Raw genomic sequence first — 56,196 nt, 5'->3', positions numbered from 1 at the left:
TGCTCAACGCCACCGGCCCCTGGGTGGACCACCTCCGCGCGATGGAGGACAAGAACGCGGCCCCCAGCATCCGCCTGTCCAAGGGCGCGCACCTGGTCCTCAAGCGCACCTCCCCCTGGAACGCGGCGCTGGCGACCCCGATCGACAAGTACCGCATCACCTTCGCCCTCCCCTGGGAGGACCAGCTGCTGCTCGGCACCACCGACGAGGAGTACGAGGGCGACCCGGCGGACGTCCGCGTCAACGACAAGGACATATCCCAGATCCTGGACGAGGCCGCGTTCTCCGTCCGCGACCAGCAGCTCTCCCGCGACCTGATCACGTACTCCTTCGCCGGTCTGCGGGTGCTGCCGGGCGGCCCCGGCGACACCTCCAAGGCCAAGCGCGAAACGGTCGTGAGCGAGGGCAGCGGCGGCATGCTGTCGATCGCCGGCGGCAAGTGGACCACCTTCCGGCACATCGGCCGCACCGTGATGAACAAGCTCGCGCAGCTCCCGGGCCACCCGCTCGGCAGCGAGATGGAGCCCATCTCGCAGCTGCCCAAGCACATGCCGCTGCCGGGCATCGCCAACCCCGACGCGGTCACCCACCGGCTGCTGGTCGACGGCGGCGCGGGCGGCGTCCGGATGGCCCCGGAGACCGCGCGCCACCTGGCCACGCACTACGGCTCGCTGTCCTTCGAGATCGCCCGCATGGCGAACGAGAACCCGGAGCTGGCCGAGCGCATCCACCCCGAGGCCCCCGAGATCTGGGCGCAGGCCGTCTACGCCCGCGACCACGAGTGGGCCGAGACCGAGGACGACGTGCTGCGCCGCCGCACGACCCTGACGATCCGCGGTCTGGACACCGAGGACGTCCGCGCCAAGGTCAAGGACCTGCTGGACAAGAAGGGCTGACGCCCGGACAGTCGATGAGGGGAGGGCCGCCCGGGACGGGCGGCCCTCCCCTGCCGCGTACGGTTGCGCCTACGATCCGGGCATGGACGTGTACGCATCTCTGGTCGACGCGGTCGGCGGCACCCCCCTGGTCCGGCTCAACCGCGTGACCGGCGCCCTGACCGCCCCCGTCTTCGCGAAGCTCGAATACGTCAACCCGGGCGGCAGCGTGAAGGACCGCGCCGCCGTGGCCATGATCGACGCCGCCGAGGAGGCCGGACTGCTGCGGCCCGGCGGCACCGTCGTCGAGGGCACCTCCGGCAACACCGGGGCCGGACTGGCCATGGTCGCCGCCCAGCGCGGCTACCGATGTGTCTTCGCGATCCCCGACAAGAGCAGCGGCGAGAAGATCGCGCTGCTGCGCGCGTACGGCGCCGAGGTCGTCGTCTGCCCGAGCGGCGTGCCGCGCGAGCACCCGGACCATGTGCACGAGACGGCCGCCCGCATCGCCGCGCGGACCCCCGGCGCCTGGCACGCCAACCAGTACGACAACCCGGCCAACCCGCTGGCCCACTACCGCGGTACGGGCCCGGAGATCTGGCGGCAGACCGCGGGGCGCGTCACGCACCTGGTGGCCGGGGTGGGCACCGGCGGCACGATCACCGGGACCGGCGAGTACCTCAAGGAGGTCAGCGACGGCCGGGTCGCGGTGGTCGGCGCGGACCCCGAGGCGTCGGTCTTCTCGGGCGGCGACGGACGCCCGTACTTCGTGGAGAGCATCGGCCACTTCGTGCATCCGGAGACGGTGGAGGACCTGTGGCCGTCCTCCTACCACCCGTCGGTCGTCGACCGGTTCGAGACGATCCCCGACCGGGAGTCGCTGCTCACGGCGCGTCGGCTGGCGCGCGAGGAGGGGCTGCTGGCCGGCGGCTCGGCGGGGACCGCGGTAGCCGCGGCGCTGCGGGTCGCGGCCGGGCTCGGCCCCGAGGACCTCGTCGTGGTGCTGCTGCCGGACTCGGGCCGCAACTACCTCTCCAAGGTGCACGACGACGGCTGGCTGCGGCGCTGGGGGTTCCTGGACTCGGACGGCGCGCTGCCCTCGGTGGGCGATGCCCGGATCACGGCCGTGGGCCCGTACGTACGCCCCACCGACACCGTCGAGCAGGCGCTCGCCGCGGCGCGGGACGCGGCGGGCCCGGTGCTGGTGACCACCGTCGCGCTCCGCCCGGACCGGCCCGTGATGGCGCCCGAGGTGATCGGCGCGGTCTCCGCGGAGCGGCTGCGCGCGGCGGTCGAGTCGGGGGCGGCGCAGGGGGACGACCCGGTGGCGTCCCACGCGGCGCCCGCGCTGCCGCTGGTGGGCCGCGGCGAGTCCGCGGCGGCGGCGCTGGCGGCTCTGGAGGAGCAGTCCGCCGAGGCCGCGGTGGTGCTGCTCGACGGCAAAGTGCACGGTCTCGTGGACCGGTCGGCGCTGCGTACGGCCGTCAAGTAAGGACCGTCCCGGCCGCCGGTCCGGGTACGGGCGGACCGGGGCGCGGACGGAGGCTCGGGCGGGGGCGGACCGTAAGGTTTCGGCCACACCGGCCGACCGGGCGGCGCCCCGGCCGCCGGAACGCGGCAGAGGTGTGAACCCGGGAGAACTGGGGGCACGTCAGGTCCATAATGGGGCCAGACATCGGATGTATTGACGCGGCGCAGAGGCGGTACGGAAAGCGGTGCCGCGTCGATTCCGGGCGGGTCCGACGCGGGGAGGGACAAGATGGCGGTCACTGACGAGGCGATCGAGAAGATCAAGGGGATGATCGTCTCCGGGGCGCTGCGGCCGGGCGACCGGCTGCCCAAGGAGAGCGAGCTCGCGGCGGAGCTGGGCCTGTCGCGCAACTCGCTGCGCGAGGCCGTACGGGCGCTGTCGCTGATCCGCATCCTGGACGTGCGCCAGGGCGACGGCACGTACGTCACGAGCCTCGATCCGCAGCTGCTGCTGGAGGCGCTGAGTTTCGTCGTCGACTTCCACCGGGACGACACGGTGCTGGAGTTCCTGGCGGTCCGCCGCATCCTGGAGCCGGCGGCCACGGCGATGGCCTGCGCGCACATCAGCGACGCGACCCTGGACGCGCTCAGCACCCAGTTGGAGGAGCTGGGACCGCAGCCCTCGGTGGAGCAGCTGGTCGCCTGCGACCTGGAGTTCCACCGGGGCATCGTCCAGTCGTCCGGCAACTCGGTGCTGTGCTCGCTGCTGGACGGGCTGTCCGGGCCGACCACGCGCGCGCGGGTGTGGCGCGGCCTGACCCAGGAGGACGCGGTGAGCCGCACCCTGCACGAACACCGGGCGATCGTGGGCGCGCTGCGGGACCGCGACGCGGAGGCGGCCCGGTCCTGGGCGACCGTGCACATCGCGAGCGTGGAGCAGTGGCTGCGCTCGACCCTGTAGCCGCCGCTCAACAGGCGTTCAGCGGCCGTACGGACGTCGGACGTTTCGGGCGGCGCGCCGCCCAGGAACACGACTGCTGTGGCCCAGGGGAAGTTGGCCGGGAGAGGGCCGGGGACACCTCGGATGAATGGGTACTCGTCCGTGCACAGGGGCTGCGGTGAGGGGCCCTGGAAGCCGTAGGCTTGGGGCGCACGCATTGGAACTGCAACCGGTGGCGGTACGAGCCGTCCGCCCCGGTCGGAAGGAGGCGCTGGGTGATCGAGCTTGAGGGGGTTCCCGAGCTGATCGACCCGGTCATGATCTGTGCCTTCGAAGGGTGGAACGACGCCGGCGACGCCGCCTCCTCCGCGGTCGGGCACCTGGACCGGGAGTGGAAGGGCGAGGTCTTCGCGGCGCTCGACGCCGAGGACTACTACGACTTCCAGGTCAACCGGCCCACCGTGTGGCTGGACGGCGGGGTCCGCAAGGTCACCTGGCCGACGACCCGGCTCTCCGTGGTCCGCACCGGCGGCGCGAAACCACGCGACCTCGTGCTGGTGCGCGGCATCGAGCCGAGCATGCGCTGGCGCTCGTACTGCAACGAGATCCTGGGCTTCGCGCACGAGCTGGGTGTCGAGATGGTGGTGGTGCTGGGCGCGCTGCTCGGCGACACCCCGCACACCCGGCCGGTGCCGGTCAGCGGCGTGACCTCCGACGCGGACCTGGCGCGCACGATGGATCTGGAGGAGACCCGGTACGAGGGTCCGACCGGCATCGTGGGCATCCTCCAGGAAGCGTGCGCGCACGCGGGCGTGCCCGCGGTGAGCCTGTGGGCGGCGGTGCCACACTACGTGTCGCAGCCGCCGAACCCGAAGGCCACCCTGGCGCTGCTCAACCGCCTCGAAGACCTCATCGACCTGCGCGTACCGCTCGGCGAGCTGGCGGAGGACGCCCGCGCCTGGCAGCTGGGCGTGGACCAGCTGGCGGCGGAGGACAGCGAGGTCGCGGAGTACGTGCAGTCGCTGGAGGAGGCGCGCGACACGGCCGAGCTGCCGGAGGCGTCCGGCGAGGCCATCGCCCGCGAGTTCGAGCGTTATCTGCGGCGCCGCGACGGCCAGCCGGGGCCGGGGCAGCCGGGCGGCCACGCCACGGACGGCGGGGTCGCGGACGGCCGCGACGGATCGTATCTCCGCGATACGTCCAGCGGCCGTACGCGCCCGAGGAAGCCGACGGCGAAGGACGATGCGCCGCCGCAGGCGAGGCCCGGTACGGAATCCGGCCCTGACCGTGACCCGGAGCCTGACGCCAAGGACGCTCCCGACGCCACGGACGGCTCTGACGCCAATGGCAGCCCTGACTCGAAGGACAGCCCCGACGGCGCGAGCGGCTCCGGCGCCAAGAGCGGCCCTGGTGCCAAGGACAGCCCCGACGCCGAGGACGGCCCCGACGCCGAGGACGGCCCGGACTCCGACGGCCCGGACGACAGGGGCGAGAAGGACGACGGAGACGAGAAGAAGGACGGCGAGGACTGAACCCGCGCCGCGAGCGCAAAGGGCTTCGCGGAGGCAGGACGCCCCCGCTCCCCCGCCCGGGCCCGCTGCGCGCACGTAAAAGGGGCGCTTCCCCAACGGGAAGCGCCCCTGCCTGTACCCGGTCCGGTCAGAGCGCCACGCCGAGCAGCGCGTCGACGGCGCGGGAGACCACGCCGGGCGCGCCCTCCTCGGTGCCGCCGCCGGCGGCCTGCGCGGCGGCCCAGCGGTCGACCGCCGCGAGCGCGGCCGGCGCGTCGAGGTCGTCCGCCAGCGCCTCGCGGATCTCCTCGACGAGCGCGTCGGCCGAGGGCCCGTCGGGGCGCGAGACGGCGGCGCGCCAGCGGCCGAGGCGCTCCACGGCCTCCGCCAGGATGCCGTCCGTCCACTCCCAGTCCGCGCGGTAGTGGTGGGCGAGGAGCGCGAGCCTGATGGCGGCGGGGTCCACGCCGTCCCGGCGCAGCTGGGAGACGAAGACGAGGTTGCCCTTGGACTTGGACATCTTCGCGCCGTCCAGGCCGACCATGCCGGCGTGCACGTATGCCTTGGCGAAGGGGTGCTCGCCGGTCAGCGCCTGGGCGTGGGAGGCGCCCATCTCGTGGTGCGGGAAGGCGAGGTCGGAACCGCCGCCCTGCACGTCGAAGCCCATGCCGAGGTGGTCGAGGGCGATGGCGACGCACTCGATGTGCCAGCCGGGGCGGCCCGCGCCGAGCGAGGCGCCGTCCCAGCTGGGCTCGCCCTCGCGGGCGGCCATCCACAGCATCGGGTCGAGGGGGTTCTTCTTGCCGGGCCGCTCGGGGTCGCCGCCGCGCTCGGCGGAGAGCAGCCGCATGGCCTCGGCGTCGAGCCCGGAGACCCCGCCGAAGTGCGGGTCGGACTCCACGGAGAAGTAGGTGTCGCCGTCGAGTTCGTAGGCGGCGCCGATGTCACGCAGCCGTTCGACGAGGGGGACGATGTCGGGTATGGACTCGACGGCACCGACGTAGTGCTGGGGCGGGATCATGCGCAGTGCGGTCATGTCCTCGCGGAACAGGGCCGTCTCGCTCTCGGCGAGGGCTGTCCAGTCCTTGCCGTCGCGTACGGCCCGCTCCAGCAGCGGGTCGTCGACGTCGGTGACGTTCTGGACGTACTGAACCTGCCGCTTGGTGTCGAGCCACACGCGCTGCACGAGGTCGAACGCGTTGTAGGTCGCCGCGTGCCCCATATGGGTGGCGTCGTAGGGCGTGATGCCACAGACGTAGATACGGGCGACGGGACCGGGGGCGAGCGAGACTCGGCCGCCGGTCGCGGTGTCGTGGATTCGGAGGTCGCGGCCACTGCCAGGCAGGGCGGGCACCTCAGAAGCGGGCCAGGCATACATGCCTTGAGCGTAACCGGATGCACTGTCCGTATACGAACCGGATAGCGGTCGTTGGCTGGTTAAGCGGTCTTGCGCGGACCCCGGCCGCGTGCTGGTCAGACCGGGGGCCAGGGGATCGCCGGCCACTCACCGCTGGGCACGGGGTGTCGTCCGGTCCGCAGAAGATCGGCTACGCGACTCCGCAGAGCCTCGATTTCGACGGTGGTGATCAGCTCGGCCAGTCGGGCGACGAGCGGGCCGCCGTCGGCCAGGTCGGCCGCAAGCCGTCGCAGTGCGTCCAGCGCGTCGGACGGCAGCGGTTCGCCCGCCCAGCCCCACAGCAGGGTGCGCAGCTTGTCGTCCGCGTTGAAGGTCACGCCGTGGTCGATGGCGTAAAAGTGACCACCGGAGGCGGGCAGGAGATGGCCGCCCTTGCGGTCGCCGTTGTTGATCACGGCGTCGAGAACGGCCAGCCGGCGCAGCCGTACGTCGTCCGCGTGCACCAGCAGCGCGGTGCGGCCCTCGCCGACCTCGGCGAAGCCGATGGCCTTCCAGCCGGGGCCGGGCTCCTCGCCCTCGATCAGCGCCAGCAGCCCGGCGCCGCCGCCGAGCCCGTCCCCGTTCCCGTTTTCATGGGAGTCGTCGGTACCGGCATCGGCGTCGCCACCCGTCTCACCACCGCCACCGCCATCGCCATCGTCCTCCGCCTCCGCGGACGGCTCGATCCACAGCTGGCACATGCCCTGCCCGTACGGCCCGTCGCGCAGAACGGTCTGCGGGATCAGGCTCCAGCCCATGGCCTCGGAGAGCTCGTACGACGCCACCTCGCGCTGCGCGAGGGTGCCGTCGGGAAAGTCCCACAGCGGGCGCTCCCCCGCCACCGGCTTGTACACGCACGCCGCGCTGTGGCCCTCGTACGAGACCGTGCAGTACAGCACCGCGTTGGACGCTTCCCGCACCCTCCCGTGCACTGTCAGCTCGCCGAGCGTCAACAGCTCGGGCGGCGGCATCACGCCCCGCGGCGATATCCGTTCTGGCGCGGGCATACGTGTCCCTCCGGGTCGAGCGGCAGACTGCACAGCGGGCACGGCGGGCGGCCGGCGTTGACGAGTTCCAGGGCGCGCTTGGCGAACTCGCGGGCCATCAGCCCGGTGAGCCGCACGCGGAGCATCGGGGGACCGTTCGCCTCGTCCTGGAGCAATCGCTCCTCGGCCTCGGCGAGGTCCTCCTCGGAGTCGGCGTCGAGCTCGACGAGGGCCTGCGCCTCGACCACCATGCGCTGCTCCTCGCCGTCCCAGGCCAGGGCCATGGTGCCGACCCGGAACTCCTCCTCGACGGGGGTCTCCAGGGGCGCGGTGTCGGCGACCTCGGCGGGGGCGACGGCCGGTACCGGGGCGTTGCCCCCGGTGCGGCGCACCACCTCGTCGAGGAGTTCGTCGATGCGCTCGGCGAGCGCCTCGACCTGCGTCTTCTCCAGCGCGACGCTGGTGGTCCGGCCGGCTGCGGTGGCTTGCAGGAAGAAGGCACGGCGGCCAGGCAGCCCGACCGTACCGGCGACGAAGCGGTCCGGCGGGTCGTAGAGGAACACCTGACGGGACAACGTCCTGCTCCATTTTGTATCGACTGCGGATATCACGACTATGGACATGCGGATGGCGGGTCGGCCGCGATAGTGCTCAACTGCCGGTGCTGCCGGTACTGCCAGTCCGACGGAGCCGCCGGTTCGGCGACCGAAGCGGGCGACGCCGCGCCACCACCCTACTGCGCCCGTCGATCACGGCGCTCCGGAGCCGCCGCCCACCGCCGCGTCACCCGCTTCGCCGCCCCCGGCGGACGGCCCCTCGGGCGGCAGCAGACCGCCGAAGTCGCCGGTGTCGCCGAGGCGCAGCAGGAACGGCCGCAGCCGGGTGTACCGGATCGCGGTCACCGAGCAGGGGTCGACGGCGATGCGCTGGAACAGGTCGAGGTGCATGCCGAGGGCGTCGGCGACGAGCGACTTGACGATGTCGCCGTGCGTGCACATGAGGTAGACGGCGTCGGCGCCGTGCTCCTCCTCGATCCGCTGGTTCCACTGGCGGACCGCGCCCACCGCGCGCGCCTGCATCTCCCGTATGGACTCGCCGCCGGGGAAGGCGGCGGCGGACGGGTGCTGCTGGACGACGGTCATCAGCGGTTCGTCGAAGAGCTCGGCGAGTTTCCGCCCGGACCAGTCGCCGTAGTGGCACTCGCCGATCCGGTCGTCGGTGTGGAGCGGGAGATCGGGCCGATCGGCGAGCAGCGGGGCGAGCGTCTCCTGGCAGCGCTGGAGGGGGCTGGTGACGGCGGCGGCGAGCGGCAGCCGCGCCAGACGGGCCGGGAGCGCGGCGGCCTGCGCCGTACCGCTCTCGTCGAGGGCGATGCCGGGGGTCCAGCCCGCGAGCACTCCCCCGGTGTTGGCGGTGGACCGGCCGTGCCGGACAAGGATCAACGTGGGCATGGCGCCACCCTACGACTCGCCTTTGCCCGTGCCTGGTGTACATCCCAGTGGGGGGCGGAAGAATGCTCTCCGTGATCGTGGACTGTGCCATTTACCGCGACGGACGCCGCACCGACGGCCCCGCCGACTTCTCCGACGCCCTGGACCAGGCGCGCGCCGAGGGGCATTCCTTCCTGTGGATCGGGCTGCACGAGCCCACCGAGAGCGAATTCGCGCTGGTGACCAGTGAGTTCGGCCTGCACCCGCTGGCCGTGGAGGACGCGCTGGCCGCACACCAGCGGCCCAAGCTGGAGGTCTACGACGACTCGCTCTTCCTGGTGCTCAAGCCGGTCGAGTACGACGAGAAGGCCGACACGGTCGCCACGGGAGAGCTGATGGTCTTCGTCGGCGACTCCTTCGTCGTCACGGTCAGGCACGGCCACGGCAACCCGCTCACCCGGGTGCGGCACCGGCTGGAAGCGGACCCCGAGGTGCTCCAGCACGGCCCCACGGCGGTGATGTACGCGGTGAGCGATGCCGTCGTCGACACCTATATCGACGTGGCGGCGGAACTGCAGGTGGACCTGGAGGAGTTGGAGGCCGAGGTGTTCGCCCCGACCGGCGGCGACACCAAGCGCATGGCCGGCCGGATCTACGCGTTCAAGCGCCAGGTCGTGGAGTTCCGCCGGGCCACCGGCCCGCTCGCGGAGCCGATGTCCCGGCTGGCGAGCGCCGGCCTGCCGTACGTACACGCCACGTCGCAGCCGTTCTTCCGCGACGTCAGCGACCATCTGACGCGCGCGAACGACTATGTGGAGGGGCTGGACCGGCTGCTGTCCGACATCCTCTCCGCGCATCTCGCGCAGACGGGGGTGCGGCAGAACGACGACATGCGGAAGATCTCCGCGTGGGCGGCGATGGCCGCGGTCCCGACGATGGTCGCGGGGATATACGGGATGAACTTCGAGCACATGCCGGAACTGCGGTATTCGTGGAGCTATCCGGCGGTGATCACGGTGATGGTGGGGCTCGTCTTCGGGCTGCACCGCATGTTCAAGCGCCGGGGGTGGCTGTAGGGGCCCGTCGCCGCCGGGCGTGCGGGCGTAACCGCGTACGGGGCCGACCGCATACGGGCCTGACCGCGTACGGACATCGGGCGTACGGGCGTGTGCTCGGTCTCACGCCAGGCCGACGGCCCGGGGCGCGTAACCGCCGAGGCGGCCGGGGCGTTGTGCTCGGTGACGGCCGTGGCGGGGAAGACCCCCGAGCCCCCACCACGGCCGCAGACCTCTCCGGCGCTTCCGGAGCGCCTGCCGCGCACGGCATTCTCGCCGCTCCCGGCGCCTCCTCCACGCACGGCATTCCTGCCGCCCCCGGCGCCTCCTCTTCGCTCGGCGCCTGTCAGGCGAGCCCGGCCCGCTCCAGGGCGTCGACGCCAGCCCGCAGCCCCGCGATCCGCTCGTCGAGCGTGAAGCCGGCGGGGGCCAGCGACAGGGTGGTGACCCCGGCCTCGGCGTACGCCTGCATGCGCTCGGCGATGCGCTCCACGGGCCCGAGCAGCGCGGTGGAGTCGATCAGCTCGCGCGGGATCGCGGCGGCCGCGCCCTCCTTGTCCCCGGCGAGGTACTTCTCCTGGATCTCTGCGGCCTCCTTCCCGTACCCCATGCGCTGCGCGAGCTTGTTGTAGAAGTTCTGCTTGGCGCTGCCCATGCCGCCCACGTAGAGGGCGGTGTACGGGCGGAAGAGGTCGGCCAGCGCGTTCACGTCGTCGCCGATGGCCATGGGGACGGTGGGTACGAGATCGAAGCCGTCGAGGTCCTTGTCGACCTTGGCCCGGCCGGCGCGGAGCGCGCCGAGCGTGGTCTCCTCGGCGTGCTCGGGCGAGAAGAAGACGACCAGCGCGCCGTCGGCGATCTCGCCGGTCTGCTCCAGGTTCTTCGGGCCGATGGCGGCGACGTAGAGCGGGATGTGCTCGCGTACCGGGTGCACGGTGAGCTTGATCGGCTTGCCGGGGCCGCCGGGGAGCGGCAGCGTCCAGTGCTCGCCCTCGTGGCTGAGGCGCTCGCGGGACATGGCCTTGCGGATGATCTCGACGTATTCGCGGGTACGGGCGAGCGGCTTGTCGAACTTGACCCCGTACCAGCCCTCGGAGACCTGCGGGCCGGAGACGCCGAGGCCCAGCCGGAACCGGCCGCCGGAGAGCGAGTCGAGGGTGGCGGCGGTCATCGCCGTCATCGAGGGGGTACGGGCGGGGATCTGGAAGATGCCGGAGCCGACGTCGATCCGCTCGGTCTGCGCGGCCACCCAGGCGAGCACGGTGGCGGCGTCCGATCCGTACGCCTCGGCGGCCCAGCAGACCGCGTAGCCGAGGCGGTCCGCCTCGCGGGCGACCGCGAGATTGTCCGAGTCCATCCCGGCTCCCCAGTAGCCGAGGTTGATGCCAAGCCGCATACCGCTCCCCTTACTCATCAGTAACGTCCCTGTAGCGGGGACTCTAGCGCGCGGACCTCGGATACGTCAGGGCCGAGTTATCCACAGGCAGCCACGGAAAGTTCCCTGCCCACTAATCTGAGCGCTCATGGAGCAAAGGCATCTCGGCCGCACGGGCCTGCGCGTATCCCGGATCGGGCTCGGCACGCTCACCTGGTGCCGGGACACCGGTGAGCACGACGCCGCCGATCAGCTCAAAGCCTTCTGGGAGGCGGGCGGCACCCTGGTCGACACCGCCGATGTGTACGCGGACGGCGGCGCGGAGTATCTGCTCGGGCAGCTGATGGAGGGGCTCGTGCCGCGCCGCGACCTCGTCATCGCGACGAAGGCGGGCAGCGTCCCCGATCTGGACCGGCGCTTCGACGGCTCGCGGGGGCATCTGCTCTCCGCCCTCGACGCGTCGCTGGAGCGGCTGGGCACCGACCATGTCGATCTTTGGCAGGTGCACGCCTTCGACCCCGCGACGCCGCTGGACGAGACCCTGCAAGCACTGGACATCGCGGTCAGCAGCGGACGGGCGCGGTATGCCGGGGTGTCCAACTTCTCCGGCTGGCAGCTGGCCAAGGCCGCCACCTGGCAGCTCAGCGCGCCCGGTGTGCGCACCCGGCTGGCCAGCACGCAGATGGAGTACTCCCTGCTCCAGCGCGGCATCGAGCGCGAGGTGCTGCCCGCCGCGCTGGACCTGGGGGTGGGGCTGCTGCCGTCCTCGCCACTGGGCCGGGGCGTGCTCACCGGCAAGTACCGGCACGCCACTCCGGCGGACTCGCGCGGCGCCTCCGAGGCGCTGGCCCCCTTCGTGGCCCCCTACCTGGACGAGGCGGCGGGGCACATCGTCGACGCCGTCGCCACCGCCGCGGACGGCCTCGCCACGACCTCCCTCCAGGTGGCGCTGGCCTGGGTGCGCGACCGCCCCGGCGTGGTCGCGCCCATCGTCGGGGCGCGCAACGCAAAGCAGCTGAGAGCCGCGTTGTCAGTGGAGGCCCTTACGCTTCCTGACGAGATCTGCCAGGCGCTCGACGACGTGTCGGCGCCCGTGCACCGCTATCCCGACCAGGACTGGAGCACGCTGTGAATACGGACCGCCTCGCCCCCGAGGCCGCCGAGCCCCCCAAGGAGGCCACTCCAGCGGCCACGCCGGCAGGCGCCAACCCGGATTCGCCCGCACCGGACGGGGGGCATCAGGCTCCCGCGCCGGAGGCCGAGGTGGTGGGAGCGCCCGTATCGGACACCGGGACCCCGGTCGCGTCGACGCCGTCCGGTGACGCACCGGACGCGCCCGCGGAGGATGTCGACGCTTCGGAGGCGTCCGCGCCCGGCGTCGAGGCACCGGGCGACCCCGCACCGGGCAGTGGGGGTCCGGGGACGTCCGCGCCGCCCGATGGCGGCAGTGCGGCGGAGTCCGTACCGGCAGCGGGCGACGGCTCGGCGCCTGAGGCGGAAGCGGGCCCGGCCGCGCCCGTACGCGCCCCGGCCGCGGCCGGGGCGGAGGAGGCCGCGCGTGGGCAGGCCGATGCCTCGGGGCCGCCCGGTGACGCCGGGGACGGGGACGGGCAGCCCGCGCGGTCCGCTGCCGCCGAGGCGTTGGCCGCGGCCGTACGGGCCGTCGAAAACGGGGAGCGGTCGGCCGCGTCGTTCTTCAGCACGCCGAACCGCCCGAAACCGGCACCGGCGCCCACGCCCACGTCTGCTCCCGCTCCCGCCCCTGCTTCCTCATCGGCGGCCCGTGTGGGGCAGGAGCGCGGCGCTGACGCGGCGGCGCGCACCGCCGCCCCCACGGCCCCGCCTGCGCCTGCGCCTGCGCCTGCGCACCGGATGGTCCCGGCCGCCGGCCTGGACGGGGTCCGGCAGGTGCTCGCGGCGGGCGGAGCTCCCGAGCAACTGGCCGAGAAGGCCGTGGACGCTCTCGGCGAGCGCGCCGCCGAGGCGCTGCGCGAGGACCCCTGGCAGCTGCTCGGCGTGTCCGGCGTGCGGCCCGAGCAGGCCGACGGGTTCGCGCGGGCCCTGCTCGGCGGGGAGTGCGGGCCCGGCGACGAGCGCCGTGCCCAGGCGCTGGTCGGATGGCTGCTGGAGCGCGCCGCGCTCGAAGGGCACACGGTGCTGGAGTCGTCCGCGCTGCGGGCGGCGCTCGCCCAGCAGGCCGTACCGGACCCGGATGAGGCGCTGCAGGCCGCCATCGCCGACGGCGCGGTGCTCGTCTTCCAGGAAGCCGTCGAAACCCCGGGAGCCGGGGCCGGGCGCCCGTCGGCCGGCGGTGACGAGGACGAGGAGGTGCCGGTCCGCGTGCTGCTGGGGCTGGACCGCTATGCCATGGCCGAGGAGAGCCTCGCCGACGGCCTGGCCCGGCTCATCAACTCGCCGGTGGCGGAGGACGGCACCGGCATGCCCGCCGACGCGTGGGAGCGGGCGGCGTCCGGCGCGCCGTCCCCCTCCGCGGCCGAGCTGATCCGGGCCGCGGCGGGCAACGGCCTGGTGACCCACACCGGCGGCGAAGCCGCCCGCGCCGAACCGGCGGCGCTGGTCGCCGCCGCCCGCGCCGGCGGGCTGCGCGCGTACGCGGCCGCACACAGCGAGGACGGCAGGCAGCGGGCGAGCGCCCTGATCGGCCGGACCCCGACCGATCAGGGTCCGGCCGCCCGGGCTCCGTACGACCAGGGGCCCGACGGTCAGAGCCCAGCCGATCAGGCCCCGGACGATCAGGCTCCGTACGACCCGGCTCCGTACGACCCGGCAGTCACCGTCTCGGGACTGCTCGCCGGCCTGGAAGGGCCCGGGCGGGACGCGGACGGCGCCCTCGCCCTGGACCTGCTCGTCGTGCTGGACGCTCCGCAACTCGACGTGGAGACCGCGGCGATGCTCGTGGAATCCCTGGCGGACGGCGCCCGGCTGGTGCTCAGCGGGGATGCCGGAACGCTCTGGTCGGCGGGGCCCGGCCGGGTGTTCGCGGATGTCTCGGCGGCCCGCGTCTGCCCCGCCCTCGTCTCGCGCACCCCGGACCTCGGCCCGATCGGCGAGCTGGTCTCGGGGATCGGTATCGGCGAGCTGAACCAGGTCGAGGCGCCCGGCAAGGAGGTTGTCATCGTCCCGGTGCGGGACGCGGGAGAGGCGGTGCACCGCACCGTGCAGCTGGTCGCCGACTCGGTCCCGCGCGCGATCGGCGTCTCCTCGGACCACACCCAGGTGATCACGCCGGGCCATGGCGGGGCGGCCGGGACGCGCGCGCTCAACGCGGCGCTCAAGGAGCGGCTGAACCCGGGGCCGGGCCGGTTCGGCGGGTTCGACCCGGGCGACCGGGTCGCGTACGTACCGGCGCCGGGCCGGATGACGGCCGGCACCGTGGTCTCGGCGGACGCCGAGGGGCTGCGCCTGGAGTGCGCGGGCACGCCCGTCGTCGTGCCGCGCGAGCGGGTGGGCGAGACGGTGCGGCACGGCTGGGCCGTGACCGCTCACCAGGCGGCGGGCGTCCGCTGGCCCGCCGCCGTGGTGGTGCTGCCGGGCGACGCCGCCCAGGCGCTGAGCCGCGCTTGGGTGTACACCGCGTTCAGCCGCGGCGAGCGGCACCTGTCCGTGGTGCACGGCGTGGACCAGGCGCTGCCCCATGCCATCGCCGAGGTGCCGGCGAAGCCGCGGACCACCCGGCTGCGGTCGCTGCTCCAGGCACAGGACAGGGCCGAGGAGTGAACCGGAGGCCGGGCGACCGCGCGGTGGCCCGGCCTACCGCTCGGGCCGGGGTCAGCGCTCCGGCCCGAGCGGCTCCAGGTCGTCCTCCTCGTCGCTGATCTCGTCACTGGCCTCGTCGGTGATCTCGTCGCTGATCTCGTCCTCGGTCTCGTCCTCGAACTCCTCGTCGAAGACCGAGCTGACGTCGAAGCGGCACACCACCCGCTGCGGGTCCGTCTGATCGAACGGCGCGGTCAGCCACTCCCCCGGCTCGGGCAGTTCGTCGAGGGCCGCCACCCACAGCGTGGAGTCGCCTTCCTCCAGGCCGAACTCCTTGTGCCGGGAGGCGATCTCGTCCGGTTCGTACTCGCCGAAGAGCACTCCGAGAGCGGCGTGCACACTGCTGCCGACGATGCCCGCGGCGCCACCCGCCGTGCCGTTCCCGGTGTCGACGTCCGGGTCGAGATCGGCCACCCGCTGCGCCTGGGCGAGGAGGCGCTGCGGCTCGTCCACCGCGTAGTCGCGGCGGATCAGCACGCTCAGCGCGCTGGGCTCCTCCGGCCCCGCGTACGCGGGCAGGGACTCGTCGCCGGGGATCTCGAAGGGCGTTACCTCGTCGTAGACGTCGTAGAGCAGCTCGTCGTACGTCTCAGCGGCCGCGGCCAGTTCGTTGAACGCGGCGTAGACGTCCGGGTCGTCCTCCCCCGACCTGCGTTCGACGGCGTCGAGGTGACGATCCAGCGCGGCTTTGACCGCCTCGGCGGCGGCACGTACCTCGGCAGCGGTTGGCTGCGCAGCATCAGACATAGTGCAGACGCTATCCGCACCTGGGCTGTTCACGCGCAGTAGATGCGATGCCAAGACGCGAATATCCCGGCACGGCCGAGTACTTGACCACGGCAGAGTGGTCAAATGTCCATAATCATTCACATTTCGCCCGACGGTCGCCGTGCGGCACGGTGTGGCGCAGGGTGCCGAAATCGGCTCGCACCGAGCACAATGGTGGCGATGCCGGAATATGAATTCTGCGACGTGTACATGCCGCGCGGGGTCTCCCGCAACGCTGCCGCGCGCCTGCTGACCGACCACGCCGAGTACGGATACTGGGAGTTGGACCGACTCCGACTCAACCCCGACGGCAGCCGCAAGGCGCGGCTGCGGCGGCGGATCATCCGTCAGCTGCACGCCACGTGGTGAGCAAACACGGAGCGGGCCCCGCGCCGGCGGGGCCCGCTCCGCTTCGCCCCGGCCGCTGCCGGGGCCCCGATCCGCTCAGTGCCGCGCCACCCGGGCGCGGCGATACAGCATCGCACCGCCCAGCAGCAGTCCGGCGCCGACCGGGATGACCGTACCCAGCTGTCCCGCGCCGGTCTGGGCGAGTTGCTCGGTGCCCACGGTGTGCGGGGACGGTGCGACATCGTGCACCTGCGACACCTCGGACGTCTGCGACCGTCCCGGGTTCGGGTTCGGGTTCGGGTTCGGGTTCGGCGGGATCGCACGGCCGGTCGGAGGCGTGTGCGACTGCCCGGGAACCTCGGGGTGGCCGGGGCTCCGGGGGTGATCGGGCCGGCTCGGCGAGTGCGGCTGCCCCGGGTGCTGGGGCTCGTGCGGGCTCTCGGGCGAATGCCCCGGCCCCCGCGGGACGTCCGGGTTGGCGCAGTCGTTGCCGGTGGTCGAGTTGCCGAGACCGACCACGTTGACGCTGTTCCCGCAGGCGTTGACCGGCACGTCGATCGGCACCTGGAGGCCGTTGCCCGAGCCGATCCCGGGCGAGTGGTGGCTGCCTCCGTGGGCGACGGCCCCGCTGTGGCCGCTCGGCTTCGCGCCGTGGCCGTGGTGATGGGCGCCGCTTGAGCCATTGGCGCACTTGTTCCCTGTGGTGGGATTGAGCAGTCCGACGACGCTCACTGTGTTGCCGCACGCGTTCACCGGCACGTCCAATGGGACCTGTACCGAATTGCCGGACAGCACGCCCGGCGATTGTGAGGCGCCACCGCGGGCCACCGAGTCCGCGTGCGCGTAGCCGCCGGTCACGGCGAGTACGCCGCTCGCGGCCGCTACGGTGATCAGGCCTTTTCTCGCGACCTGTCGCATAGGTTCGTTCCCCTGACTTCTGCCTGCCTTGCGAAACGCGAGGGGGCTCGTTGCCCACTCGCCGGATGCCCAGCGGCCCCGGAGCGCAGGACACGCGCTCCGGGGCCAACCGGGATCACACCCTCACGGGTTGTGGCACAACGTCAGGTGTTGACGCAGGTGTTGCCGAAGGCGGGGTTCAGCAGCCCGACCACGGAGATCGCGTTGCCACACACGTTCACCGGAACGTGGATCGGCACCTGGACAACGTTGCCCGACAGCACACCGGGGCTGCCCACAGCAGCGCCCTGGGCGCCCGAGTCGGCAACCGCCAGACCCGCACCGGCGAGCACCAGACCACCAGTGACAGCCGCAGCGGCGACGATCTTCTTGATCATTATTCCTCCTTGTTGGCAATGCGATCCAAGCCGCGGACCGCACAACCTGTAACGAGGAGGGGGGATTCGAGCTACGAACCTACAGCTCCATTCACTCTTTCCGGTGAAGGTCGCACTCGCTGGCGACTATCGGATTCTCATGTCGGCACTCACCGGATCAGCACCGCTCCGCACTGGCGCCGGCCCGCCTCAGCACTGGTCCAGGAAGCGGTCCAACACCCGTACACCGAACTTCAGGCCGTCGACCGGAACCCGCTCGTCCACGCCGTGGAACATTCCGGCGAAGTCCAGCTCCGGCGGCAGCTTCAGCGGCGCGAACCCGAAGCCGCGGATGCCGAGGTCGTCGAAGGACTTGGCGTCCGTACCGGCCGAGAGCATGTACGGCACGGCGCGCGCGATCGGGTCCTCGGCCTGCAGCGCCGACTGCATCGCGTCGACCAGCGCCCCGTCGAAGGTGGTCTCCAGCGCCTTGTCCGCGTGCACGTCCTCGCGCCGGACTCGCGGCCCGAGGATCCGGTCGAGATCGGCGAGGAATTCCTCCTCGTACCCCGGCAGGAAACGCGCGTCGACGTGCGCGGTGGCCTGCCCCGGGATGACGTTGACCTTGTAGCCGGCGCCGAGCTGGGTCGGGTTGGCGGTGTTCTTCATCGACGCGCCGATGAGCTTGGCGATGCCGCCCAGCTTGGCGAGCGTGTCGTCCATGTTCTCCGGGTCGAGCTCGGTGCCGAGAGCGTCCCCGAGCTCGTCGAGGAAGGCCCGCAGCGTCTTGGTCACCCGAATCGGGAACTCGTGCCGGCCCAACCGCCCGACGGCCTCGGACAGTTCGGTGATGGCATTGTCCTTATGAATCATCGAACCGTGACCGGCGGAGCCGTCCACGGTCAGCTTCATCCAGTGCATGCCCTTCTGCGCCGTCTCGATCAGATACAGCCGCAGCTTCTCGTTGACCGTGAACGAGAACCCGCCGACCTCGCTGATCGCCTCGTTCACCCCCTCGAAGAGCCCCGGGTGCTTGTCGACGAGATACCGCGCGCCGTACGTGCCGCCGGCCTCCTCGTCGGCGACGAAGGCCAGCACGATGTCGCGCGGAGGCTTGCGCCCGGAGCGCAGCCGGTCCCGTACGACCGCGAGGGTCATCGCGTCCATGTCCTTCATGTCGACCGCGCCGCGACCCCAGACGCACCCGTCGGCGATCTCGCCGGAGAAGGGGTCGTGCGTCCAGTCGGCGGCATTGGCGGGCACGACGTCGGTGTGCCCGTGGATGAGCAGCCCCGGCCGGGACCGGTCCTCGCCCTCGATCCGCGCGACGGTGGACGCCCGGCCCCGGTGGGACTCGAAGATCTGCGGTTCGAGCCCGACCTCCGCGAGCTTCTCGGCCACGTACTCCGCCGCGACCCGCTCGCCGGGCCCGGAGTGGTCCCCGTAGTTGCTGGTGTCGATCCGGATCAGGTCCCGGCAGAGGTCGACGACCTCGTCCTCGCCCGCGCCCGTACGCGCCGGGTTCGCCTCGCTCACGCTGCCTCCTCATCGTTCGTTTCTCGGACCGCTCGGCCGTGGGGCCGCCCCGGTACGGACGTCCGCACGCGAGGGTCCACCGCCATCCTCCACCCCACGCCTCCGCAGCCCAAGGCCGCAATGCTGCCGACACACCCAGGCCACAGACCCCGCCCCGGCCCACTCCGGCCCGCCCCGGGCGGGTGATCGAGCACCCCCGGAGGTTTGCTATTGTTTTCCATGTCGGAACGGCCACGGGCCAACCGGCAGACACCTTGTCCGGGTGGCGGAATGGCAGACGCGCTAGCTTGAGGTGCTAGTGCCCTTTATCGGGCGTGGGGGTTCAAGTCCCCCCTCGGACACCAGCTGAGACCCCTGTTCATCAGGGGTTTTTTGCTTTTCTGGGGTGTGGCGTGACCAGCCACGTGACCAACAGCCCAGAGAGTTGCCTGGTCAGACCAGGGATGACAGGCCGAGCCTGTTGGCTCCGGAGGCGGCGAGCCTCCGGGCTCCGTTCTTACGTGAGTGGCCGTAGCGGGCCATGGTGTAGCCCGGCGAGCGGTGCCGGACATTGACGGAGACCTCTACTGGGTTCTCCCCGGCCTCCAGATCGTTCGTGACCTTGCTGCTGTGCCTCCAGTCGTGGATGCGGAAGTCGTCCGGCAGGTGCAGACGGTTGCGGAGGGTGCGCCACCGTGCCGAGACCTTCTCGGGGCCCTGCGGCCCGCCAGCCTCGCCCCGGTAGAGCTTGAAGCCATCGCGGGCGAACACCAGATCATGATCCGTCCATGCGGCGCCGAGTCGTGCGCGTTCGGCTTCCTGGCGTTCCTTCTGCCACTTGAGGACGTTTATCACGGACTGGTCCACGTAGATGACGGCGTTGGCGTCGCCGTCCTTGGTCAGCTTCTGCAGCCGGTAGGTGTTGCCTTCCTCGACCACCACCCATCCCAACTCGACGGAGCCTTCGACCCAGTTGATGAGGGACCACTTCATGCCCAGGGCCTCGCTGCGCCGCACTCCGGTGGCGGCGTAGACGGTCCACAGCGGAGCATCCCGAAGACAGTGATGAGTCAGGCCGCCGACGCAGGCACGGTTGCCGCACGGCTCCCCCACCGAGGACAGGAACCGGGCGGTCCCGTCGTCGCCCAGGGTGGGGAAGTCCCGTTCCTGCGCCCGTATCTCCCGGCCCGTGGGCGGGTTCGCGGCGGCGGCCGGATTGCTCGGTATCAACTTGGGCACGGCCGCACCGAGCGCACCGGACAGGATGTTAGGGACGTGCCGCACGGACTTAGATTCCGAGCGTGACCAGTGGCAGCAGTGATGGAAGTCGCCGCAGGCCGCTATGTGGGACGAGTCGTTCATTCCTACCGTGGCCGTGATGCTGACCTATTTCGGGAAGATCCTGGACGGTACGGCGAACGCTGATCATCAGATGGAGTTCCGCCACCTGGCCACGGCGCTTGGACTCACCGTGATCACGCTCTCCGAGGATGCCCGGCCGCTGTGGCGGACCGTTCGCCGGTACGCGCGCATCCTGGGCGAGACCCTGCCGGAGGGGCAGGCGGTATTCATTGAGCGGACCGCAGAGCAGACTCTCAGGGTGGCCGCCTGCCTCGCGGCCTCCGAGTGTTCCGAGACCATCACGGACGAGATCCTGACGGCCGCGTTCTCGCTCGTACGGCGCTCTGTCCGGGACGCCGTACGGATCACCAAGGGAACCGACGCTCCGAAGGTGAAGCGGCAGCCGCTCAGTCTCGCCGACAAGGTCCGGGCCCGGATCGAACTGCATGGCGGTCGGGCCACGTCTTCCCAGGTGCTTCCGTATGTGGGTGCGTCGGCCGCCGAGGTCAAGGAACTGCCCGGAATCGCCGTAACTGTGGAACGGGAAGGGAAGACCGGTCGCCCGAAAACGGTTCTGACGCTCAGCGGTGACGCTCCCGTTCACGCAGAGCAGCCGGTTCCGACTCCGCAGCCGATGCCGGCGGCTCCAGAGCGTGAGCAGAACCGCGCCACGGTCGTCCGCATGGACGCCTACCGCTCGACTCCCAAGCAGGCCCCGGAGCCCGCGCCCGAACCGAAGCGCCCGGCACCGCTCGACGCCAACCCCTTCCGAGCACTCCTCTGACCAACCAACACAACAGCCCCGGCCCGAAATGGGCCGAGGCTCATTCCGTTGCTTCGGCTCTACTCGGCCCGCTCCACCAGGGCGACCGATGTGCACAGGCGCCGGAATTGTGCGTGCTGGGTCCGGCCAGTGTGGCTCATGCACTCCACGTCCACGGCCGCGCCATCCGCCGAAGGCGCGGCCTCCCAGCCGCACGTCAGGCACTTCGCCTCGAACGTCACCTCTGTGTCTGGGTGCTGGGTGATCCGGTGCTTCGTGTACCGCAAGATTGAGCGGGGCATCGTTGCGTGCTCTCCCTCGTCAGGTGTCCGGCCGTCGGGCAGGGAAGGTCCGGCATGGCGCGATTCGGTGAGCAGCACACCAGGGCCAGGGACAGGTACGAGGGGCGTTCGAGGTAGAAGCCGTGGGACACGTCCCCGCCCCAACCGAGCCGTTCGGCAGAGGAGTTGACCAGTAGCGCCAGCCGCGTACTGTCACGGTCCGACTCGGAAGCGAACCGGGGCGCGTACTCGGTGAGCCGTTGACCGAGCCATTCCGCCGCTTCCTTCGGCTCCTCCCAGGTGCCCCGGACCAACTTCTCCGGCTTGATCAGCCAGTAGGCCGTTTCGAGCGGCGGGAGGTCCACGATGGGGAACTCCGTCTTCACTTCCCTGTGCCGCTAAATCAGTTCCGGCTTGCCGTCCGCAGGGGGCGGATCGGAGTTCGGGGGCCGTCTCAGCGCCTCGTCATCGAACCGCTGCTTGGAACCGGTCCACAGATACGCATGGTGGTGCAACTGTCGTCCCGTTCAATGCAGGAAGAAGGGGGAGGGCCCAACCGGCCCCGTCCCTCGGGGGATCGAGTCGGGGCCGGAGGACACCAGGAACGGCCGTCAGGCCGAGACGGTGAAGCGGGCCGGGTCGATACCGGCTGCAGTCAGTTCGGCGGTGGTAAAGCGCAACGGAGCCATGTCGGGGCGCTTGTCGTCGCCCAGCGCCCACGCGTCGGGGCCGATCTTCGCCAGCGTGGCGCAGGACTCGCCGTCCGGGTGCGTGTTGCCCCCGCACACCTTGAAGAACGTAGCTCCGTCGATAGGCAGGCCGTACAGGTCGGTTCCAGGCATGGGTGTGCCTTCCCGTGAGGTCAGTGAAAGGGGGCAGGCTCAGGACTGGTATTGCTCCGACTTCCGCACGTACACCACGCCAGGGCCAAGAGCCGTCGCCGACTCCCGGAACAACTCATGCAGCATCGATCGGGAGTTGTTCTGCGTGGCGTTGGTCAGATTGTCCGCCAGCAAGGCGGCCTCAGACGGGAGCAAAACCATTTCCGTGTCTGCCATGTGCCGACCGCTCTTCGTCAACCACATGGGCACACGAATGTTCCCATCAACATCCCGGTACGCCGGACGGCTTGGGACGGGGTCCATCCGCCAACCCTGCGGGGCCTTCTGGCTGTCGCTCTTCGGTTCGGTCGGCATAGGTACATCCTCGGCCCGTAAGCATCGAGTCTCCAGCAATATTCGCGTTGCGGGGTAGACGATCATGAACGGTAGGAGGTAGCCCAATCTCGAAACAGCTCTCTGGCATCTTCGTCGAACAACGCATGACGCTCGTACAAGCCGAACACTTCGAGGTGTTCCGCGATGTCCCGAGCGTCCTGAAAAACTATGCGCCCGGTGAACGTCTCTACAGTCACCAAGCGTTGGTCGTAAACCGTGAAAGTATTCATCGGGCCACGACCAATGGCCGACCCCAACGGAATCACGCCAATGTGCACGTTGGGGAGATGGGATAACGAGACGAGGCGGTCAATCTGCACGGCCATTGCGGCACGGGGGACCACTGCCCACCTGACGGCCTGCTCCGTCAACAGGAACGTGAACCGTTTCCAGGTGTCGTAGAGGACCGCTTGCCGGTCCAGCTTCTTCGCGACTGTCTTGGAGATGTCCACTGGCGAGTGGCTCAGGCTATCCCTGATGTACTCAGGTGTGGCCAGGAGTCCTGTCACCATTGCGGGCAGGAAGTACCGGAGCGTCACGGCTTCCGCTTCGAGGCCAGCCAGTTCCGACTGCCGCTTTTCCAGTCCTCGACGCCACGATGCCCGCTTACCCTGCCACTCCGTATTGGCGAGCCGCGCGAGGGTGGCCACTTCTGCCACCATTTCCGGGGGTGCGTCGAGGGCTCTAAGAATCAACTCAACGTCGACAAGTCCGGGTGTGATTCGACCGGTCTCGATGTTGCTGAGCTTGGTTTGGGACATGTTGCAGCGCTGGGCGAGCCAAACCTGTGTGCGGCTGGCTCGCCTGCGCATCGTGCGGAGTGTTTCCGCCAGGTCAGCCTTCGACTGTCCTAGCTGCTCAGGATCAAACGTCAAGGCCCTTCACGTACTCCTCGAAAGGCACTGCGTGTTCTAGGGCGATTCGCTTCCACTCCCGATAGGGAGCGGGGTTACCCTCGTACGCCTCGCGATTGATCTGGGTACCGTCCTGTCGAAAGTTCAGGTACGCGATGCGGATTTCGTCGAACATCCACCAGTCACGCCCGGAGAGCGGCAAACCGTAGTCCTCCTGCGTCACGTCCAAGACGCGGATATCCTCCCCGGCCGCGATATTGCCAGGAATGCCCCACGCGAATTGGTACCGCTGGTAGTCAGTGAGCGGCTGGCGCACGATGCGCACGCGACCGATGCGCTTGCCGGACTCGACGTATCCGCGTACCCGTTCATGCCAGCGAGCATTGTGGTCGTCGGGCTTGCTCTCGTCCCGCAGGAAGCGGGCGACGTTCTCCTGCTCCTTGGGCATGGTGTATGTGGGCTGCGCCTCGAACCGCCACGCTTCGCGCTCGAAGGCGTCGAAGTACCTACGCCACTCCTCACCATCCAAGAGCACGGACAGCCTCCCTCAGAACGTGTTCCGGGATCTCCACCAGGGCCTCACCTGCGGGCGCGGTGAACGCGTCAGACACGTCCCCCTGGATAACGAATGAACCGCTCTTGGTCCGGTAGACGTTGGGGCAATCGTCGTCGTCGCACTCGGGCCCTCCGGCCTGGCCGGTAAGACGGGTCAGTTCCTCGCGTGCCATCGTGCCCTCCTTCGATGCAGGGGCGGTCCCCGGCGCCAAGAGGACGGTAGGTCGGATGAGTCTGCCTGGTCTATGGCACATCGCGGATATTCGCGTTGTCGGGTAGACGATCATGGGGGATAAGTGCAGGTACCCGCTCCGCCCTGGTTGGTCACGTGACCAACGCGTGACCAACAGCGGTCCGAAACGGCCCGAAACAGGGGGAAAGCATGACCAACGAGCCCCGTCAACTCTGTGGCGTGTCGGGGATATTTCCGCAGGTCATCCAAGTACAGTGCTGGTGTCCGAGTGGAGAGTTCAAGTCTCCCCTCGGACACCAGCGAGAACCCCAGTTGATCTGGGGTTTTCTGCGTTTTCTGGCATTTACGTGACCTGCAGCGCGCCCCGCGGCCGGAGAACCCGCCCTTGGCCAAGGGACGACAGGCCGGCCGAGCCGAGCCGCACCGGAGGCGGCGGGCTTCCGCGCTCCGCCCGTCCTTACGGGAGCGGCCGTAGCGGTCATGGCGCAGCCCGGCGGGTAATGCCGGGCGTTCTCGCACAGACCTCGACGGGGTTCTCCCTGGCCTCCGGATCGCTCGTGACCTTGCTGTCTCGCCATTCGTGACGCGGAACTCCGCGAGGGCTTCAACCGGGCGCGTAAGATGCGCCACCGCTCCGGGCACTGATCCGCCCATATCTGGAAGCGGGTCCGCTGGGGGATACGTGACCTCCCTGCCAATGTAATCGGCCACCATTGGCGGAACCGTCAAGATGTCCTCGCATGGCAGTGTCCGGCCGGTACTCGCCGCCAGCCTCTTCCCGACACTGAACCGCGCGAACAAAGCAAGCCCCCCCCCGCCAGTTCCAGCGGAAGGGTTCGCATGGCCGAGAAGATCAGCGCTTTACGCCGCGTACGATCAGGGTCCCGATATGTCCCTCGGTGGGGGCGTCCAGGACGGTTGCTTCGACGTCCTGGAAACCGCTTTTGGCGAGCAGCGCGGACCACTTGCGGGGGGTGTAGCTGTACCGGTAGGTGAACATTGCTTTGCCCGCGAAGCCGCCCTTGTACATGCCCTGGGGTCCGTAGGCCCCTGGAATGGCCGGGGGTTGGGAGAAGACCAGCGTGCCACCAGGGTTGAGCCGCGTGGAGATCAGCGGAAAGAGTTTCACGGGGTCGGTGAACCAAACCGCGCCGAAAATGGAATAGACGGCGTCGTACGTCTCAGCGCTCGCCACCAAGTGCTCAAGCACTTCCGCACAGACGAACTCCGCGCCCCTGGTCCCCCAACGTTCGGTCAGGTGCTTGACTGCGACCGGAGACAGGTCCAAGCCCGTGACCTTGACCCCCTGGCTCAGGAGGAACGCCGACGCTCGCCCGGTACCGCAGCCGATTTCCAGTGCCGTCCTTGGCGAACCCAGGAGTTCGTGCCCTGGGCCGTGCCCGGCGTACTGCGTCCAGCAGAGCACCGGTTCAGCCTCCAGGGTCTTGTCCTTTGTGCTCTCGGCGAAGGTGTCCCAGAGCTCGCGTTCGGAGTCGATGTCGTGCTGAGCGGGCAACTGTCGTCCTTAGTTCCAGCTGGTTCGGTGCCCCGCCCTAGAAGGAAGGCGGGGCACCCTGTACAGGGTGGTACTAGTGGCTGTCGGGCACCTTGTTGTCACACGGCGAACACTCCGCCGCGTCCATGTCCCACAGCTCATCGTCCACGGCGAATCCGTTGCCCCGCAGAATGTCGGCCGTCCGCGTCACGGTGCCGTCGCAGCGCCGCTGGATCAAGGGAGCGTGGTGCTTGTAGTGGCCGCTGTTGTACTCATCGCACAAAGCGAAGTACAGCGAGGTGTCGAGGATCAGGGCGTGAACAGCCACGTCCACCGTGTAGCCGACGCCCATGTCCACGCCCTTCCGCTCCATGGCGGTGATCGTGTACGCGATGGCCTGGCCCAGCAGCCGTTCGGCGGTATCACGGGTCATGACGCTGTTGTCGCGCAGCAGGAGAGCGACTTCTCGGTCCCACAGCGTCGGCTCGGTGTCGGTGATCAGGCGGGGCACTTGATGGACCAGAGCGTTGAGGATGATCTGCGGGTCACGGGTGCGGGTCTGAACGGCTGTGCTCATCGTGCGTGCCTCCAGGGAGAAGGGTTGCGTGGAGCCTTCGGGCCGGCCAGTTGCGCTCAGGCCCCCCTGATGCAGCGCTCACTCTCGGGAGCGCACGGGTTGCCCACGTGAACGGGGCAGCGACACAGGGGGAAGCGGTCGACGCTGAAGGACCTGAAGCGGGTGCCACCTCGTGCTTCGGGACCCGCCCCGTGATGCCGCCTCTCGTCACTCGATAGGCCGGGATGGACATCGCCATGCTTGCCTCCGGCTGTCAACTGGCTGTGCCAAGGACGCTACGGAGAGGGGAAGTCGGCGGTCCACGTTCTTGCATGGACTTGCACATGGATTATCGGAGTGCGCTGACCGCCTGCGTGATGAGGGCACGGGCGTCCGAGCCGTAGACGGCCATTTCTGCCAGTTGGGAGAACGCTTTGGCATAGACGTTGATCTCGCTTGGAGCCGACACGTTCACAGCAGCCGTAAGGAGCTCGACGCTCGCACGGTGGTCGTCGAACAAATAGAACGCCTCCAGCGGCCACACGCGCCGCTCGGCGGCGAACGGGATGATGCCCAGGCTCACGTTCGGAAGTGCCATCACTGCGAGCAGGTAGCCGAGCTGGCCGGCCATCGCGTCGGCGTCGCCGATGCGATAGCGAAGCACGGTTTCTTCCATGAGCAACGCGAACCGGTGGCCGCCTTCGTGGAGAACCTGCGAACGCTCGACGCGGGAAGCTGCGGCATCGGACGAGTCATCAGGAGTGCCTTGAAAGGTGGCGATTGTGGAGAGCAAGGCGGACGCGTATGCCTCGGTCTGGAGCATGCCGGGCACGACGTTCGAGCAGTACACGCGGAAGTGCCGGGTGCCCTGGTACAGGGGAACTATTTCCTCCTGCGCCCGGCGCATTCCGTGACGGTGAGCCCTTTTCCAGTAGACATACATTTGGTCGGCTTGGCGGTTCGCTGCGATGAGGTCCACGGTCTGGTCTTCCGCACCGCATGCTTTGCACCATGCGCGGATATCGGCATCAGCCGCGGGCGTCCTGGCCCGCTCGATGCGTGACGACTTCGCGGGGCTCCAGCCACACCGAAGGGCCAAGTCATGCCCGGTCAACTCCGCATCCTTGCGTAGCTCCCCAAGGCGAGCGGCAAGGACTTCGCGGGCGGCCTGAGCGCTGGACGAGGGAGACGCAGACATGAGTGGCTCTTCAGTGTTTCGCTAAGTCAGACCGAGTACTTCTCGTGCGGGATACCCCGCTCCCATACCGCCTCGAACGCGGCCGATGCCAACCGAACTACCTCCGGTTCGGGGCGAAACTCCCAACCCGGTTCGGACCAGTTGCCATCACCCGAGAAGTGGTTGAAGAGCACGGTCTCACCGTCGAAGACCCAGCAGTCGTTGCCAGGCAGGGCAATGTCCGACGCATGCCGCCTGGGAAGCCAGCGAACCTGTTCCCCGGCCTGGACATTGACCACGGTGCCGGCGTGCTCGTAACGGATGTAGTCGGTGACGGGTTCGGAGACGACGCGGGCGCGGCGGACCGCGACGCCTCTAGCCACTGTGCCCCGCATTAGATCGACCCAAGGCGTCCAGTACTCGGAAGCGGGATCCACATCGCGTTGCCCCGTGCGCCTCCAGTTCTCGAAGTCCTCGGCTTCATCGCCCACACCGTACGAGTCGCGCATCTCCAGGTGTACGGCCGAGTGCTTGGCTGCCGCCAGCAGCTCGTCAAAGCCCGGCGCGTTCTGCGACATCACATGCCTCCCTGAGCATCGGCGCCATGCGGGCCGGAATCCGAATGACGGCCTCGTGCACCGGAATGCCCGGCGCGTGTCCGGGGGCCATGAACGCCGCGCACTCTGCCCCCAGCTTCTCGTCTGGCTTCCAGCCCTGCAGCACGAGTTCCCTCTTCGCCTCATCCACCCAAATGGTGGGGGAACCCTGCTGGCCCGTGTCTGGATCAATCCCGATGAACCGCAGTGCCATGGCTGCCTCCGGTGTCGAGTGGCTTACGCCGACTTGCACGAGCTTCGCCGTGGCGGGCCCAGGTCGTCAAGGGTGTACGAGCGAACTGACGAACCGCCCGGCCACCGGGATAGCCGACTGGTGTAGCTCCAGCCGAGGTTGGCTACATGACTCGGTCCCAGCGGGCGGCGGGCTTGGAGTGGTCGTCGGCTGCTTGGCGTTGATCAGTCGCAAGCTACGGCCGGGGCCTCTCGGGGTGGTCGGTCAAGGCAGGATCTCGATGTATCCGTCGGTCCCGTGCACGCGGATCCGCTGCCCGTCCCGGATCAGCCGGGTGGCCTGCTCTACGCCCACGACGGCAGGCAAGCCGTACTCGCGGGCGATCACTGCGCCATGGGTCATGAGGCCGCCGACCTCCGTCACCAGGCCGGTGATTCCGACGAACAGCGGCGACCAACTGGGGTCCGTGAAGGTCGTGACCAGGATGTCGCCGGCTTCGAGGTCGGCCTCCGCCATGTCCAGGATGACGCGGGCTCTTCCCTCGACGGTCCCGGCGGAAACCGGTAGACCGACCAGGGCGCCGGCCGGCACGTCGTCGCGCCGGTACGCCCCGGTGACGGCCTCGCCATCCGAGGTGAGGACCCGGGGCGGTGTGAGCGCGTGGTACGACCGGAAGGCGTCCTTGCGCCGCTGGATGAGCTGGCCGTCCACCTGGTTCGTGCGCACGGCGTCGTGAAACTCCTGGAAGGTGAGGTAGAAGACGTCTTCCTTCTCAGGAAGCACGCCTGCCTGCACGAGGCGCTCGGCTTCCTCCAGCAGGGCCTGCTTGTAGACGGAGTAGCGGCTGACGATGCCGTACTTCGGGTACTCCCGGTATCCGATGAAGGTTCGCACCCGGTCGATCATCCGCTTGGTCTCGTCGGCTTTCCGGTCCCCGTCCGGCAGGGCCCGCAAGCGGGAAAGTACGTCCTGTTCCTTCTTCTGCGCCTTCTGTCGGCCTTGCTCGAAGCGCCGTTCGGCGGCGCCTGGTTCGAAGTTCCTGACGTTGTCAAGGATGACGGGCACGAGCGTGGTGGGGCGCTCACGCCAGCGCGGCCTCGTGATGTCGATCTCGCCGACGCAGCGCATGCCGTACCGGTCGAGGTAGGTCTCTACGGCATCACGCGCTTCGGTCCCGCCCGCTAGCTTCGCCAGCTCGTCCAGGAAGGCTTCGTCCTCGACGTGCTCGACGCCCTGCAAGTACGCCACCACCTCCGGCAGCGGACGGATCACGTCCGCGACGTCTAGCAGCGCCAGCCCCATCTGGGACGTGATGTTGTCGGGGGCGGACAGTGTGAGCGTGTCAGCCGCGTTCTTCTCGCCCAGCCACTCCCGCAGCTTGTCGTTGAGCCACCACGTGGCCTCCATCCCCGCCATGATCGCCTGGAGGTTCAGCGGATCGCCGAGGACTCGTTTGTGCTCCTCGAAAGCCTCCAGTAGGAAGTCGAACAGCGCCGGGCCGGTCTTCGTCCGGATGTCGTGCTCCAGGGCGGCGATGGACGCCTGGCTGCGTTCGATCAGCCCGGTGACGATGGCCGGGTCGGTCTCGATCGGGGCGGGCGGGCCGTCGGCCGGTGGCCCGCCCGCCGGTGGCCCGCCGGGATCCGCGTCCGGGAGCGACGGGACGAAATCCTCGCGGTCGAGAACGGTCTCCAGAGCGTCCCTGATCAGCGGATCGCCTCTCCCCATGACGTCCAGGAGGGCGGCGCGGCTCGCGGGCGAGGCCAGGCGCCGGGTGACGTCGACGAACAGCCTCCCGCCGGCCTCGTGCATCGGCACCATGGCCGTCAGCTGCCACATGGAGAACCCCAGGGGCCTCATGGGGTCGGTCATCATCTGCTGGTGGCCGACGGAGACGTAGACGTGGTTCTCTCCGTCGCCGGTCTCGGGGACGGGGAACAGCGTCGTGATCGGCCGGCTCTGAACGACCTGGAAGTCATCGTCGACCAGACACCATTCGATGTCCTGCGGGCGGCCGAAGTGCGCTTCGATCCGCCGCCCGAGCTGTACGAGCCGTACGACCTGCGCATCCGTCAGCGCCGGCTGCTCCTGCCGCTGCGGGTCGATCGCCACTTCCCGCGTGCCACCGCCCGGCAGGGCGTGAACGGCACTCCGTTTGGCGGCGATCGACTTGGCGACGACTTCGCCGTCTCGCACCGTGAAGACGTCCGGGTTGACCAGGCCGGAGACCAGGGCCTCGCCGAGGCCGAAGCCGGCGTCCACGGTGGCGGCCTTCCGGTCGCCCGTGACGGGGTCGGCCGTGAACAGGACGCCGGCCGCGTGCGGGAAGACCATCTGCTGCACGACCACGGCCATGTGGACCGTACGGTGATCGATGCCGTTCCGCAGGCGGTAGGTCACGGCCCGCTCGGTGAACAGCGAGGCCCAGCACCGGCTGATGTGCTGGAGGATCGCCGTCGTCCCCACGACGTTCAGGTACGTGTCCTGCTGGCCGGCGAAGGAGGCCGTCGGCAGGTCCTCCGCCGTCGCGCTGGACCGGACGGCGTAGGCGGCTCGCTCGCCGAGCCGGGCGAGCGCGCGGGTGATCGCCGCCGCCAGATCGGCCGGAATGGCGATCTCTTCGATGGTCCGGCGGATCTGCGCGCTGAGTGTGCCGATCGCCTCCCGGTCGTCCGGGTTCAGGCGCGACAGCTGATCGAGCCGGTCGCTGATCGACGGCGCCTGCGCCTGCGCCATGATTCGCCGGAAGGCGTCCGTCGTCACGCAGAAGCCGGCCGGCACGCGGACGCCTTCGATCCGCGACAGCCCGCCCAGGTGCGCGCCCTTGCCGCCGACGGCCGCGACCCGCATCTCGTCAGCCTCTTGAAGGTCCGACACGTACTGCTCGCTCACTGCGATACCTCCGAGGCAGCCGTGCTCCCGCGCACCACGGTGGCCGATCGAGTCAACAGCGCCTCCATCTCAGTCGGACCTCCCGTCGGGCACGTCCTCACCTCTGGTTGCCTTCCTTCTGACGAGTCCGTCGACCGTTCCACTCTCTCGGGCGGCGCGCACCCCCGCACTGCCGGTCCCCCCGCTGGTTCGACGTGACCGCCTCCCCCGTACATCGACAGCAATACACGCACGTCGTGCCCTCATTTCCGCAGGTTGTGGCCTCGGCCGACGATTCTGCGCCGGGACCCGGGCCTTGCCGCAAGCCCCCTGACGCGCTATACCTTGGTAGTGGCAGGGAGAGAGATCTCCTTGCCTTTGCTTTTGCCTTTTACCGTCCGCTGGGACTGACCAGCCTGTCGCGTAACGGGGCCGCCGCGTATGGGTACGCGGTGTTGGCCCAGGCGGATGTGGCAGATGTCCAGTCGGCTTGTCGTACTGGGTCCACGAGCCCCCAGCGGTCACCCGGGGCGCCCACCGCCACCCCGTCGTTCATGTAGATGAACCTGCTGCTACGAACCCCGCCCCCGCTTTGATCCGATGTTTGTGATGTCAGAAGGCTTCCGGTACCAGCGAGTCGGCTGCACTATGCAGGGTGGGTTCAAGTAGGGGAACCAGTAGCACATACGTGACTGGAGGCTGGGCGTATGACCGAAGCCACTACCCGACGCACCGTGCTGACCGCCGCGGCGGGCGCGGGTGTGCTGCTGGCCGTGGGGGCCTCCCCGGCCGCGGCCTCCCCCGGTGCGGGCCGCCACCGTGGGCGCCGGTTGCCGTTCCTGTTCGATATGGTGCACGCCAACCCCGGCGAACCGATGACGGCCTCGCGCTACAACGACCCGGCCACGCTGGCCTCGTACGACTACAACGGCCAGGTCATCAACGAATTCCGGCCGCCGCACACCGCGATCACCTTCGAGACCGTCGACGACCGGATCTTCCCCGCCGGATCGGCGGGCCGCGCCTGGGTCGAGGACAACGCCCGGCGCGTCCAGGAGCACATCAGCCGCGCGCACGCCGCCGGCATCGGCTCGTACTTCTTCACCGACATCATCGTGCTGCCCAAGCGCCTGGTGGAGTTGTACGGCAAGGACGTGCTGGACGACAAGGGGCGTATCAGCCTGCACCGGCCGAAGACCGCCGAGATCCACCGGCTGATGCTCCGCGAGGTCTTCGCCCGCTTCCCCGGCATCGACGGGCTGGTGATACGCACCGGCGAGACCTACCTCCAGAACGTCCCCTTCCACACTGGCAACAACCCCATCACCGAGGGGCAGTCCAGCCACGAACTGCTGATCAATCTGCTCCGTGAGGAGGTGTGCGTACGGGCCGGGAAGCAGCTCTTCTACCGGACCTGGGCGACCGGCAACGACAAGTTCCGGGAAGATCCGACCTATTACCGCGCCGTCACCGACCGGATCGAACCCCACGAGCGGCTGCTGTTCTCCATCAAGCACACGGCGAGCGACTTCTGGCGGACCATCCCCTTCAACCGGACCCTGGGCGTCGGGCGGCATCGGCAGATCGTCGAGGTGGAGTGCGCGCGGGAGTACGAGGCCAAGGGCGCCTGCCCCGACTATGTGGGCGACGGCGTCATCAACGGCTTCGAGGAGTACGCCGCCGGGTCCGTCCCCCGCGGGCTCGCCGACCTCGCCGCGAATCCCCTGCTGGCGGGGGTGTGGACCTGGTCACGGGGCGGCGGCTGGCGCGGCCCGTACATCTCCAACGAGCTGTGGTGCGACCTCAACATGTGGGTCCTGGCCCACTGGGCGCGGGACACCGGGCAGGGCGAGGCCGGGGCGTTCGCGGCGTACGCGCGGCGGATCGGGCTGCGCGGCGACGCGGTCCGGCGCTTTCGGCGGCTGGCCCTGCTCTCGGCCGCGGGGACCCTGCGCGGCCACTACAGCGCCCGTACCCCGGTGCCCAACATGACGTGGACCCGCGACCAGTACCTCGGCGGCTCCGACAAGGACCTCGCCGGCCACTACAAGGCGCTCGTCAACGGTGGTCTGGTCGGCGCGGCGCTCGCGGAGAAGGCGCAGGCGGCCCGTATCTGGCGGGAGGTCGTCGAGCTTGCCGACGGGTTGCCGTTGCGGGACCGGGAGGACCGGGCGTATGCGCGGGTTTCCGCTCGTTATGGGCTCTGCCTCTATTCGGTTGTCCACCATGGGTGGCAGGTGATGTTGCGCGGTTTCGCCGGTGAGCGGAGCCATGTGATGGGCAGTCATATGCGGGCTTATGACGCGGCTTGGCGGGAGTGGGAGCGACTCGCCGAACGTCACGCGTCTTGCGCTTCGCTTTATCAGCCGCTCGGGTTCGGCAAGAAGGATGCCGATGGGGTTTACGGGGCCGACCCGGATCACGGCATGGGGCCGTCCGTGGATCGCTACCGGGCATTGCTGGCGCGGTGAACACGGTTCAGTTCGGAAAGCTCCTTCTTTCCCCGCCCGGCCCCTTCCCTTCCCGTAGCCGAGGCGCTGCCCCGGACCCCGGCCCTCAAGCGCCGTAGGGGCCGGGTGGTCCAGCCGGTTATCGACAATAGGAGGCACACCTGTGCACAGTCCCGGAATTCCTCGAAGAACTCTGCTGGCCTCCGCCGCCGGAGCCGGCGCGGCTCTCGCGCTGGGCGGGGCGCCCTCCCCCGCTCTCGCGGCGGCTCGACGGCATCACCAGCGCTACGAGCCGACGCCCGAGTCGCTGGCTCGGCACCCGGTCGCCCGCTGGTTTCGGCAGGGCAAGTTCGGAATCTTCATCCACTGGGGGCCGTACGCGGTTCCGCACTGGGGCGACGACGCGTGGAGTTCCGAGTGGTACCTCTACGCCATGAACGCCTACGCCAAGGGCGGCGTGTTCGAGCACCACCGGGCCACGTACGGGCAGGATTTCCCCTACGACGCGTTCCTTTCCCGCTTTCGCGCCGAGCGGTTCGACGCCCGTTCCTGGGTGCGGCTCTTCGAGCGGGCGGGGGCGCGGTATTTCGTGCTCACGTCCAAGCATCACGACGGGTTCCAGCTCTTCCCCAATTCCGCCTCCAACCGCAATTCGGCGCTCATCGGGCCGCGGCGCGATCTGGTCGGCGAGCTGTTCCGGGCGGCCCGGGGCACGGGGCTGAAGCGGGGGCTGTACTACTCGCTCGGCGAGTTCTACAACCCGGCGCTGGGCACCGCGCCGATCAATCCGTATACGCGCGAGCCCGTTCCGTACACCGGGTACAAGCCGGTGACCGACTACGTCGAGGAGTACGAGCACGCCCATCTGCGGACGCTCATCCACCGCTACGACCCCGACATCCTGTGGGGCGACGGGCACGGCAGCCATAACTTCGCGGGCGGCGCGGGCCATATCTTCCGGCCGGAGCGGTGGGACTGGCGCAGCGACGAGATCCTCGCGCACTACTACAACCACGCCGAGGAGCGGGGCCGGCCCAAGGAGGTGATGGTCAACGACCGGTTCATCGCCTCGCACGCCGACTACACGGGCATCGAGGGCGACAAGCCGTCGTACGCGCTGCGGCCCGCGCCCTGGGAGGCGTGCCTGACCATGAGCAGGTCGTGGGGGTACATGGACCCGACGTACCGGATCAAGTCCAAGGAGAAGCTGGTCCAGTTGCTCGTCGACATCGTCTCCAAGAACGGCAATCTGCTGCTCAACATCGGCCCGCGGGCGGACGGCACCATCCCCGACTGGCAGCGCGATCGGCTGCTGGCGATCGGTGAGTGGCTGGACGTCAACGGGCGGGCGATCCACGACTCGCGGCCCTGGCGGCGGGCGGAGGACGGGCCGCTGCGCTACACGGTCGGCGACGACGGCCACTTCAACATCATCACGCTGACCCGGCCGGGCCCGCGGCTGACCGCCCCCGCCGATCTGCCGGTACGTGACGGCGACCGCATCCGGCTGCTCGGCCACCCCTCGCACGGTCTCCGCTGGTCGCGCACGGCGGACGGCATCGAGATCGCGCTGCCCGCCTCCGGGCCGCCGGGACCGCGAGCGGATCAGGGCGAGGCGTATCCGATGGTGCTCTCCGTCGCGAACGGCGGCCGCTCATGACCTCCGCACGCCGCGAACGCGGTTTCCCGGTCCGGGCGTTGGCCGCTCTCGTCACGCTGCTGCTCGCGGCCGCCCTCGCGCACGGGCTCCCCGCCGCAGCCGCCGAGAACGGCCACCCCTCCCCCGCCCGTTCGCAGCACTGGGTGGGTGGCTGGGGCACGGCGATGACGCCCCCGGGCATCTCCGGTTATTCGGCGACCGGCTTCGCCGACCGTACGCTCCGCATGGTGGAGCGGCTGTCCGCGGGCGGGAGCGCGGTGCGGCTGCGGCTGTCCAACGCGTACGGGACCTCGCCGCTCGACCTTGGCGCGGTGAGCGTCGCCCGGCGGGCGAAGGGCTCGGCGGTCGAGCCCGGCAGCAGCCGCGAGGTCCGCTTCGGCGGGTCGCGCTCCACGACGGTCCCGGCCGGGGCGGAGGCCGTCAGCGACCCCGTGCCGCTGTCCACGAAGGCCGATACGGACCTGGTCGTCAGCGTCCATCTGCCGACCGCCACGGGCCCGACCACCTGGCACCCGTGGGCCAAGCAGACCAACTACCTCTCCGGGGCCGGGGATCACACCGGGGACGAGTCGGGGGCGGCGTTCGGGGAGAAGACGACTTCCTGGTTCTTCCTGGACGGCGTGGACGTCCTCGCGCACCGCGCCAAGGGCACGGTGGTGGCGTTCGGCGACTCCATCACCGAGGGCGGGGTCACCGCCGACGACAGCAACCGGCGCTGGACCGACGAGCTGGGCCGCAGGCTGGCCGCGCGCCCCGGCGGGCAGCGGCTGTCCGTCGTCAACAAGGGAATCGGCGGCAACCGGGTGCTCACCGACGCCGGAACCCAAGGGCAGGGCAACCGCAACCTCGGCAACAGCGCCGAGTCCCGGTTCGCCCGGGACGCGCTCGGCCAGACGCGCGTCAGCGACATCATCGTGCTGGAGGGCACCAACGACCTCGGCAGCAACGCCGGGGTGCACCCCGGCACCCCGCTCACCGCGGACCAGCTGATCGCCGGGCTGGGCCGGCTGGCGCAGCGCGCGCACGCCGCGGGGCTGCGCGTCCACGGCGGGACGATCACGCCCAACGGGAAGCTGAACGCGCGGGCTGAGCGGATGCGCGAGGACGTCAACCGCTGGATCCGTACCGGCGGGGCGTTCGACACGGTCGTCGACTTCGACGCGGCGCTACGGGACCCGGCCGACCCGCACCGCATGCTCGCGGCGTATGACGGCGGTGACACGGTGCATCCCAATGACGCGGGGCTGCGGGTGATGGCGCGCACCGTGGATCTGTCGGTGCTGGGCCGCGGCTGACAGCGGTAGGCGCGTCGGACTACGGCGTTACGGGCCGGGGCGCGTGCCCCGGCCCGTACGGCGAGCCGTCCCGCTCAGGCGCCGCCCTCCGCCGACGCGGCGTCCGGGTCGATGACGACCTCGCGCGTGATGCCGATCTCCTTCAGGAACGGCCGGTCATGGCTGGCGACGATCAGCGCTCCCTCGTACGACTCCAGTGCGCTGACGAGCTGCCGGACGCTGGCCATGTCCAGGTTGTTGGTCGGCTCGTCGAGCAGGAGGAGCTGCGGGGCGGGTTCGGCCAGCATCAGGGCGGCCAGGGTCGCCCGGAAGCGCTCGCCGCCGGAGAGGGTGCCGGCCCGCTGGTCCGCGCGGGCGCCCTTGAAGAGGAAGTGCGCGAGGCGGGCGCGGACGCGGTTGTTGGTGGCGCCGGGCGCGAAGCGGGCGACGTTCTCGGCGACGGTCAGCTCGTCGTCGAGGACGTCGAGCCGCTGCGGCAGGTAGCGCAGCGGTACGTGCGTCCGCGCCTCGCCGGACTCCGGTGGGATCTCCCCGGTGATGGTGCGCAGCAGCGTGGTCTTGCCGGCACCGTTGGGGCCGAGGAGCGCGATCCGTTCGGGGCCGCGGATCTCCAGGTGGGCGCGGGCGCCGTTGCGTACCTCCAGGGAGTCCAGGGTCAGGACGCCGCGGCCGGGCGGTACGGCGGTGTAGGGCAGTTCGACGCGGATCTCGTCGTCGTCGCGGACGGCTTCGACGGCTTCGTCGAGGCGTTCCTTGGCCTCCTGGAGCCTCTCGGTGTGCATGATGCGGTGCTTGCCCGCGGAGACCTGGGCCTCGCGCTTGCGCTCGTTCATGACGATCTTCGGTTCGCGCTTGTTCTCGTTCATCTTCTTTCCGTAGCGGACCCGGCGGGCCAACTTGACATGGGCGTCGGAGAGTTCCCGCTGCTGCCGCTTCACGTCGGCCTCGGCGACCCGCACCATGCGCTCGGCGGCTTCCTGCTCGGCGGCCAGCGCCTGCTCGTACGCGGAGAGGTTGCCGCCGTACCAGTGGACCTCGCCGCCGCGCAGGTCGGCGATCCGGTCGACCAGTTCGAGCAGCTCCCGGTCGTGGCTGACCACCACCATGACGCCGGACCAGGCGGCGACGGCGTCGTACAGGTGCTGCCGGGCGCGCAGGTCGAGGTTGTTGGTGGGCTCGTCGAGGAGCAGCACGTCGGGGCGGCTGATCAGCAGGGCCGCGAGCCGCAGCAGCACGGACTCGCCGCCGGAGAGCGCGCCGGCGGTGCGGTCGAGGCCGATGCCGTCCAGGCCGAGCCGGTCGAGGGTGGCGCGGGCGCGCTCCTCGACGTCCCAGTCGTCGCCGACGGCGGTGAAGTGCTCCTCGCTCGCGTCGCCGCTCTCGATGGCGTGCAGCGCGGCGCGGGTCCCGGCGATGCCGAGGGCCGCGTCGACGCGGAGCGAGGTGTCGAGGGTGAGGCTCTGCGGCAGGTAGCCGATCCGTCCGGCGACGCGCACGGCTCCGGCGCTCGGGGTCAGCTCCCCCGCGATCAGCTTCAACAGGGTTGATTTTCCTGCCCCGTTGAGGCCGATGAGTCCGGTGCGGCCGGGGCCGACGGCGAGCTGGAAGTCTTCCAGTACGGGCGTGCCGTCGGGCCAGGAGAAGTCGAGGCCGGTGCAGGTGATGGAGGCTGCCGAAGGGGGCATATGAGACATAGGGGTCTCCATGGTGCTCGTGAATGCTCAAACGGAAAGGGCACAGCACGTGGAGACACCACGAGGGTGGGTGGAGGCGGCTCTGTGCCGAGGTCGCACGCACACGTCCGCGCACCAAGAGGCGCGGTCGCGGTGTCTCAGGACCTCAGTAGAGCAACTGCCTTCTCCCATCAACGGCAACAACGTTCGACACCGAAGGTAAGGGAGCGGGCGCGCGCCCCGCAAGGGGTTTTCCGCGCGTGGCGCACACCCGGATCAGTGGCGCGCACCCGGATCACGCGGCCCGCCGGTGCGTATCATCTCCGGGATGACCTCGAACAACGCGCGCCGCCCGGCGCCCGCCGCGGGATCGTGCCGGATCACGGTGTGCCGCGGCTGCTGCTGCGGTGACGCCCGCAAGGTGCCCGGTGTCGATCACGCGGGGCAGATAGCCCGGCTGCGCGCGGCGCTCGGCGGCGCGGCGCCGGTGCGGGCCTCGGAGTGCCTGGACGTGTGCGAGCAGGCCAATGTCATGGTGGTGCAGCCCTCGCCCGCGGGGCGGGCGGCGGGCGGGCGGCCGGTCTGGCTGGGGCTGGTCAACGACGACGGGGCGCTCGCGGACATCGCGGCGTGGGTACGGGCCGGGGGGCCGGGCGTGGCCGAGCCGCCCGGGGTGCTCGATCTGTACGGGTTCACGGTCTCCCGGCGGGTCGGCAAGGCGCTGGAGGGCTGAGGGCCGCCGCTGTCGCCCCGGCTGACTCGCTGCTGTCGCCGGCCGGGCGCCCGGGTGTGCCGCTCCGGCCGCGCGGGGGCGCCTCGCGCAGGGGTTCGGCGGCGTCGTGCGCGTACTCGGCGGCGTCGTACGCGCACTGTGCCGACTCCGACTCCGTCCCCGGCTCCGCGGGTGCCCCCTCCCCGCCCTTTGACCGACCGCGCGGCTCTGGTCATGGTTGACTCTGCATAGGGTTCCTCCATGACGATGTTTGACGAGCTGCCCGCCTTCGAGCTGGCGTTCCCGGGGCCCCTGCGCGACCAGTTGGTCGCGGCCGTGCTCTCCGGCGCGAAGACCTCCACCACCGGCCTGGTGCGGGAGTACGAGGTCGCGGGTGATCCGCTGCCCGTAGTGGGAGAGCGGTCCGCGGTGATCGACTCGGCCGGCCGGCCGGTCGCGGTGATAGAGGTGACGGAGGTACGCGTCATACCTCTGGGCGAGATCGACGAGGCACACGCGCGCGACGAGGGCGAGGGCCACGAGAGCGTCGCCGCGTGGCGGGCGGACCATGAGGGCTTCTGGCACGACCCGCGGATGCGGCAGGCGCTCGGCGACCCGCATTTTCTCGTGTCGGACGGGACGCCGGTGGTCGCGTGCCGATTCATGGTCGTGGAGTGCGGGCGGGTGCCGGTCGAGAACGGCGAGCTGTACTACGAGGCCGCGGGCAGCGGCCCGGCGCTGGTGCTGCTGCACGGCGGGATGCTCGACATGACCATCTGGGACGAGCAGTTCGCCCGGCTCGCGCGGTCCGGGCGACGCGTCATCCGCTACGACGCCCGCGGGCACGGCCGCTCCTCGGTCAGCGACGGCGACTGGTCCGACCACGACGATCTGTACGCGCTCCTGGACCAGCTGCGCGTCGTACGGGCCACTCTCGTGGGGCACTCGTCGGGCGCCCGGATCGCGGTGGACACGGCGATCACGCACCCCGGCGTCGTGGCGGCGCTGGTGCTCCTCGCGCCGGGCCTCAGCGGCAGCGAGGGCACCGACCCCTATATCCAGGAGCACCTCCAGGGGCAGGAGAAGTGCTTCGGCGCGCCGGACGGCGCGGAGCGCTTCGTCGAGCACTATCTGCGGATGTGGGTCGACGGCCCGTACCGCGAACCGGAGGCGGTGGACCCGGTGTTGCGCGAGCGGATATGGGCCACGGCCACGGCGAACGTCACGGCCAACGTCGCCACCCCGACCCTGGGCCGGGCGATCGAGGCCCAGGGTCTGGAGCGGCTGCACGAGATCCAGGTGCCGACGGTGGCCCTGGTCGGCGAGCTGGACAGCGGCGACATCGCGGGCAACCTCGCGGACATCGTCTCGGTGGTGCCCGGCGCGCGGGCCGTGGTGGTCCCGGGCGCCGGGCACCTCGTGAGCCTGGAGGGGCGGGCGTCCTTCGAGCAGTCGCTCGACGCGTTCCTGCGGGCACACCCCTGGGTATAGCGGTTCAGCGGTGCGGTAGACGAGCTCACCCCTCCGCGTGGCAGTGGCCGCTCCCGCTCTCCCTGGGCAGGTCGAGGGCGGGGTTGCGGTCGAAGAAACCGGTGGGCCGCAGGGTGAACCCGCTGTGGTCCACGGGCATGACCGGCCACTCCTCAAGCCGGGGCAGGTGGGTGGGGCCGAAGGTGTGCCAGAGGGTGAGTTCGGTGTTCTCCAGCGACTCGTCCCCGACGGCCCAGGCCGGCAGCCCCGCGCCGCCGGGATGCTGGTTGGGGCGGTCGCCCGCCGGGTAACGGCGGTCCGTACGGTGCCGGGTGACCCACAGGTGCTTCGTGCCGTACGCCATGCGCCGGGCGACGGCGGAGCCGGGCTGCGCCAGGAGCACCGGGCCGGGCTGCGGCACGAGGGTGTACGCGACGGGGCGGCCCATGCGGTTGAGCGAGGCCGGGTTGGTGATCTGCCAGCGCCTGCCGACCGCGGGGTCCGCGAGCCGCCCGCCGTCCCCGGCGACGGCGATCGGGGTCGTACGGGCGGTGAAGGCGTTGCCCGCCGGGTTGCCGGGGCCCGTCGGCATCGGCACGACGTCGACCTCCTCGACGGTGTTGGCGGGGCCGTCGACGGCGGCGTCGAGCCGCACGCAGAACAGGTGCTGGTGGTACGGGGCCAGCAGGCCCGGCGCGATCTCGGTGCCGTGCAGCGAGCCCGCGCCCGGCTCGACGGCCGCGGTCTGCACGATGCCGGTGGACTTGGCCTCGAAGCCGATGGAGCCGTCCTGGTGGAAGTACCAGTAGAAGCCGTAGTCGTAGTTGCCGACGGTCGCGATGAAGGAGACCACGAGGCGGCGGGCGCGGCGGCTCTCGACGGCGTCGTCGTTGAAGCTGTCGGTGTGCTTCCAGAGCAGTCCGAAGTCCTCCTCGTGCACGCAGACGGCGTTCGGCAGGGTCAGCGGCTCGCCGAGGTCGTCGGCGAGCACGGCGTCGAGGTAGCGGATCTCGCCGAGGCAGTCGCAGCCGAGCCGCAGCGCGTTGGTGCTCCGGCCCAGCGAGTACTCCCCCGCGTCGAGGAACGCCACCCAGTTGCGGCTCTCCTCCGCCTCCCCGTACGCGACGGCCATCTCGGCGAGCGAGGCGCGGTGCAGCACGGACCGCTCGCGGTCGCCGTCGCGGTGCGTGATCCGGTGCAGGACCAGGCCCTCGCGCGCGTTGAAGTCGATCCGGAACGACCAGTTCTGCCAGCTGAGCCGGTGGCCGTCGAGGGTGAACGAGGGGCCCTGCGGCTGGGTGATCTCCAGCGGGCGCAGATCGGTGCGGGCGGGCCCGTTGAACTCGGTCTCGTAGCGCCCGCACTCGGCCGGTACGGGCACCGGACCGGTGTCGATGAGCCGTACGACGCGCCGCTCGATGACATCGACGTCGGCGACCAGGCCGCCCACCGGGTGCGCCCAGGCGCTGTCGTCCGCCGTGCAGCGCAGCCAGGTCAGCGAGCGCATCAGGCGGCGGCCGGGGCGCCCGTCCACGGCGAGGGCCCCGGCGGACAGCGGCGCGCAGATCGCGAGGTCCGGCTCGGCGATGCCGCGCTCGGCCATCGCCTTGCGCCAGCCGGGGTCGGCCTTGACGACCTCGTCGACGATTCCGTACTCCTCGACGGTGATCCCCGCCTGCCCCTCCGAGGCGGCGTCGAGTCCGCGGTAGGAGAGGAGGGCGCCCGCGGTGACATCGACGACCGCCTCGGCCGCCGCCCCGGTCGCGGAGTCCAGCAGCGTGACCCGCAGCCGCCGCGTGACCGGGTCGCCCGCGCGGTGGGCGGCTGCCGTGTGCCGGTCGGGTTCGTCGAGCAGGACGAGGGGGAAGCGGGTGGCGGCCCCGACCTTGCCGGCCTCGTCGAGCACCCGACGGGCGGCGGAGATCTCGTCGGCCGTGAGCGGGTCGAGCGGGTGCGGGCCGAGGGCGGAGGGGCCGTCGAGGGAGTGGGAGTCGAGCGGGTGCGGGCCGGCCGCCTCGGGGGCCGGGTGACGCCACGTCATGGGTGCTCCTTCGGTTCGTCCTGACGGCTTGCTGGGTGCGGCTGCCCCGGTGGGGTCGGGCTGGTCGGATGGGGTCGAGCTGGTCGGGTGGGGTCGGGGCCCGCCGGTGGGTCGGGGCCGCCTGGTGGGGTTGCGCTCGCCCGGCGGGTCGATTCGGCCCGATTGGGTCGCGCTCGTCCTGCCGGGTCCGGCGGGACTGATGGGTCCTACTTAGACCGGCAGGCCCGGCAGGCCCAGCGATGGCCGACAGTCCACCCGACCAGGGTCACCCGGTGGCCCGAGTATGCGACGCCTCGTCGGACGCCTTCTCCAATTGGAACGCCTCGTTGCCCAGTCCGATACGGGCGTGCAGCGCTGGGCGTACGGACTTCAGCACGAGCCCGTAGACGATCCCGCCGACCGCGGCGGCCCCGATGATGCCCGGCAGAATCCAGCTCAGCGCCGAGCCGGGGTGGGTGCCCAGCAGGACGCCGAAGTCCTTGACCGTGAAGACGGCGATGACCAGCAGCGCGAGGGCCGCGACGGCGGAGGCCAGCAGCCGCCACGCCTGGGCGCGGCCCGCGCCGCGCCGTACGAAGAAGGCGATGACGGCGACCGAGGCGGTGGCCATCAGCACGATGATGCCGAGCGCGCCGATGTTGCCCATCCAGGCGAAGAGGTGCAGCACGGGAGCGGTGGGGTCGCCGATGGGCCGGCCGTCGGTGACCGCGAAGAGCACCACGACGACCAGCGCCACCGCGCTCTGGAGCAGCGAGCCGTAGGCGGGGGCGCCGCTGGAGGCGGCGGTGCGGCCGAGGGCGGCGGGCAGCAGCCCCTCACGGCCCATGGCGAAGGCGTAGCGGGCGACGACGTTGTGGAAGCTGAGCATCGCGGCGAACATGCCGGTGACGTAGAAGACGTGCATGACGTCGGTGAAGACCGGGCCGTAGCGGTCCTCGGTGAGCAGGAAGAGCAGGTTGGGCCCTTCCTTCTGGGCGGTGCCGACGATCGCGGAGGGCCCGGCGGCGACGGTCAGCGCCCAGGAGCTGACGACGAAGAAGAGGGCGACGAAGCCGACGGCGAGGAACATCACGCGGGCGACGAGGACGTTGGGCCGGCTGGTCTCCTCGGCGTAGACGGGGGCCTGTTCGAAGCCGACGAAGGCCGCGATGCAGAAGCACAGCGCGGTGCCGAGGCCGGCGCCGCTGAGGGTGGCGGGGTCGAAGGCGTGCAGCGACACCCCTTCCCCGCCCGGCCGGGCGAAGCCGGCGATGTCGAAGGCGATGACCATCGCGCACTCGACGAGGAGCAGCACGCCCAGCACCTTGGCGTTGAGGTCGACCTTCAGCCAGCCGAGTACGGCGACGATCAGGACGGCGCCGAGGGACGGTATCCACCAGGCGAGGGTCATATCGAAGTGGCGGGCGGCGAGGTTGGAGACCTCGAAGCCGAAGATGCCGAAGACGCCGACCTGGAGGGCGCTGTAGGCGACCAGGGCCACCAGGGAGGCGGCGGTGCCCGCGGTGCCGCCGAGGCCGCGGGCGATGTAGGCGTAGAAGGCCCCGGCGTTGTGGACGTGGCGGCTCATCTCGGCGTAGCCGAAGCCGAACAGCGCGAGCACGACGCCGAGGATGACGAACAGCAGCGGCTGTCCGACCATGCCCATGACACCGAAGGTGGTGGGCATGACCCCGGCCACCACCATCAGCGGCGCGCTGGCCGCGAGTACCGACAGCAGCAGGCCGGGCATGCCCAGCCGGTCGGCGCGGAGCCGTCTGCCCTGTCCTTTGAACGTGCTGATCTCGTGCGCCGTGCCCGTAGCCATCACGGGGTCCTCTTCCATAGGGGAGTCGGGGGAGCTGTCACTGGGTCAGACGGAGCCGAGCGCGCTGTCGCGCGCGGCGCGGAAGACCTTCTTCGGATCTCGGTCGGGGTAGGACCACGGGGCGCGGGTGGCATGCGGTCCGATGCGGGTGAAGAGCGCGGCGGCCTCGGCCATCCGGCCCTCCAGGAACTTGGCGTGCGCCAGGAAGTTGAGGTCGATCTTGCGCCGCGGGTGCTCCTCGCCGTCCCATTCGAGCCACCAGTCGAAGGCGGACTTCATGACCTGCCGGGCGCGGCGGGTGGTCCAGTGGCCGCTGCGGGCGGGGTCGCGCGGTTCCAGTCCGGCGCGGGCCAGCACGCGGTAGCGCTCGGCGTGGGCGACGACCGGCAGGACGGCCAGGGGCGAGTCGGCGGGGGCCTGTTCGGCGGCCCAGGAGGCGAAGTCGTAGACCTCGTGCAGCGGGTCCCGGCCGCCGCGCTGTTCGGCGAGGCAGGCCGCCATCAGATGGTGTGCGTGGTGGTGGTCCCGGTGGCGGGCCCGTACCTGGTCGAAGGCGCGTACGCACACGTCCCCCGAGCCGGTGCGGTGGGCGAGGATCTGGAGCGCCAGCCAGGGCGAGGGGTCGGCGGGGTCCATCCTGGCAGCGCCCAGACACGCCTCGCGCGCCTGCTCGGGGCCGTCCCTGCCGCGCGCGGCCCGGAAGACGGCGGCGCAGGCGAGCAGCGCCGCGGCGTCCGCGCTGTCCGGCTCGGCCAGCTGCCACTCCCGCGCCCAGGCCAGGCTGCTCTTCCCCGCGCCGAGGACGACGAGCCGGTGGCCGCGGCGGTCCCAGTCCTGGCCGGTCCGGGCGAGCAGGTCGCGGGCCGCGGGCCAGCGCCCGCGGGCGAGCGCGTCGCGGACCGTGGCGAGGGGTGCGTCGTCGAGCGCCGGGTCGAACGCGGGACCGTCCTTGTTCCGCGGCCGGCCCAAGGGCGGTGGAGGCGTCATCGGCGGACTTCCTCCATGGCGCACGTCCCCTCCGGGCGCGGGGTCAGCGCGTCCGCCTACGGATACAGACTCACGTGATCACGCACAGCAAACCGGTCCCCATGGGTCTGCGTCAAGAGCGGTCGCTGGACTGAACTTTCCCCAACTCCGGGGCTACCGGGGAGAGTTGATCAACAGGATCGTTTCAGCTGAGTTCTGCGGGTGTACGGACCCACGCGGCCTTCCCGCACGGACCCGCGCGGCCTTCCCATACGGACCCGCGCGACCTTCCCGCACCACCGCGGCAGCCTCGCCATACGGCCGTATGACCGTACAGCCATACGGCCGTACGCTGCCGACCAAGGCCCAGCCGCCCGCTCCCAGCCGTCCAGCCGACCAGCCGTCCGCCCCCTCAGCCCACCGCCCTCGCCGCCGCCCGCCCCGCCGTACGCCCCGAGAAGAGGCAGCCGCCGAGGAAGGTGCCCTCCAGCGAGCGGTAGCCGTGCATCCCGCCGCCGCCGAACCCCGCGGCCTCGCCCGCCGCGTACACGCCGGGCAGCACCTCGCCGCCCTCGGTCAGCACCCGCGAGGAGAGGTCGGTCTCCAGGCCGCCGAGCGTCTTGCGGGTCAGGATGCTCAGCCGCACGGCGATCAGCGGACCGGCCGCGGGGTCGAGGAGGCGGTGCGGCGCGGCGGTGCGGATGAGCCGGTCGCCGAGGTAGCGGCGCGCGCCGCGCACCGCCGTGACCTGGAGGTCCTTGGTGAACGGGTTGGTCATCTCCCGGTCGCGCGCGACGATCTCGTCGCGCAGCTCCTCCTCGACGATGAGCGGCTCCTTGGTCAGCTCGTTCATGCCCCGCACCAGCGCGCCCAGGTCGCGCTCCACGACGAAGTCCACGCCGTGGTCCATGAACGCCTTGACGGGGGCCGGCACCGCGGTACGGGCCCGGTCGAGTACGCCGCGGATGCTCTTGCCGGTCAGGTCCGGGTTCTGCTCGGAGCCCGAGAGGGCGAACTCCTTGCCGATGATGCGCTGGTCGAGCACGAACCACGTGTAGTCGTAGCCGGTCTCCATGATGTGTTCGAGGGTGCCGAGCGTGTCGAAGCCCGGGAAGAGGGGGACCGGCAGCCGCCGGCCGATCGCGTCCAGCCACAGCGAGGAGGGGCCGGGCAGGATGCGGATGCCGTGCCGCGCCCAGATCGGATGCCAGTTCTCGATGCCCTCGGTGTAGTGCCACATGCGGTCGGGGTTGATGACCCGGCCCCCGGCCCGCTCGGTGATGCCGAGCATCGCCCCGTCCACGTGCGCCGGTACCCCGCTGAGCATCCGGGCGGGCGGCGGGCCGAGCCGTTCGGGCCAGTTCGCCCGTACGAGATCGTGGTTGCCGCCGATGCCGCCCGAGGTGACGATCACGGCCTGGGCGCGCAGCTCGAAGGAGCCGGTCACCTCGCGGCTGCTGGCCGTGCCGCGCGCCGCCGCACTCGGCTGGAGGACCTCGCCGCAGACGGTGTCGACCGCGCCCGCGCTGCGGGTCAGAGTGGTGACGCGGTGCCGGAAGCGCAGGTCGACCAGGCCGCGGGCGGCCGCGGCCCGGACCCTGCGTTCGAAGGGCGCGACGAGTCCGGGGCCGGTGCCCCAGGTGATGTGGAACCGCGGCACGGAGTTGCCGTGCCCGGTGGCGGAGTACCCGCCGCGCTCGGCCCAGCCGACGACGGGGAAGAAGCGGACGCCCCGCTCGTGCAGCCAGGCCCGCTTCTCGCCGGCCGCGAAATCGACGTACGCCTCGGCCCAGCGGCGCGGCCAGTGGTCCTCCGGACGGTCGAAGCCCGCGGCGCCCTGCCAGTCCTGCCAGGCCAGCTCGTGGCTGTCGCGGACGCGCAGCCGGCGCTGCTCGGGCGAGTCGACGAGGAACAGGCCGCCGAAGGAGAAATGCGCCTGGCCGCCGATGGACCGCTCGGGCTCCTGATCGAGCAGGATGACCCGGCGGCCGGCCGCGGCGAGTTCGGCGGTGGCGGCGAGCCCGGCCAGGCCCGCGCCGATCACGATCACGTCTGCGTCGTAGGCCATGGGGGCGTCCGTCCTGCTCGGCTGGGTCGCTGCGCTGCGGCTGGTCGCTTTGATCCTCGGATCGCGCGGCCCGGTGCGTCAACTGTTCGGAGCGAGTACGCGCGCGCCCCGGCCGTCACCCGTTCGCGCCGGCCCCTCGCGGGATACGCCCCGGCTGCCGCGTCCGCGCGGGGATGGCAGACTGCGAATCCGGGTACTCGGCCGCCGCGCCACCCCCTGCGGCGGCTAAGGTCTTCTGCCAAGTCCCCCACACCCGGCCGGTCTTGAGGTACGCGACGTGACTGTCCTCGTCTTCATCTACGCCGTGGGAGCAGCGTGCTGCCTGGGTGTCGGCTTCGTCTTCCAGCAGAACGCGGCGCAGCGGGCCCCCATGAGCGACTTCCTCTCTCCCCGGCTGCTGCTCGACCTGATCCGGATGCCGCGCTGGGTGGCGGGCATCGCGCTGATGGCGGCGGGCATGGTGCTCGGCGCGCTGGCACTGGGCTGGGGCGAGGTCTCGCTGGTGGAGCCGTTGCTGGCGACGAATCTGCTGTTCGCGATGGCCCTGTCCAGATGGCAGACGCGGCAGCCGCTCGGCTGGACGGGCTGGGGCGGGCTGTGGCTGCTGGCGGGCGGCGTGACGGCGTTCATCGTGGCCGGGCAGCCGCGCGGCGGCGACACCGTCGCCTCCCCGCTGCGCCACTGGCTGATCATCGGCCTGATGCTGGGGTGCGCGCTGCTGATGACGCTGACCGCCAAGCGGGTGCGGATGAGCGCCGAGGCCGTGCTGCTGGCGGTGGCGGCGGGCCTGCTGTACGGGCTCCAGGACGCGCTGACCCGGGTCAGCAGCGAGCGGCTGGCGGACGGCGGCTGGGCGGCGCTGGCCACCGGGTGGCAGCCGTACGGGGTGCTGGCGCTCGGCGTCACCAGTCTGGTGCTGGTGCAGAGCGCGTTCGAGACGGCGCCGCTGCGGATGTCGCTGCCCGCCCTGACCGCCGCCCAGCCGCTGGCGGGGATCGTCTGCGGGGTCGGGTTCCTGGGCGACCGGCTGCGGATGACGACGGGCGCGCTGGCCTGGGAGGCCGCGGGCATCGCGGCGATCGTCCTGGGCATCGTGCTGATCGGCCGCCACCCGGCGATGCCCGCGGGGACGTCGGAGGCCGGGCGCGTACGGGACCTCCAGCCGCGCTGACGGGGGCGGGGACGGACGTACGGGCCGGGGCGGGCACGCGCCCCGGCCGGGCACGCGCCCCGGCCGGGCACGCGCCCCGGCCGGGCGCGCGGCCGGGACGGTCGTACGGGGCGTACGTACCGGCCGGGTCGGGCCGAGGGCCGGAGCGGGCCCGGTCGGGGCGGTGTCCGGGGCGTACGGGCCGGTGGCCGCCGTGGCGCTTCGGGGCGTGGATGATGTGATGGACGTATGGCTGATACACACGAGGAGCCGCCGCTCTCGGCGGACGAAGTACTGGACATCGTGGACGACTGCGACGAGGTGGTCGGCCAGGCCCGGCGCGACGACGCGTACGTGCGGGGGCTGCGGCACCGGTGCGCCTTCATCCTCGTCCGGGACGGCGAGGGACGGATCTTCGTGCACCGCCGCACCGCGCGGAAGCTGGTCTTCCCCTCGCACTACGACATGTTCGTGGGCGGGGTCGTCGGGGCGGGTGAGACGTACGACGAGGCGGCGCTGCGCGAGGCGGAGGAGGAGCTGGGCGTGCGCGGGCTGCCCGCGCCGCTGCCGCGGCTGAAGTTCCTGTACACATCGCCCGACTCCGACCACAGCTGGTGGTCGTGGGTCTACGAGGTGCGCTGCGACCTTCCGGTCGATCCGCAGTCCGAGGAGATCGCCTGGCACGCCTTCCTCACCGAGGAGGAGCTGGACGACCGGCTCGCCGAGTGGGACTGGACGCCGGACGGGCTGGAGGCGTACCGACGGCTGCGGCTGCTCGACGGGGAACACGGAAAGTAGAGTCCTGCCATGATCGATCGTGGCAGGCCCGCCTCCGGGGCCCTCGCGTCCGCCGCCGCGAGCGTGCGGCTGTGGTTCGCGCCGCGGCGCATCCACGAGGAGGGCACGACCCCCGACTACCGCTTCACGCTCGCCAACGAGCGCACCTTCCTGGCCTGGCTGCGCACCTCGCTGGCGCTGGTGGGCGGCGGCTTCGCGGTCGATCAGTTCCTGCCGCGCATACCCCGGCCGCTGCGGCTCACGCTGGCGCTGGTGCTGCTGGTGGGCGGCGCGCTGTGCGCGGTGCGGGCGGTGAACCAGTGGGTGCGCTGCGAGCGGGCGATGCGGCGCGGCGAGGACCTGCCGATCAGCCGGTTCCCGACCATGCTGGCGCTGCTGCTGGCGGCGATCTCGGTGGTGCTGGTGCTCGTGGTCGCCTTCGGCTGGGCGGGCTGATGGAGCTGGCTCCGGGCGGGTCCGAGGAGCAGGAGCAGGAGCGGCGGCGGGAGCGGGACCCGGGGCTCCAGCCGGAGCGGACCCGGATGGCGTGGCGGCGTACGACGCTGTCCTGTGCGGTGGCCGGGGTGCTCGCCGTCCGGCAGGCCCTGCGCAGCGGCCCGGACCCGCTCGCCGTACTGGCCGTGGCGCTGATCGCCCTGGCCTTCCTGGCCTTTCTGGGCGCGGCCAACCGCCGCATCCACGCCCTCGACGCGCCGCGGCCGCCCGCCCTGTCCCCGCGGGCGGCCGTGGCCGCCGCCGGATGCACGATCGCCCTGGTGGCGCTGGGCGTGGGGGTGCTGGCCCTCGGAGAGTGACCGAACGGGAATCAGCGGTAGCGCATCCATCCTGATCCCGGTTCGGTGACCTCCCTGTTCTGCCTGGTCGGCGGGGTCTGCGTTGCTGGTCACGTCTGTCTCCCCCAAGGGCTACGAGCCGTGGCAGCCGGGTACGAGACGAGAGCGTACGTCTCCAGGGCGGGGTCGCCTTCGCCGCTTTGCGGCCACGGCTCCCGATGAGGAGTCGCCGGGCGGTCCCTATGCGGGCCGGGCGAAGCGTTCTTTGAGCGCGTCCAGGCCGGTGGCGTAGATGTTGTCGCCGAATTGCCTCTCGATCTCGGGGACGAGTTCGTCGGCGGCCTCGTATGTCGCGGTCCAGTGGATCTCGGCGCCCGCGTCGTGCGGGTGTACGGACAGCGTGGAGACGTAATCGGAGACGGGGACGGCGGATTCATGGATGGTGTAGCAGAGCATCCGGCGCGAGTCGTCTTTCTCCAGGAGCCGTTCCCGGATGACCACTTGGCCGTTGAGGGAGAACGCCTGCACCGCCCCGGGCGTCTCGGGATCGGCGCCGTCCTCGATGACCGACGGTGGCAGCAGGGGGTGCCAGTCGGCGAGGCCGCCGAACGTTCCGATGAGCCGCCAGACGGCATCGGGGTCGGCGGTGACCACGGTGATGCGGGTGAGCGTGTGCACGGATGAGCCTCCGATGGCTGCGGATCGCGGGTTGTCTCCGACCGGCCGTTCCCCTTCGCGGCTCACCAAGTGCCGTCGCCGCGCAGTACGGCGTCGGCGCCGCCGTCGATGAAGACGACCTGGCCGGTGACCAGTTCGTTCTCGGGGGAGGTGAGCCAGGCCAGGAGGGGAGCGATCTGTGCCGGCTGGGCGTGGCCGTGGAGCGGCATGGGGACAGTCGTGTCGAGGAGCTCGCGCACCTCTGGGCTGGCCAGCATGGGTTCGGTCATGGGGGTGACGACGGTGCCGGGGGCGACGGCGTTGAGGGGGATACCGGCGCCCGCCCAGTCGGCGGTCACGGAGGTGCGGCGTATCCATCGGGCGATGGCGGCCTTGGTCGAGCCGTAGATCGCATAGCCCTCTCCCCGGTCGACCGCCGCCTGGGCGGCGGCCAGCGCCGCCTCCTCGTCACCGGCGAGCGCCGCGTCGGCGATGGCCGTGTCGTGAGGGTGGACGGCGGTGGCCGAGGCGATGACGACGGCGCGGGGGGCCGCACTGGCGGCCAGCAGGGGGCGCAGCCCTTCCAAAGTGGCGACCGCGCCGAAGTAGTTGACGCTGACGGCTCGGGGGTCGAAACCGGCGAGGCCGGCGCCCGCGATCACGGCGTCGAGTCGCCCACCGCTCAGCTCTTTCGCCTGCTGGACCAGATGGACCCGGCCATAGGGGGTGGCGAGGTCCGCGACGATATCGGCGTCCTTGAGGTCAGCGCCGATGACCGTGTGCCCCTGCTCCTTGAGGCTGGTGGCGGTGGCCTTGCCGATGCCGGAGGCGGCTCCGGTGATGAGGTAAGTGCGGGACATGGTCCGCTCCTTCGCTGACGCTGTATGTTCGCCGGTCGCCGGTCGCCGGTCGCCGGTCTCGATCGCCGGTCTCGATCGCCGTTCGCCGTGCGGCCCACCGGCGCGCGGGCATGCGGCCATGCGGCGGTGGCGCGACAGCACGGGCACAGCGGATGAATCGACCGCCGGCCGATCGGCGCTTGATCAGTCGTTGATCAACATAAGCTTTTTTGGCGCGGCGTGCCAATAAATCTCTGTGAGAATGAGGGCCAAGGCGAACCATGGCAAGGAGCGAACGATGGCGGCAGCGCGGGGCCGTCCGTCCCTGACGGAACACCGGCGCCTTCAGACCCGGCTGGAGCTCGCGGAGGCCGCGGCGGCCCTGTTCGCGGACCGCGGCTACGAGGCGACGACGGTCGAGGACATCGCCTCGGCCGCGGGCATCTCCCTGCGCACCTTCTACCGCTACTGCCCGACGAAGGAGGACGCCCTCGCCCCCCTCTTCACCTCCAGCGTCAGCCATCTCGTGGACGTCCTCGCGGAACATCCGATCGATGAACCGCTCAGCGCCGCCATCGAGGCGTCCTTCGGGACAGCGACGGCCGAGCGCCGTCTGGAGGACGCTGCCCGGGCCCGCCGACTGGTCCGGGTCCTGGGGACCGTCCCCGTCCTGAAGACGCGCTGGCTCGCCGCGGGGCGGGAGATGCGGGAACGGCTGGCGCCCGCCCTGGCATCCCGGGCGGGCGCCCCTGCCGACAGTCTCGAAGTGCGTCTGATGACCACCGCGGTGCTGGATGCGTTCACCGTCACCATGGAGTACTGGGCCTGGCAGGACGAGCCCGAGGAACTCGTCGACCTGATGCGCCGCGCCCTGGCGTTTCTGCGACTCGACGAGCTCCAGGCGAAGCCCGACCCATCCGTCGACACGTAGTCAGAATGCCCGTTGGGGCCTGGCCGATGGATCGGAGCCGGGCTCGCGACACGCGACGCGCCCCAGCGGCACAGGAGTTCCTGCCGGAACCCGCCACCCGACGCCTGCCGCGATTCCCCGCCCGGATACGACCGGGAGCCGTGACGGCGCCGATCCGGCCAGGGAGATGACACGGACTCCGGGACGCCGGCCCCCTCGGGGTCACCAGCGCGGTACCGCCGGGGTCGTCCAGTTAGGGTCGGCCACCCGCATCGCCGCCGCGTCGTCGCGTTCGCGCATCGTGCCGTCGTCGTCCAGCCAGCGGCGGTGGAGCGCGGCGAGGGCGGGGCGGTCGAGTTCGACGCCGAGGCCGGGGGCGTCGGGGACGGTCAGGCAGCCGTCCTCGAAGACGTGGCGCCGGGTGATGACGTCCTCGGTCTGCCAGGGGTAATGGCTGTCGCAGGCGTAGTCGAGGTTGGGGACGGTGGCGGCGACATGCGTCATGGCGGCGAGGCTGATGCCCAGGTGGGTGTTGGAGTGCATGGACAGGCCGACGCCGAAGGTGCGGCAGATCGCGGCGAGTTCGCGGGTGTTGCGCAGCCCGCCCCAGTAGTGATGGTCGGAGAGGACGACCTGGACGGCGCCGCGGGTGAACGCCTCGCGTATCTCGGGGAAGGTCGTCACGCACATATTGGTGGCGAGCGGCAGGCCGGCGCCCGCCGCCACCTCGGCCATCCGGCCGGTGCCGCTGGCGGGGTCCTCCAGGTATTCGAGTACGTCCCCCAGCGCGCGGGCCACGCGCAGGGAGGTCTCGACGGACCAGGCGCCGTTGGGGTCGAGGCGCAGCGGCTGCCCGGGGAAGGCGGCGGCAAGGGCCCGTACGGCGGCGATCTCCTCGTCCGGCGGGAAGACGCCGCCCTTGAGCTTGAAGGAGCGGAAGCCGTACTCGGCGGCGAACCGCCGCGCCTGGGCGACGATCCGCCCCGGGTCGAGGGCGGCGCCCCAGTCGTCCTTGGGGGCGTCGGGGGCGGGGTGGGCGGCCCAGCGGTAGAAGAGGTACGCGCTGTACTCGACGCGGTCGCGGACCTTGCCGCCGAGGAGCGTGTGCACGGGCAGGCCGCGCGTCTTGCCGAGCGCGTCGAGGCAGGCCACTTCGAAGGCGGAGACCACGGAGAGGCGGAGCTTCGCGGCGCTGCGGACGCCGCGCAGCCCCCCGGCGTCGACGCTCGCGTCGGCCGTCCCTACGCCCGGCGCGCTTCGCGCGGAGCTCGCGGCGGCGGCTTCGGCTGCTCCGGCGGTTTCGGTGGCTTCGGCTGCTCCGGCGACTTCGGCCGCTTCGGCGAGCGAGAAGAGCCGGTTCATGTCCGTGATCGGGTGGCCGATCAGGGAGTCGGCGAGCGGGCGGGCCAGCGCGAGGTAGTCGCCGTCCCCGTAGGTCTCCCCCACCCCCGTCACGCCGCCGCGCGTGACGACTTCGACGATGAGCCGTGGTGTGTAGGGCTGGTGGACGCCCTGGGTGTTGAGCAAGGGCGGGTCGGCTATCAGGATCGGGGTGAGATGAACCTCTTCGATCGTCAGCGACGTATCCATACGTGAACCATATTCAGGGATGCGTCCAGTGCGCTAGATCTCATCACGAGATCACTGGACGACATACCGACTGGTCGGCATCATGTTCCGCGTACGCACGTCCCCACCGTTTCCATCCGTCTACGTCCAAACTGAGGAGCACGCGATGAGCAAGGGCAACCCGCCAGGGCTCGACCTGGAGCGGCTGAGCGCGCACCTGGACCGCGAACGCCCCGGACTCGCGACGGCGCCGCTCACCGCCGAGCTGATCGAAGGGGGCCGCTCCAACCTCACGTACGCGGTCACCGACGGCGCCTCCCGCTGGGTGGTGCGCCGCCCCCCGCTCGGGCACGTCCTCGCCACCGCCCACGACATGCGGCGCGAGTACCGGGTGATCAGCGCGCTGCAGGAGACCACCGTGCCGGTGCCCGAGACGCTGCTGCTCTGCGAGGACGAGTCCGTCACCGGCTCGCCCTTCTACGTCATGGAGTTCGTGGACGGCACGCCGTACCGCAGCGCCGAACAGCTCACGGCCATCGGCCCGCGCCGCACCCGCGAGGTGGTCCTCGCCCTCGCCGACACGCTCGTACAGCTGCACGCCGTCGATCCGGCCGCGGTCGGCCTGGCGGACTTCGGACGCCCCGACGGCTTCCTGGAGCGGCAGCTCCGCCGCTGGGGCAAGCAGCTGGAGGCGTCCCGCAACCGCGAGCTGCCCGGCATCGACGAGCTCCACCAGGCGCTCGCGAAGAAACTGCCGAACTCCCCCGCCCCGGCCGTCGTGCACGGCGACTACCGCCTCGACAACGTCCTGGTCGGCGCCGACGACCGCATCAAGGCGATCCTGGACTGGGAGATGTCCACGCTCGGCGACCCGCTCACCGACCTCGGCCTGCTGATGATGTACAGCGAGCTGGAGGCGTTCGAGGGCTCGCCCGTGGCCACCACGCGCGGCGCGCCCGGCCACCCCGAGCCCGCCGAGATCGTGGAGCGCTACGCCGCCGGCTCCGGCCGCGACGTGAGCGCCCTGCCCTGGTACACGGCCTTCGCCTACTTCAAGCTCGCCGTGATCCTCGAAGGCATCCACTACCGCTACACGCTCGGCCAGACCGTCGGCGCCGGCTTCGACAGCATCGGCGCCCTGGTCCCGGTCTTCATCGACAACGGACTCACCACCCTTCAGGAGGGCTGAGCACACCATGGACTTCGCATTCGACGCCCGTACCGAAGAGCTGCGCGAGCGGCTCCTCGCCTTCATGGACGAGCGGGTCGTCCCCGCCGAACCGGTCGCGGCCGAGCAGCGGGCGAAGCTGGCCTCCCCGTGGGGCACCCCGGCGATCGTCGAGGAGCTCAAGGCCGAGGCGCGCGAGCGGGGCCTGTGGAACCTCTTCCTGCCGGACGAGGAGTACGGCGCCGGGCTGACCAACCTCCAGTACGCGCCGCTCGCCGAGATCACCGGCCGCAGCCCGCAGCTCGCGCCCACCGCGCTCAACTGCGCCGCCCCGGACACCGGGAACATGGAGGTGCTCGCGCAGTTCGCCACCGCGGAGCAGCGGCGGCGGTGGCTGGAGCCGCTGCTCGCCGGGGAGATCCGGTCCGCCTTCGCGATGACCGAGCCCGAGGTCGCCTCGTCCGACGCCACCAACATCGAGACGCGGATCGAGCGCGACGGCGACGACTACGTCATCACCGGCCGCAAGTGGTACATCTCCGGGGCCATGAACCCCGACTGCCGGATCTTCATCGTCATGGGCAAGACCGACCCGGACGGCACGGACATCCGCCGCCAGCAGTCCATGGTCCTGGTCCCCCGCGACACCCCCGGCGTCGACGTCCGCCGCGCCATGCAGGTCTACGGCTACGAGGACCACTCCCACGGCGGCCACGCCGAGGTCGTCTTCGACGGCGCCCGGGTGCCCGCGGGCAACCTCATCGGCGAGGAGGGCGGCGGCTTCGCCATCGCCCAGGCCCGCTTGGGCCCCGGCCGCATCCACCACTGCATGCGGCTGATCGGGATGGCCGAGCGGACCATCGAGCTGATGTGCCGGCGCGCCGTGGACCGTACGGCCTTCGGCAAACCCCTCGCCCAGCAGGGCGTCGTCCAGGAGTGGATCGCGGACGCCCGGGTGGCGGTGGAGCAGCTGCGGCTGCTGGTGCTCAAGACCGCGTGGCTGATGGACACCGTCGGCAACCGCGGCGCGCACACCGAGATCCAGGCCATCAAGATCGCGACGCCGCGGACCGTCGTGGACATCATCGACCGGGCGGTGCAGCTGTACGGGGCCGGCGGCGTCAGCCAGGACTTCCCGCTCGCGGAACTGTGGGCGGGCGCGCGCACCCTGCGGCTCGCGGACGGCCCGGACGAGGTGCACCAGCGCTCGCTGGCTCGCCGGGAGCTGAAGAAGTACCTCTGAGCCGGTGGCACGAGAGCGGGGGGGGGAGGGGAGGGGCGGGGGGGAGAGAGAGGGCGGGGCGTGGAGCCACACCAGCACACCCCACAAAAAAAGACGAGGGGGGGGGGAACCAAAATAGCGGGGGGGGGGTGTCCGTCT

At 71.0% G+C, this 56,196-nt stretch carries 51 protein-coding genes, 1 tRNA gene and 2 pseudogenes (1 of these 54 running past the window's edge); 23 read left to right on the top strand and 31 right to left on the bottom strand.

Annotation, left to right across the window (positions count from 1 at the left end; all coding sequences use genetic code 11):
* From AC07AB_RS23555 to AC07AB_RS23540, 4 genes are all read left to right on the top strand, one after another.
* A protein-coding gene (locus AC07AB_RS23555) for a glycerol-3-phosphate dehydrogenase/oxidase (protein ID WP_478570005.1) crosses the window boundary here: on the top strand, positions 1–896 show its 3' portion. 715 nt of this gene lie to the left of the window's left edge; the window shows 896 of its 1,611 coding nt (coding positions 716–1,611); its start codon lies off the left edge, out of view; the stop codon is at positions 894–896.
* An 82-nt stretch (positions 897–978) separates the two neighbouring features.
* Complete coding sequence (locus AC07AB_RS23550; protein ID WP_478570004.1) at positions 979–2,367, top strand: pyridoxal-phosphate dependent enzyme; 1,389 nt, start codon at positions 979–981, stop codon at positions 2,365–2,367.
* 267 nt (positions 2,368–2,634) lie between these two features.
* Positions 2,635–3,306 (top strand): FadR/GntR family transcriptional regulator, encoded by a 672-nt coding sequence (locus AC07AB_RS23545; protein ID WP_478570002.1) that lies wholly within the window; start codon positions 2,635–2,637, stop codon positions 3,304–3,306.
* A 254-nt stretch (positions 3,307–3,560) separates the two neighbouring features.
* Positions 3,561–4,817 (top strand): PAC2 family protein, encoded by a 1,257-nt coding sequence (locus tag AC07AB_RS23540; RefSeq protein WP_478570000.1) that lies wholly within the window; start codon positions 3,561–3,563, stop codon positions 4,815–4,817.
* Positions 4,818–4,944: 127 nt separating this feature from the next.
* Here AC07AB_RS23540 and mshC read toward each other — a convergent pair whose 3' ends face one another.
* The 4 genes from mshC to AC07AB_RS23520 all read right to left on the bottom strand — a co-directional run bounded on the left by mshC (position 4,945) and on the right by AC07AB_RS23520 (position 8,629).
* Positions 4,945–6,174 (bottom strand): cysteine--1-D-myo-inosityl 2-amino-2-deoxy-alpha-D-glucopyranoside ligase, encoded by a 1,230-nt coding sequence (gene mshC, locus AC07AB_RS23535; RefSeq protein WP_478569998.1) that lies wholly within the window; start codon positions 6,172–6,174, stop codon positions 4,945–4,947.
* Positions 6,175–6,269: 95 nt separating this feature from the next.
* Positions 6,270–7,199: an SCO1664 family protein gene (locus tag AC07AB_RS23530; RefSeq protein WP_478569996.1), complete on the bottom strand. Its 930-nt coding sequence runs from the start codon at positions 7,197–7,199 to the stop codon at positions 6,270–6,272.
* A complete protein-coding gene (locus AC07AB_RS23525; protein ID WP_363129536.1) occupies positions 7,163–7,753 on the bottom strand; it encodes a DUF3090 domain-containing protein in 591 nt (196 codons plus the stop codon). Before AC07AB_RS23525 ends, AC07AB_RS23530 begins: the two co-directional genes overlap by 37 nt.
* A gap of 174 nt (positions 7,754–7,927) precedes the next feature.
* The gene (locus tag AC07AB_RS23520; protein WP_478569994.1) at positions 7,928–8,629 is read right to left on the bottom strand and encodes a histidine phosphatase family protein; all 702 of its coding nucleotides are present in this window, start codon (positions 8,627–8,629) and stop codon (positions 7,928–7,930) included.
* A gap of 62 nt (positions 8,630–8,691) precedes the next feature.
* On the opposite strand from AC07AB_RS23520, the gene corA reads away from it, so the two are divergent.
* The gene (gene corA / locus AC07AB_RS23515; protein WP_478569992.1) at positions 8,692–9,684 is read left to right on the top strand and encodes a magnesium/cobalt transporter CorA; all 993 of its coding nucleotides are present in this window, start codon (positions 8,692–8,694) and stop codon (positions 9,682–9,684) included.
* Positions 9,685–10,009: 325 nt separating this feature from the next.
* Here corA and AC07AB_RS23510 read toward each other — a convergent pair whose 3' ends face one another.
* Positions 10,010–11,059, bottom strand: coding sequence for an LLM class F420-dependent oxidoreductase (locus tag AC07AB_RS23510; RefSeq protein ID WP_478569991.1), 1,050 nt, complete (start codon positions 11,057–11,059; stop codon positions 10,010–10,012).
* A 127-nt stretch (positions 11,060–11,186) separates the two neighbouring features.
* Between AC07AB_RS23510 and AC07AB_RS23505 the strand changes: the two genes are divergently transcribed.
* Entirely contained in the window at positions 11,187–12,170 is a 984-nt protein-coding gene (locus AC07AB_RS23505) for an aldo/keto reductase (protein ID WP_478569989.1), read from the top strand.
* Positions 12,167–14,776 carry a helix-hairpin-helix domain-containing protein gene (locus AC07AB_RS23500; RefSeq protein WP_478569987.1) on the top strand — a complete coding sequence of 870 codons (2,610 nt, stop codon included), beginning with the start codon at positions 12,167–12,169 and terminating at the stop codon, positions 14,774–14,776. The genes AC07AB_RS23505 and AC07AB_RS23500 overlap by 4 nt, the downstream gene beginning before the upstream one ends.
* A gap of 51 nt (positions 14,777–14,827) precedes the next feature.
* Here AC07AB_RS23500 and AC07AB_RS23495 read toward each other — a convergent pair whose 3' ends face one another.
* Positions 14,828–15,562, bottom strand: coding sequence for a hypothetical protein (locus AC07AB_RS23495; RefSeq protein WP_478569985.1), 735 nt, complete (start codon positions 15,560–15,562; stop codon positions 14,828–14,830).
* A 201-nt stretch (positions 15,563–15,763) separates the two neighbouring features.
* Between AC07AB_RS23495 and AC07AB_RS23490 the strand changes: the two genes are divergently transcribed.
* On the top strand, positions 15,764–15,952 hold the full coding sequence (locus AC07AB_RS23490; RefSeq protein ID WP_478569983.1) for a DUF5703 family protein: 189 nt from the start codon (positions 15,764–15,766) through the stop codon (positions 15,950–15,952).
* Positions 15,953–16,027: 75 nt separating this feature from the next.
* Here the strand turns inward: AC07AB_RS23490 and AC07AB_RS23485 are convergent, their stop codons facing one another.
* The 3 genes from AC07AB_RS23485 to AC07AB_RS23475 all read right to left on the bottom strand — a co-directional run bounded on the left by AC07AB_RS23485 (position 16,028) and on the right by AC07AB_RS23475 (position 18,741).
* Entirely contained in the window at positions 16,028–16,849 is an 822-nt protein-coding gene (locus AC07AB_RS23485; protein WP_478569981.1) for a chaplin, read from the bottom strand.
* A gap of 143 nt (positions 16,850–16,992) precedes the next feature.
* Positions 16,993–17,226, bottom strand: a complete 234-nt coding sequence (gene chpH / locus AC07AB_RS23480; protein WP_478569979.1) for a chaplin ChpH — start codon at positions 17,224–17,226, stop codon at positions 16,993–16,995.
* 189 nt (positions 17,227–17,415) lie between these two features.
* Positions 17,416–18,741: a M20/M25/M40 family metallo-hydrolase gene (locus tag AC07AB_RS23475; protein ID WP_478569977.1), complete on the bottom strand. Its 1,326-nt coding sequence runs from the start codon at positions 18,739–18,741 to the stop codon at positions 17,416–17,418.
* 256 nt (positions 18,742–18,997) lie between these two features.
* Between AC07AB_RS23475 and AC07AB_RS23470 the strand changes: the two genes are divergently transcribed.
* Positions 18,998–19,085 (top strand) — tRNA-Leu (locus AC07AB_RS23470).
* 88 nt (positions 19,086–19,173) lie between these two features.
* Here the strand turns inward: AC07AB_RS23470 and AC07AB_RS23465 are convergent.
* Entirely contained in the window at positions 19,174–20,004 is an 831-nt protein-coding gene (locus tag AC07AB_RS23465; RefSeq protein ID WP_478569975.1) for a tyrosine-type recombinase/integrase, read from the bottom strand.
* Between the two features lie 94 nt (positions 20,005–20,098).
* On the opposite strand from AC07AB_RS23465, the gene AC07AB_RS23460 reads away from it, so the two are divergent.
* Positions 20,099–20,845, top strand: coding sequence for a hypothetical protein (locus AC07AB_RS23460; RefSeq protein WP_478569973.1), 747 nt, complete (start codon positions 20,099–20,101; stop codon positions 20,843–20,845).
* Positions 20,846–20,904: 59 nt separating this feature from the next.
* Here the strand turns inward: AC07AB_RS23460 and AC07AB_RS23455 are convergent, their stop codons facing one another.
* The 13 genes and pseudogenes from AC07AB_RS23455 to rph form a co-directional block, all read right to left on the bottom strand.
* Positions 20,905–21,126 carry a DUF7848 domain-containing protein gene (locus tag AC07AB_RS23455; protein ID WP_478569971.1) on the bottom strand — a complete coding sequence of 74 codons (222 nt, stop codon included), beginning with the start codon at positions 21,124–21,126 and terminating at the stop codon, positions 20,905–20,907.
* Between the two features lie 29 nt (positions 21,127–21,155).
* Positions 21,156–21,620: pseudogene (locus AC07AB_RS23450) on the bottom strand (hypothetical protein); the annotation flags it as partial.
* A gap of 96 nt (positions 21,621–21,716) precedes the next feature.
* A complete protein-coding gene (locus tag AC07AB_RS23445) occupies positions 21,717–21,947 on the bottom strand; it encodes a DUF397 domain-containing protein (protein WP_478569969.1) in 231 nt (76 codons plus the stop codon).
* Positions 21,948–21,986: 39 nt separating this feature from the next.
* Complete coding sequence (locus tag AC07AB_RS23440; RefSeq protein WP_478569967.1) at positions 21,987–22,301, bottom strand: hypothetical protein; 315 nt, start codon at positions 22,299–22,301, stop codon at positions 21,987–21,989.
* 62 nt (positions 22,302–22,363) lie between these two features.
* Positions 22,364–23,197: a helix-turn-helix domain-containing protein gene (locus AC07AB_RS23435; protein ID WP_478569965.1), complete on the bottom strand. Its 834-nt coding sequence runs from the start codon at positions 23,195–23,197 to the stop codon at positions 22,364–22,366.
* Positions 23,187–23,711 carry a DUF6879 family protein gene (locus AC07AB_RS23430; RefSeq protein WP_478569963.1) on the bottom strand — a complete coding sequence of 175 codons (525 nt, stop codon included), beginning with the start codon at positions 23,709–23,711 and terminating at the stop codon, positions 23,187–23,189. The genes AC07AB_RS23435 and AC07AB_RS23430 overlap by 11 nt, the downstream gene beginning before the upstream one ends.
* Positions 23,695–23,904: a hypothetical protein gene (locus tag AC07AB_RS23425; protein WP_344375784.1), complete on the bottom strand. Its 210-nt coding sequence runs from the start codon at positions 23,902–23,904 to the stop codon at positions 23,695–23,697. Before AC07AB_RS23425 ends, AC07AB_RS23430 begins: the two co-directional genes overlap by 17 nt.
* 873 nt (positions 23,905–24,777) lie before the next feature.
* Positions 24,778–25,440 carry a class I SAM-dependent methyltransferase gene (locus AC07AB_RS23420; protein WP_478569961.1) on the bottom strand — a complete coding sequence of 221 codons (663 nt, stop codon included), beginning with the start codon at positions 25,438–25,440 and terminating at the stop codon, positions 24,778–24,780.
* Between the two features lie 73 nt (positions 25,441–25,513).
* Positions 25,514–25,996, bottom strand: a complete 483-nt coding sequence (locus tag AC07AB_RS23415; protein WP_478569959.1) for a hypothetical protein — start codon at positions 25,994–25,996, stop codon at positions 25,514–25,516.
* Between the two features lie 328 nt (positions 25,997–26,324).
* Positions 26,325–27,173 (bottom strand): helix-turn-helix domain-containing protein, encoded by an 849-nt coding sequence (locus AC07AB_RS23410; protein ID WP_478569957.1) that lies wholly within the window; start codon positions 27,171–27,173, stop codon positions 26,325–26,327.
* Between the two features lie 26 nt (positions 27,174–27,199).
* Positions 27,200–27,730 (bottom strand): DUF6879 family protein, encoded by a 531-nt coding sequence (locus AC07AB_RS23405; protein ID WP_478569955.1) that lies wholly within the window; start codon positions 27,728–27,730, stop codon positions 27,200–27,202.
* Entirely contained in the window at positions 27,705–27,962 is a 258-nt protein-coding gene (locus AC07AB_RS23400) for a hypothetical protein (RefSeq protein WP_478569953.1), read from the bottom strand. Before AC07AB_RS23400 ends, AC07AB_RS23405 begins: the two co-directional genes overlap by 26 nt.
* A gap of 243 nt (positions 27,963–28,205) precedes the next feature.
* Entirely contained in the window at positions 28,206–30,833 is a 2,628-nt protein-coding gene (gene rph, locus AC07AB_RS23395; protein ID WP_478569951.1) for a rifamycin-inactivating phosphotransferase, read from the bottom strand.
* 686 nt (positions 30,834–31,519) lie between these two features.
* Here rph and AC07AB_RS23390 point away from each other — a divergent pair.
* The 3 genes from AC07AB_RS23390 to AC07AB_RS23380 all read left to right on the top strand — a co-directional run bounded on the left by AC07AB_RS23390 (position 31,520) and on the right by AC07AB_RS23380 (position 36,217).
* On the top strand, positions 31,520–33,283 hold the full coding sequence (locus tag AC07AB_RS23390; protein WP_478569949.1) for a hypothetical protein: 1,764 nt from the start codon (positions 31,520–31,522) through the stop codon (positions 33,281–33,283).
* Between the two features lie 142 nt (positions 33,284–33,425).
* The gene (locus tag AC07AB_RS23385; protein ID WP_478569947.1) at positions 33,426–34,922 is read left to right on the top strand and encodes an alpha-L-fucosidase; all 1,497 of its coding nucleotides are present in this window, start codon (positions 33,426–33,428) and stop codon (positions 34,920–34,922) included.
* On the top strand, positions 34,919–36,217 hold the full coding sequence (locus tag AC07AB_RS23380) for an SGNH/GDSL hydrolase family protein (RefSeq protein ID WP_478569945.1): 1,299 nt from the start codon (positions 34,919–34,921) through the stop codon (positions 36,215–36,217). The genes AC07AB_RS23385 and AC07AB_RS23380 overlap by 4 nt, the downstream gene beginning before the upstream one ends.
* A 74-nt stretch (positions 36,218–36,291) precedes the next feature.
* Here the strand turns inward: AC07AB_RS23380 and AC07AB_RS23375 are convergent, their stop codons facing one another.
* Positions 36,292–37,911, bottom strand: a complete 1,620-nt coding sequence (locus AC07AB_RS23375) for an ABC-F family ATP-binding cassette domain-containing protein (protein ID WP_478569943.1) — start codon at positions 37,909–37,911, stop codon at positions 36,292–36,294.
* A 307-nt stretch (positions 37,912–38,218) separates the two neighbouring features.
* Between AC07AB_RS23375 and AC07AB_RS23370 the strand changes: the two genes are divergently transcribed.
* The 3 genes and pseudogenes from AC07AB_RS23370 (at position 38,219) to AC07AB_RS23360 (ending at position 40,093) form a co-directional block, all read left to right on the top strand.
* Positions 38,219–38,623, top strand: a complete 405-nt coding sequence (locus AC07AB_RS23370) for a (2Fe-2S) ferredoxin domain-containing protein (protein WP_478569941.1) — start codon at positions 38,219–38,221, stop codon at positions 38,621–38,623.
* A gap of 240 nt (positions 38,624–38,863) precedes the next feature.
* A pseudogene (locus AC07AB_RS23365) lies at positions 38,864–39,277 on the top strand (ASCH domain-containing protein); the annotation flags it as partial.
* The gene (locus tag AC07AB_RS23360) at positions 39,266–40,093 is read left to right on the top strand and encodes an alpha/beta fold hydrolase (RefSeq protein ID WP_478570068.1); all 828 of its coding nucleotides are present in this window, start codon (positions 39,266–39,268) and stop codon (positions 40,091–40,093) included. The pseudogene AC07AB_RS23365 and the gene AC07AB_RS23360, both read left to right, overlap by 12 nt.
* Before the next feature lie 25 nt (positions 40,094–40,118).
* On the opposite strand, the gene AC07AB_RS23355 is transcribed toward AC07AB_RS23360, so the two are convergent.
* The 4 genes from AC07AB_RS23355 to AC07AB_RS23340 form a co-directional block, all read right to left on the bottom strand.
* Entirely contained in the window at positions 40,119–42,113 is a 1,995-nt protein-coding gene (locus tag AC07AB_RS23355; RefSeq protein ID WP_478569939.1) for a primary-amine oxidase, read from the bottom strand.
* 265 nt (positions 42,114–42,378) lie between these two features.
* Positions 42,379–43,917 (bottom strand): APC family permease, encoded by a 1,539-nt coding sequence (locus AC07AB_RS23350; protein ID WP_478569937.1) that lies wholly within the window; start codon positions 43,915–43,917, stop codon positions 42,379–42,381.
* A 45-nt stretch (positions 43,918–43,962) separates the two neighbouring features.
* A complete protein-coding gene (locus AC07AB_RS23345) occupies positions 43,963–44,904 on the bottom strand; it encodes a hypothetical protein (RefSeq protein WP_478569935.1) in 942 nt (313 codons plus the stop codon).
* Between the two features lie 391 nt (positions 44,905–45,295).
* A complete protein-coding gene (locus tag AC07AB_RS23340) occupies positions 45,296–46,951 on the bottom strand; it encodes an FAD-binding dehydrogenase (protein WP_478569933.1) in 1,656 nt (551 codons plus the stop codon).
* A 277-nt stretch (positions 46,952–47,228) separates the two neighbouring features.
* On the opposite strand from AC07AB_RS23340, the gene AC07AB_RS23335 reads away from it, so the two are divergent.
* From AC07AB_RS23335 to AC07AB_RS23320, 4 genes are all read left to right on the top strand, one after another.
* Entirely contained in the window at positions 47,229–48,122 is an 894-nt protein-coding gene (locus AC07AB_RS23335) for a DMT family transporter (RefSeq protein ID WP_478569931.1), read from the top strand.
* Positions 48,123–48,350: 228 nt separating this feature from the next.
* Positions 48,351–48,899, top strand: coding sequence for an NUDIX domain-containing protein (locus AC07AB_RS23330; protein ID WP_478569929.1), 549 nt, complete (start codon positions 48,351–48,353; stop codon positions 48,897–48,899).
* A 9-nt stretch (positions 48,900–48,908) separates the two neighbouring features.
* Complete coding sequence (locus AC07AB_RS23325; RefSeq protein WP_478569927.1) at positions 48,909–49,334, top strand: YidH family protein; 426 nt, start codon at positions 48,909–48,911, stop codon at positions 49,332–49,334.
* Positions 49,334–49,693, top strand: a complete 360-nt coding sequence (locus AC07AB_RS23320) for a DUF202 domain-containing protein (RefSeq protein ID WP_478569925.1) — start codon at positions 49,334–49,336, stop codon at positions 49,691–49,693. The genes AC07AB_RS23325 and AC07AB_RS23320 overlap by 1 nt, the downstream gene beginning before the upstream one ends.
* Positions 49,694–49,912: 219 nt before the next feature.
* On the opposite strand, the gene AC07AB_RS23315 is transcribed toward AC07AB_RS23320, so the two are convergent.
* Both AC07AB_RS23315 and AC07AB_RS23310 read right to left on the bottom strand, forming a co-directional pair.
* On the bottom strand, positions 49,913–50,350 hold the full coding sequence (locus AC07AB_RS23315) for an SRPBCC family protein (protein ID WP_478569923.1): 438 nt from the start codon (positions 50,348–50,350) through the stop codon (positions 49,913–49,915).
* 62 nt (positions 50,351–50,412) lie between these two features.
* A complete protein-coding gene (locus AC07AB_RS23310) occupies positions 50,413–51,189 on the bottom strand; it encodes an SDR family oxidoreductase (protein WP_478569921.1) in 777 nt (258 codons plus the stop codon).
* Positions 51,190–51,466: 277 nt separating this feature from the next.
* Here AC07AB_RS23310 and AC07AB_RS23305 point away from each other — a divergent pair, with 277 nt between their 5' ends.
* Positions 51,467–52,099, top strand: coding sequence for a TetR/AcrR family transcriptional regulator (locus AC07AB_RS23305; protein WP_478569919.1), 633 nt, complete (start codon positions 51,467–51,469; stop codon positions 52,097–52,099).
* A 201-nt stretch (positions 52,100–52,300) separates the two neighbouring features.
* On the opposite strand, the gene AC07AB_RS23300 is transcribed toward AC07AB_RS23305, so the two are convergent.
* Positions 52,301–53,668: a glucarate dehydratase family protein gene (locus tag AC07AB_RS23300; protein WP_478569917.1), complete on the bottom strand. Its 1,368-nt coding sequence runs from the start codon at positions 53,666–53,668 to the stop codon at positions 52,301–52,303.
* A 145-nt stretch (positions 53,669–53,813) separates the two neighbouring features.
* On the opposite strand from AC07AB_RS23300, the gene AC07AB_RS23295 reads away from it, so the two are divergent.
* Complete coding sequence (locus tag AC07AB_RS23295) at positions 53,814–54,836, top strand: phosphotransferase family protein (protein ID WP_478569915.1); 1,023 nt, start codon at positions 53,814–53,816, stop codon at positions 54,834–54,836.
* A 7-nt stretch (positions 54,837–54,843) separates the two neighbouring features.
* Complete coding sequence (locus tag AC07AB_RS23290; protein ID WP_478569913.1) at positions 54,844–56,058, top strand: acyl-CoA dehydrogenase family protein; 1,215 nt, start codon at positions 54,844–54,846, stop codon at positions 56,056–56,058.
* Positions 56,059–56,196: the final 138 nt, after the last annotated feature.

Source organism: Streptomyces sp. NPDC044033 (assembly GCF_056434425.1).
This window is presented reverse-complemented; position numbering and strand designations above follow the sequence as displayed.

Coding starts and splice junctions, on each gene's coding strand:
- AC07AB_RS23330 (WP_478569929.1), top strand. CDS start 48,351: ATGGCTGATACACACGAGGAGCCGCCGCTCTCGGCGGACGAAGTACTG.
- AC07AB_RS23550 (WP_478570004.1), top strand. CDS start 979: ATGGACGTGTACGCATCTCTGGTCGACGCGGTCGGCGGCACCCCCCTG.
- AC07AB_RS23340 (WP_478569933.1), bottom strand. CDS start 46,951: ATGGCCTACGACGCAGACGTGATCGTGATCGGCGCGGGCCTGGCCGGG.
- AC07AB_RS23360 (WP_478570068.1), top strand. CDS start 39,266: ATGGTCGTGGAGTGCGGGCGGGTGCCGGTCGAGAACGGCGAGCTGTAC.
- AC07AB_RS23495 (WP_478569985.1), bottom strand. CDS start 15,562: ATGTCTGATGCTGCGCAGCCAACCGCTGCCGAGGTACGTGCCGCCGCC.
- AC07AB_RS23490 (WP_478569983.1), top strand. CDS start 15,764: ATGCCGGAATATGAATTCTGCGACGTGTACATGCCGCGCGGGGTCTCC.
- AC07AB_RS23300 (WP_478569917.1), bottom strand. CDS start 53,668: ATGGATACGTCGCTGACGATCGAAGAGGTTCATCTCACCCCGATCCTG.
- AC07AB_RS23355 (WP_478569939.1), bottom strand. CDS start 42,113: ATGACGTGGCGTCACCCGGCCCCCGAGGCGGCCGGCCCGCACCCGCTC.
- AC07AB_RS23455 (WP_478569971.1), bottom strand. CDS start 21,126: ATGCCCCGCTCAATCTTGCGGTACACGAAGCACCGGATCACCCAGCAC.
- chpH (WP_478569979.1), bottom strand. CDS start 17,226: ATGATCAAGAAGATCGTCGCCGCTGCGGCTGTCACTGGTGGTCTGGTG.
- AC07AB_RS23520 (WP_478569994.1), bottom strand. CDS start 8,629: ATGCCCACGTTGATCCTTGTCCGGCACGGCCGGTCCACCGCCAACACC.
- AC07AB_RS23415 (WP_478569959.1), bottom strand. CDS start 25,996: ATGAGCACAGCCGTTCAGACCCGCACCCGTGACCCGCAGATCATCCTC.
- AC07AB_RS23425 (WP_344375784.1), bottom strand. CDS start 23,904: ATGGCACGCGAGGAACTGACCCGTCTTACCGGCCAGGCCGGAGGGCCC.
- AC07AB_RS23345 (WP_478569935.1), bottom strand. CDS start 44,904: ATGACGCCTCCACCGCCCTTGGGCCGGCCGCGGAACAAGGACGGTCCC.
- AC07AB_RS23530 (WP_478569996.1), bottom strand. CDS start 7,199: ATGCCCGCGCCAGAACGGATATCGCCGCGGGGCGTGATGCCGCCGCCC.
- AC07AB_RS23310 (WP_478569921.1), bottom strand. CDS start 51,189: ATGTCCCGCACTTACCTCATCACCGGAGCCGCCTCCGGCATCGGCAAG.
- mshC (WP_478569998.1), bottom strand. CDS start 6,174: ATGTATGCCTGGCCCGCTTCTGAGGTGCCCGCCCTGCCTGGCAGTGGC.
- AC07AB_RS23370 (WP_478569941.1), top strand. CDS start 38,219: ATGACCTCGAACAACGCGCGCCGCCCGGCGCCCGCCGCGGGATCGTGC.
- AC07AB_RS23400 (WP_478569953.1), bottom strand. CDS start 27,962: ATGGCACTGCGGTTCATCGGGATTGATCCAGACACGGGCCAGCAGGGT.
- AC07AB_RS23290 (WP_478569913.1), top strand. CDS start 54,844: ATGGACTTCGCATTCGACGCCCGTACCGAAGAGCTGCGCGAGCGGCTC.
- AC07AB_RS23485 (WP_478569981.1), bottom strand. CDS start 16,849: ATGCGACAGGTCGCGAGAAAAGGCCTGATCACCGTAGCGGCCGCGAGC.
- AC07AB_RS23295 (WP_478569915.1), top strand. CDS start 53,814: ATGAGCAAGGGCAACCCGCCAGGGCTCGACCTGGAGCGGCTGAGCGCG.
- AC07AB_RS23410 (WP_478569957.1), bottom strand. CDS start 27,173: ATGTCTGCGTCTCCCTCGTCCAGCGCTCAGGCCGCCCGCGAAGTCCTT.
- AC07AB_RS23460 (WP_478569973.1), top strand. CDS start 20,099: ATGCTGACCTATTTCGGGAAGATCCTGGACGGTACGGCGAACGCTGAT.
- AC07AB_RS23375 (WP_478569943.1), bottom strand. CDS start 37,911: ATGTCTCATATGCCCCCTTCGGCAGCCTCCATCACCTGCACCGGCCTC.
- AC07AB_RS23350 (WP_478569937.1), bottom strand. CDS start 43,917: ATGGCTACGGGCACGGCGCACGAGATCAGCACGTTCAAAGGACAGGGC.
- AC07AB_RS23545 (WP_478570002.1), top strand. CDS start 2,635: ATGGCGGTCACTGACGAGGCGATCGAGAAGATCAAGGGGATGATCGTC.
- AC07AB_RS23510 (WP_478569991.1), bottom strand. CDS start 11,059: ATGCGGCTTGGCATCAACCTCGGCTACTGGGGAGCCGGGATGGACTCG.
- AC07AB_RS23325 (WP_478569927.1), top strand. CDS start 48,909: ATGATCGATCGTGGCAGGCCCGCCTCCGGGGCCCTCGCGTCCGCCGCC.
- AC07AB_RS23305 (WP_478569919.1), top strand. CDS start 51,467: ATGGCGGCAGCGCGGGGCCGTCCGTCCCTGACGGAACACCGGCGCCTT.
- AC07AB_RS23445 (WP_478569969.1), bottom strand. CDS start 21,947: ATGCCTGGAACCGACCTGTACGGCCTGCCTATCGACGGAGCTACGTTC.
- AC07AB_RS23380 (WP_478569945.1), top strand. CDS start 34,919: ATGACCTCCGCACGCCGCGAACGCGGTTTCCCGGTCCGGGCGTTGGCC.
- corA (WP_478569992.1), top strand. CDS start 8,692: ATGCTCTCCGTGATCGTGGACTGTGCCATTTACCGCGACGGACGCCGC.
- AC07AB_RS23390 (WP_478569949.1), top strand. CDS start 31,520: ATGACCGAAGCCACTACCCGACGCACCGTGCTGACCGCCGCGGCGGGC.
- AC07AB_RS23505 (WP_478569989.1), top strand. CDS start 11,187: ATGGAGCAAAGGCATCTCGGCCGCACGGGCCTGCGCGTATCCCGGATC.
- AC07AB_RS23320 (WP_478569925.1), top strand. CDS start 49,334: ATGGAGCTGGCTCCGGGCGGGTCCGAGGAGCAGGAGCAGGAGCGGCGG.
- AC07AB_RS23405 (WP_478569955.1), bottom strand. CDS start 27,730: ATGTCGCAGAACGCGCCGGGCTTTGACGAGCTGCTGGCGGCAGCCAAG.
- AC07AB_RS23440 (WP_478569967.1), bottom strand. CDS start 22,301: ATGCCGACCGAACCGAAGAGCGACAGCCAGAAGGCCCCGCAGGGTTGG.